Genomic DNA, 57,671 nt, shown 5'->3' on the forward strand with positions numbered 1-57,671 from the left:
AAGCGAATTATCCATGTTGACTGGTATTAAGGGCGTGTTTTACACGAGTGAATATATAACTGAAGAGCCGGATGCGGTAATTCCGCACGTCCGGATCTGTGTGGGGGCGGCTCAGTAATGGGTCGTTCTACCACGATGCGAATAAACTGGCTGTTGCGACAGTAATAATATTGGCGCTGGGACTACTCGTATTGCTAATTGGTTAAGCTATTTAACAAACTCATTTGCTATCAATGAATCATTTTAGAGGGTGTTTGCGCCGTGCAGGGGATAGCATCATTGATAGATCGGTTTGGCATTGAATTGCGTAATCAAATTGTCAGCAACCTGTGCTGTTATGTGCAGAATATTATTTAATATAAGGTTATCAAATGAGCGTGAGTCGTTATTTTTCAGCAGCAGTTTTAGGTGTTGCCATGCTATGCACTACTTCTGCGTTGGCGCAAAATGCTGCCCCTCAGGGATTTTTGTATGGCATTGGTATTGGCGTAAATCAGGAGATTTATCGTGGGTATAGTAACCGTACAATACCGTTACCTATATTAGGATATCGCGGTGAAAGATTGTCAGTTTACGGACCTTTTGCCAGTTACACCCTGGTAGATTTTGGCAATATTAGTTTTAGCGCAAAGCTTGCACCGAGATTTGCCGGGTTTGACCAGTCTGACAGCCGTGTGTTTGTGGGCATGGCAAAAAGAAAAAATTCACTTGATGGCGGGTTTGGTGTGCAACTGCGCCAACAAGCCTGGTTGCTCGAAGCCGATACAGTATTTGATTTGTTGGGCAACTCCAATGGACAGGAGTCAAAACTAGCATTGAGCTATAGCTATCGGGCAGGTCCTGTTGTGATTGAGCCTAAAGTGGGTGTTAGTTATTCTGATAACAAGTTGGTTAACTACTATTACGGTGTTCCGGTAGAAGAAGCTACCGCTGATCGTCTGGCTTATAACGCCGGAGGCGCTTTTAATTACAATGCAGGAGTGTCTTTTAGTACGCCATTATTTTTCGGTGGAATGACCCGACTCGGTATCGAGCATCATTGGTATGACAGCAGCATTAGCAACAGCCCGTTAACTGATCGTGATACCGGGCTGTCAGCGTTCTTGTCCTGGTCGACATTTTTCTAATGCTGTAACGCTTGTACCAACTGATATACAGCCTGCAACTGACTACCGTCGCGGGTGGTATACTCTGCGCCAGTGTAACCCCACCAATCCCAACACGCGTTTGGATTAAACGGGTTAATACTACTTGCCGTGGTTTGTGGATAAAGCACTACAATATTATTGGTGTCAGCATAGTTATTCAGACCGGTGCCAGCAACATAGGCCTCACCAACACTGGCCGCATTTTGTTTGCAACCATGAAAACTAACATGTAGCCGGCACGATGCACCTGCAGCACAAGTTTTTGGCACGTATAAGTAGCCTGTTTCAGCCAAGGTGCTTTTTGACGCTTCTGACATCTGAAACTGGTTAATTTTTAATAGGTTACCAGTTGATGTTTCACTTTTGGCTTTGATAGTGCCCAGTAAATGTTGTAGTAACGCGCCTGCCGCATCGTAATGACAACTGGCCAGATAAGGTGGTTCTGATATGTCACAGGCCCCAAGATCAGTTCTGTCTGTTGGAAAGGTATGACCAAAAGCCATGTCATTAATTAGCACAATATGCTCGGGTTTCACCCACTGCGTATACTGTTTATACAGCGCCTGAGCTAGCTTGGGATGTACGGTAGTGTCCTTCGTACCACTAAATATCCATACATTGTCATCAGCAAGAGCAGACAATGGTGCCAGCTTTTGCGTTTGGCGCTTTTCAGTTAAGTAGTTTTCAATAGCTTCAAGATCTGGCGCGCTGGTGGCTTTGTTAAAGCAAAGCTCTAAGGCGAGACCAAGACTATTTTGAGCACAATACACCGGCCCTCCAGCCAGCATAGCAACACCTTCTACTTGTTCAGCGAAAGCTTGGTGATATTGTCCAGCCATGTAGGCGCCGCTTGACAAACCCGATAGCGTAATTTGTTTCGTTAACTGTAATTCTGGTATTGGTGATGTTGCTAATGCGGCATAGCTTATCGCCGATAACAGCGTAAATATTGATAAATTACGTGCTTGCATGAGGGATCCTGAAATTGCAGTGTTATAAACTATATTTCGCACATACCGTATGAATAGACAATAAGGCTTTAGTACAGCAACAAAGTTATACTACAGTAAAATGGCATACACGCTTTTTAGCAACTTAACATTGCAAAAACAGCACTTTCTGGTTAGATTGAACAGCAGTGCTAGATGAAAAACAGGACGTCATAATGAAAAAATGGGCCAGTGCAATGATTGCTGCCGTAGCGTTTTCCTCGGCCGCTGTAGCAAATACTCAAGATTACAAACTGGTGACCGTTGCCGGTTATCTGAATTTTTACTTGCTGAATTTAAACGCGTGTGAAGATTTCCATCCTGCTGTGCGTTCTGCGGCTTATGATGCAGAGAAAAGTTTATATCCCTATTTGGATAAGCTTTACAGCAAAATGGGCGGCGTTGACGGGGCAAACCAAAAAATGGTTGCTGATATAGTGATGAAACGCCGTAACATGTTAAATACGCAAATTGCTGAAGGCGATTTTACCGTTGAGCATTGTCAGGCTGTTGTTAAGATACTGACCGAAGATGGCTTAGATAAAACCTTGCTTAGCGCGTTAGAGTAACATTACTTCGCACATCCAAAACCGCCAGCTTATTGCTGGCGGTTTCACTTTGTCCAGATAAAATGTTTTCTGGTACACTACGTCTTGCTTTGGTGTAGGCTATGCCTGCTTAAAAGGGAAACAGGTGAAATACCTGCACTGTCCCCGCAACTGTAATAAGTGCTGCAATCAAATGCCACTGGCCCTAAGGGCTGGGAAGGCGATTGTGGGTTATCACTTTAAGTCAGGAGACCTGCCTAAGCCCTAGTTACGCCTCTGTGCGGGAGTTCACAGCAGCACCAGTGCCTTTGTGTAAGGCTCTCTGCTGCTATTGTCAGGAGTGGGTTTTGCTAAAGCTGTCAGCTGTTTCGCTTACGCTTGGAAACCAAGCGGTGCTACAAAATGTTAATTTTGTTTTGGCTCCAGGCGAGTTTATTGGTGTTATAGGCCCCAATGGCGCAGGAAAAAGCAGCTTATTGCGCGTTGTACAGGGGGCATTAGCCGCAGACAACGGACAAATTCTGCTACAACAACGCCCCTTACTGCACTATAAAACGGCTGAGCTGGCTAAAACTGTCGCCGTTGTTAGTCAAAACCCCGCACCTTTGTTTGCGCTCACGGTTGAGCAAGTTGCGACTATGGGGCTGTTACCTCATAAAAACTGGTTTGAGTTAAATCATAGTCACGATAGACACATCGTTGCGCAAGCTTTGCAAAAGGTAGGTTTAAACGGTAAAGCTAATCAACTGATTGATAGCTTATCTGGTGGTGAACTCCAGCGGCTTTATATTGCCCGTGCACTAGTGCAACGACCTGCATTGTTGTTATTGGATGAACCGACAAATCATTTAGATGTATTGTATCAGCATCAGGTACTTCAGCTTGTTAGCGGCTTGGGTATTCCCGCGTTAGCTTGCCTGCATGATCTTAACCTTGCAGCGTTATATTGCGACAAAATACTGCTATTAAACCAAGGTCAGCAGTGTGCTTTTGGCACACCGGAGCAGGTGTTGCGAAGTGAGTTACTGCAACAAGTGTTTGGCTTAGCCTGCGAGGTAACAATGCACCCGTTGCTTAACAAGCTCCAGGTCACGTTTATGCCTAACCAAGGAGCCCACTGATGTTAAAACGGCATTATCGGTTGGCCATGGGGTTATCTATACTGTTATTACTTGCCAGTATGCTAATAAGTCTGACATTAGGTAGTGTGAATATCTCTTTGACCGATGTATTTAACGTGTTGGTTGGTCAAGCTACACAGTCAGACTTAACCGAAACAATAATTTTTCAAATCCGCTTACCCCGATTGCTCTGTGCGGTGTTAGTCGGCGCCGGTTTAGCCATTTCCGGCGCTATTTTGCAAAACGCCAGTCGTAATCCATTAGCGGATCCCTATCTGTTTGGTTTGATGGCCGGAGCAGGCTTAGGTGCTACCTTGGTGAGCGTTGTCTTGCCGCCACACCTTATTAGTATGGCGCTGGGTGCATTTGTTGGGGCATTGTTTGCGGTGTTACTGGTTTTTGTAGTGTGTGCCGGACAACACTGGCGCAAAGTAGAAATTACTTTACTGGCCGGCGTGGCAGTATCTTTTATGCTAAGTGCGATTAGCAGCTTTGTACTCTACTTTGCTGAACCCTTTGCCGCAAATCGCATTATGTTTTGGTTAATGGGGAGTTTAAGCCGAACCGACTGGTTAAGTGTGTTGCTGCTAGCTCCTATAGTATTACTAGTACTTTTACTGGCGCTGGCACTGCGCCGTCAGCTTGACGCCTTATTACTCAGTGATGAAAGCGCCCGTACACTTGGAGTGAATACCTTACGTTTGCGTTTGGTTTTGTTATTAGCAACAGCACTGTTAACCGCTTGTATAGTTTCACAATGTGGTGGTATCGCCTTTGTCGGGTTAATGGTGCCGCATATCGTTAGACATTTTTTTGGTGTTACATCAGTACGATTGTTATTTGGCTCAGCCATTATTGGCGCATTGTTTATGATCTGGGTGGATAATGTAGCACGTACAGTGCTGCCACAGCAGGAGATTCCACTGGGTGTTATTACGTCGTTAGTGGGCAGTATATTTTTTCTTTTAATCATGCGCCGGCAACGGCTATAGCGAAGTGATATGACAACAGAACAGCTAAAACAACAACGCCACCGTGAACGTCAGCAGCGACTAAAAACTCAGGTTGATAGCGCTATTGCTGCGGCCACAGATGACAAAGGATTGTTACTGGTGATTACCGGTAATGGTAAAGGAAAGTCTACTTCAGGTTTTGGTACGGTTGCGCGCGCGGTTGGGCATGGGTTTACTGCAGCGGTGGTGCAGTTTATTAAAGGCAGCTGGGAGTGCGGCGAACGTAACTTACTTGAGGAGCATGGTGTTCAATTTGCCGTAATGGCAACGGGTTTTACCTGGGACACTCAGGACAAAGCTGCTGACATCGATGCAGCAGAGCGCGTTTGGTTGCAGGCAGAGCGATTCTTAGCTGACCCGTCAATTGACATGGTGTTGTTAGATGAACTGACGTACATGCTGAGTTACCACTATTTATCTCTAGAGCGCATAGAAAAGGCCTTGCTAAACCGACCGGTAAAACAGCATGTTGTTATTACGGGACGGGCGTGTCATCGCCGTCTAATTGAACTTGCAGATACGGTTAGCGAGGTGCAAAACGTTAAACATGCGTTTGACCATGGCATTAAGGCGCAGCGTGGAGTGGATTGGTGAGGCAACTATTATTGCTCTGTGTTTTGTTTAATGTTGCTGCACAGGCAGAACCCAACCCGCAACGCATTGTCGCGCTGGCGCCTCATATCACCGAAATGCTATACGCCATCGGCGCAGGGGACAGACTCGTTGCAGTAAGTGATTACAGTGATTTTCCATCCGAAGCACAAACGTTACCTCGTGTAGCGAGTTATGCCAGCGTTAATATAGAAGCGGTACTGGCACTAAAGCCCGATTTAGTCATTGCATGGCGTACAGGGAATCCGCAGTCAGATATAAAGCGCTTACAACAATTTGGCGTTAACGTCGCGTTTTCAGATCCCATTACATTGGAAGATATTGCTAAAGAACTTCGCATGATAGGAAAGCGAGTAGGCATGCAAGACATCGCGAATGAAGAAGCAAACCGTTTTAATCGCCAATTATCAGCGCTGCGCAGTAAGTATCAGCATAAAGCTCCTGTACCCGTATTTTTTGCTATGGGAACCGCTCCAGTTAGCACCGTAGCGAACAATGCCTGGCCGCAGCAAATGCTAACGTTATGTGCAGCGGACAATACTTTTAGAAACGTTAAAGGCGACTATCCACAGGTGGGAATAGAGCAGGTTGTTGCAGCAAGGCCTGAGGTTATCATTCAACCGGTGCGGCCTAATTTTGCTGCGGATTTCAGCTTTTGGCAGCGGTTTGTAACACTACCTGCAGTACAAAAACATCAGTTTCTATCGGTAAATGCAGATTATTTGTATCGCACGACCCCCCGCACTTTGCTGGGCATACAGCAATTATGCGAGGGTGTTGATGCTTTTCGCTAACTTAACTATTTACACTACTCATCAGTTCATTTGCACGACGCATTAAACGTTCTGCTGTTCGTACCTGGTTAGACTGTAATAGTTGTCCGGACAAACTAAGGTACTTATCAGCCAGCTTGCGACGTAGGGCAACATGTAATGAAAAGTCGTTTGGAACTAGCGTACTAAATTGCTGAAGCTTTTCGTAGACTGCATCTATTTCAGCCGCTTTTTCACTGACAGCAAGTTCGTTAGTCATGGTAGAAAAACTATGCTGGTAAAATAGCTCTGCTGCCTGATAGGGGAAGCTTTCCGCATTACCTAATTCAACAGCACTTCGATAAGATGCCATAGCATCAACGGCACTGGCTAGCTGCTGGCCTTTTGTTACTAATTCAGCCGTGTCTTGATGCTGCGCAAAAATTAGCTCTCCAGCCATAATAAGCTGCTGCAGTGCGATGGCATCATTGCTCGAGACTGCTTTTTCAAAAGCGGCGATATAGCTTGCAGTTTCTTCAGTGTCGGGTTCTATAACGTAATTTAAATCGACGCGTTTTAGTGCGGCTTTAATGCTATACAGATCTGGAGCATCATTTTGTTTTTGATATTGTTGATTGAGTAACAATTGATTTAATTGGGATCGCAATACATCAATGGCTGTTTGTTTGCTGCGCAGCATACTTGCACTTAATCCGGCTAAATAATGTGAATCAGGATAAAGCGCACTGGCTTGCGCCAGTATTTTCTCAATTTCAGGATAATTCGGATATGCAAAGCTACGATCACTGATCAGTTGATCAATTTGCTGTTCAAAATGCATTAATACTTTATTTTGTTGCTGTCTTAATAGCGCATCGCGTTGCAGCGGTTTTGTCTCAGCTAACGCTATTACATTAAGCAATTGGCTAACGTCGCCCTCGGCTAGCTTTTGATATTGTTGCTGCTCTGCTGTTGTATCAGCCAATCGTTGCTCGTAGCTAGTTAATATGGTTTGGTTTTGTTGATAATAATACCAGCCACCCCAGCATGTTACTAAAACCGCAGCGGCGACAGCACATGTCTTCGCGTCTTATGCCACGGGTGAATTAGGGGCTTGTGGCGGTTTATATCGATTACTGCATGTTTATCGCGGTTATCAGCGTGGTTATTTACAGGGCTTAACCTTGCAATGCGAGTTATCACCGGCGTTGTATCGTGCTGTTGCCGTGTTTTCCCAGGCCGGTACTTTAGTAAATAACAAGGAAGTATAGCAACATGGCAGCGAATTTAATTGAATTAAAAAGTCGTTATGCTGAGGTGTTTGCATTTAGCACCACCAAAACCACATCAAAAGGCAGTTTGAAGTCGTTTAGCTCGGCAGCCGATGCGGCGCAGTTTCTAAAAGCTAATTTCCCTGATGCAGTTACCGCTGGCGGTGACATCGTTCAGGTTTACGGTTGGTTTGGTGGAGCAGCGCTTTCTATGCAGGTGGTGGAGCATAGAACCACTGTTTTTGCGGCGTTGGCCGATGCCATTGTTAATGGTAAGTTGTTTGTGTTTGCCTTACCCAAACCAGTACCGCAGATTGAATCGTCACCGGTGTTAAGTAGCTCTGCCGCCGGCTCGGAAAAACCGCTAAACCCGGGTGGCAGGGATGACAGTGCTAGCAGCAATGTGTCTGATGCTGATACAACAGCGGCTGTTTCTGACGCCTCTGGTAGCAATGCCGTGGATATCGCCACACCTCAAAATGCAGATGTTGCTAAAGAAGGCGATCCTGTTTCGATGTGTACCGGTGAGGAAATTCTGGAGCTGGTCGATTTTGAACTACCAGGTCCATTACCGCTGCAGTTTCAGCGTACTTACCGTTCCAGTCAGTGTCATGAAAACGTGGGTATGGGCTTTGGTTGGCGCAGTAATTTTCATTTGCAAATTGTCAGCACATTAACTGATGACGACGAACCGTTGTTGGTGTTACACAATGAAGAAGGGCGCCGTTTAAGCTTTAAACCTGTAGCAGTAGGACAAACCAGTTATCAGCTAAGCGAAGGGCTGGCACTACGCCATGAGGACAATGGCAGCCTGGTGTTGTTAAAGCAAGATAACACTCATTGGGTGTTTGTACCGGTGGCATCAGACAACCCTAAGCAAGCTAAGCGCTGGGCACTACATCAAATTTTTGACAGTTTGGGTAACTACTTACAACTGTATTATGACCGTGCCAACCGGTTAAGCCGCATAGACTACACCCGCAAGCGCGGTGTAGAGCTTTACTACAATAACGCCGGGTTGTTAAGTCATATAGCCGTGGTGCAAAAAACCGATACCGGGTTGGCAAAGTTAGATGTGACGCTGGCGCAGTATCAGTATGACGAGCAGCGCGATCTTGTTACTGCGACAAATCAGGCCGGACAAACTGAACAGTATAACTATCAAGCACACTTAATTACGGTGCGTCAGCGTGCCAGTGGTTTTAAACATTTTTTTAGTTGGTTAGGCGATGGACCGACCGCGCGTTGTAGCCGCAACTGGGGCGACGACGGTAATTACGATTACCAGTTTACGTACGATGAAGCCTCGCGCACCGCAACCAGCACAGATAGCCGCGGCCAATGCTGGCAGTATTTCCACAACGAACGTAATCAGTTGATTAAAAAAGTCGCGCCCGATGGCGCTACCTGGCTTTACAGCTGGAACAGCCTGGGCAAGAAAAGTGCGGAAACGGCGCCCGATGGTGGCGTTACGCGTTACTACTTTAATGAGGTAGGGCAACTCATAACGGTAGAGCAAGCCGACGGCGCTATTAGCCATTTTCAGTACAATTCGCTGGGGCAGCGCTGTGGCTTTACTGATGCCGAAGGCGCGCATTGGCAGCGTGATTACACCGCAGGTGGCTTACTTAAATCAGAGCAGCACCCTGACGGCACCATAAGCCAATATGAGTACAATCAGGATGGGAAGTTAACCACCCTAAAACAGGCCAATGGCAATATTGAGCATTATTTGTGGGACAGCGAAGGCCAGCTACTAGCCCGCAAGCAAGGCGAGGCGGTAACCCGGTTTAGTTATGACACCCTGGGCCGGTTAAATGGCACGGTAGATGCGTCCGGTTTAGTGACCGAGTATCAACGTAACAATGCTGGCCAAATTGTCGCGTTACGCCAATATGCCCAAAGTGAGCCAGATAAGGTGCACACTGAGCTTTTGTCGTACGGCAGTGCCGGGCGACTTACCCATAAACAGAACAGACTGGGCGATGCGACACAATGGGAATATGAGGGGCTAAGTCAGCCGGTAAAACAGTTACAACCCGATGGCAGCGCTTTGCATTATGAATACGATAAAGAGCGTAATCTTACCGCTATTATGCGCAGCGACGGTGCCCGTTATCAGTTAGATTATGACGGTCAGGAGCGGCCAATAGCGCTGCAAGGCTTTGATGGTCGTACTCAGCAGTACCAGTATGACATTAATGGCCATGTTAATACCGTATGTGACGGTGAGCAGCGACAAATCAAACTTCGGCGCGACAGTCGCGGCCGTATTATTGAGCAGCAAGCGCTGTTTCAGCAGCAACTAACCAGCAACCACTTTCACTACGATAAAATTGGCCGGCCTTTAAGAGCCAGTAATGCCCAGTGTAAATTGCGTTTTGCTTATCATGCTAATGGCCAGCTAAACGAGCAATGGCGCGATGACTGGCGCACGCTATACCAATATGACACCAATGGCCGTCGTGCCAGCACCATCTTGCCTGATGGTACCGTGCTGGATTATCGTTATAACGCACAAGGCCAGCTGTCGCAATTAGCATTAAACCAGCAGCCAATATTGTGGCGCAGCTTTGACAATGCAGGTCGTGAAACGGCAAGGGAATATGCCAGTGGCTTACAGTTAAGCCAGCAGTTCGACAGTTTTAACCGGCTAACTACCCAGCAGTGGCAACACGGTGCAAATAGCAGCAGCGCGCATCAGCGACACTATCGCTACAGCGCCTTACATCAGTTGCTAAACGTAACGGATAACCAACACGGTGACACAAGCTATCAATACAATGCCCTGGACCAGCTGGTAAGCAAAACGCACAGCACCGAGCCCAGCCAAAACGAGCAGCATCAGTGGGACAGCTTTGGTAACCCTGCAGGTGATGAGGTTGATGTTAAACAAGACCGCCTGCTGCGCTACCACGACAACCAGTACCAGTACGACGACAGTGGCAACCAGTTAAGTGCCACCGCGCCGGGTAAGCGTGAGCTGCGTGAATATAATGGTTTTAACCAACTAAGCAGTTTACGCAATCATAATGGCGTAACGCGTTACGAATATGACGCCTTTGGCCGACGTAGCGCCAAGATAACCGCCACGGGCCGCATTGATTATTTATGGCAAGGCAACACCCTAACCGGCGAATACAGCCAGGGCGAATTTAGCTGGTACATTTACGAGCCAAACAGCAACAAGCCTTTGGCGTTGGTTAAACAAGGCCAGCTGTACTATTACCAATTAGACCAACTGGGCACACCGCTAAGTTTAACCGACAGCGACAACAATATCGTCTGGCAGGCTAACTATTCAGTATTCGGTAAAGCCACAGTAACGGTTAATAAAATCGACAACCCAATCCGCTTTCAAGGCCAGTATTATGACAGCGAAAGCGGGTTACACTACAACCATTTTAGATACTACGACCCACAAACTGGCCGTTTTATCAGCCAAGACCCAATAGGGCTGCTCGGTGGCATAAACCATTACCAGTACGCACCGAATCATGTAAATTGGATAGATCCGCTGGGGTTATGTGCCAAAGAGGATGGTTCTGTTGGTTTATTAGATGGTATCGTTGGTACGGCAGATTTAGTGGTGACCGGGATACTAAATACCGGCGTAGACATTGTAGCCGGTGGCGCAGGCTTAGTTACTTTAGCCATATCCGGTGGTGATGTTGGTGCGGCTGCTCATACCATAGAAAGTGTACAAGAAAAGCAAATAGGGCCGCTGACAGACGCGGGCGAAAAAGTCGCAGGTGTTGTTGCGCCAGTAGTCGATAAATACTACGAGCAAAACATGGCCGCGCTGGGTGACGCAACACTGGAAGCGACCGCCTCTCCACTGCTTGCCATGGCAGCGCATAAGTCAGTAGAATTAGTCGGCACTGTGCTGGGGGCGGGTGCTGTCGGGAAATCGCTTAAAAATGGTGCTAAGGTTGTTCCAGACAAACCTGTCGTAACAGCAAAAGCTGAAGTTAATGGCTCTGTTTTTAGTGACGTGAACCAAACTGCTCGAGTTGGAGCAGATGCTAATAAGCCGACTTTAATATCAGAAAGGGTATTGGCCAAAGAGGCAAAAACAGGTAAAGAATTACCAAATGGAAATATGAGTACGGCGCATGCTGAGATTGGAGCAATACAGCAAGCTGCGGATGCTGGTAAAACAAAAGGTGCAAATATGTCTATGGCAGTAACAGGCAAAGATGTATGTGGTTATTGTAAGGGAGACATAGCGGCGGCGGCAGAAAAGGCTGAATTGAATTCCTTAACCATTCAAGCAACCGATGATATAACAGGATTACCAAAGACGTATCACTGGAAGTCTGGTATGAAGTCAATTAAGGTGAAACCATGAGTACAATATTAGGCGGCTATATCATGGGCGTTGATTTTGAACGCCAACAACTGCCAACAATATCTGATCCAAATTATCGCGCCATTGAAGACACACTTATATCTTTAAAGGGAGTAGACAGTGTAGTTGTGCTTAGGGCTGTTCCCGAGCCAGAAGTTGGGCCATACGAATTAACTTTGCACTGTGATAAAGGTAATTATCTAATCATGCTCAATGAGTATGATGACGACGGCGATAGTGGTGTAAGGACTATTAGTAATACTAGCTCCGATAGCACGCTAATACCGATTTTGGGAGATTTATATTCTGCAAAATCGATAACCCGTGATTTCCAAGTTGTTTGTTCAATTTTTAAAGAGTTTGCCGATTCAGGTAACGTTTCCGAGTTATTAATGAGTTAGCCACACAATTTCCAGCCTATTTTATTGCTGATATCTGCTTCGATTATAGGAGCTATAGGTTCACTCATTAGCCTCCAGGAACTAACTCCGTATCCAAAAACATGCGATCTGTTAACTGCGCATCAGCAATACCCATCAATAACACCGCTAAACGAGCAGCGCTCTGCCAGCCATGCTTAGCGCTGCTATCATTGCCACTGCCCAAACTAACGAGCGGGCTGTGGCATAGTTCAGCCAATAGCAAAACAGATACGCGACCCGGCTGGCAATAAATACCCAGCCCATTAACACGGTTGTCTCGTCTACAGCATTTAACCCCATCACGGTAAATACGGCACAGGCGTATATCAATAACGCTTCAAAACTATTGTAATGTGCTGCATTTGCCCGTTGGCCAAAGCCTTGCAGCGCCGCTTGCTGCACCCTGGGGTTGTTGTTGTCGTAACCGCCGCTTTTTTGCATCGCAAACGCCAATGGTGCTTTAGCCAAATAGGGTAACAACATCGCGATAAATAATGTCAGAAGTAGTGCCGATAGCATTAAACGTGTCTCCGTTGAAGTAGAAATAGCCGTTACGGAATAAAGTGTGTTTGATAAGGTTATAGCGTTAGCTTACTGGTTCGTAGCTGACGTTACCAGTGTAATTCTGATACTCTGGGCCTGCGGAACAAAAATAATAAAACCGTATGTTATAAACAAAAATGGAGCATAAAAAATTGAAGCAATATGTTGTTACGTTGGCGGCACTCGCCGTATTGTCGGGCTGCTCTGATGCAGCACCAGTGGCAGAGCCTGTTCAGCCTAAAAGCGCTGCAGGCTCCTTGGTGATGGTTGGTGGAGCGTTAAGTAGTTCAAATGCAGTGGTATACCAGCGTTTTATCAGTTTAGCAGGAGACAAGGCCGCTAAAATTGCCGTGATACCTGCAGCGAGTGGCCAGCCGGTTAAATATTTTAAACAATTTATAAGCGATATGGTTCGCTATGGTGTAGCACCAGAGCGCGTCACCTTAATGCCTGTTGCGTTATCGGACGATAAATCAACACCAGATCAAGATGAAAGTACATGGCGCGATAATGCGATGAAACAAGCGCTTGCAGATGATTTGTCGTCCTATACAGCGGTGTGGTTTTTAGGCGGGGATCAGCTGAATATTACCGCCGCGCTGAGAAAAGACGACATCGATACACCATTGCTAACTGCTATACACGCGTTATACCAACGCGGTGGGGTTATTGGCGGCACCAGTGCAGGTGCTGCAATAATGAGTGAAGTGATGATAGCCGCCGGCGACTCCTGGGGCGCTTTAACACAAGGCCTTACTGACAGTTATAACGGTATGCAAGATCAGGAAAATGGCCCGTTGATGCTAAGCCGAGGCTTAGGTTTTTTTAGTCATGGCATTATTGATCAGCACTTTGATAGAAAAGCCCGTTTTGGGCGGCTTATTGTGGCAACAGAACTAAACAAGGCTCGTTTTCCTCTGGGTTTTGGCATTGATGAAGACAGCGCTTTAGTGTTTGATGCTGCGTCGAAAAAGCTAGAGGCCATTGGCAATGGGGCTGTAACTTTAGTTGATGTCTCGCAAGCGCAAAAGATCGAAAACTCGCAGGGCTACCAGATAAATAATGTTCGGCTTAGCATTTTGCAGGGCGGTGATATATTTGATCTGACGACAAGGCAGTTTGAACCGCAACCAGACAAGTTGGCTACCGTCGGCAGCGAATATCTGAATATTGCAAAACCGGTGGTGTCTGGTGTATTTAGCCGCAATACGCGACTAAAAGACATGCTGACCTTCGACTTGGTCGACAACAAAGGGGCCTCAGAGGTTGTAAGCTATTTAATGCAAGGCGAGGGTATAGGGTTTACCTTGCGTTTTAGTCAAGATGAGCAAACGCAGGGTTACTGGCAATACCTGGACGGTTTAAAGGATAATGGCAGTGCCTACAATGTTAAACTTAGCATTACGCCAAGCCGCTTTAGTGTGACAGAACTTGCCCCTTAAGTTTTGCTCGATTGTGCAATGTGTTACGCCGCTTTTATACAGTTAGTTACGCGGCGTAACCTCGAGTTTTTTAACACGCCTTTTGTTCAAAGCGCTTCTAGTTGGTAGTCGCCTTGCTTTAAGGCGTCTGCCAGTTCATGTGAACGGTGAATCACTTGCTGCCAATAATTTATACGTATCTGGTCTGGCAGTTTAAAATCATTACGGTCTGGTATTTTACCAAACGGCAACGACTTAACCCAAGCTTCACTGGGGCACAGCATTACCACATTGTGTAAGTGAGCTGGGTTGGCTTTGCGCCATTTTAACGCTTTGTCGAACCAGCCCGGGGTTAAGCTGGTATAAAAATGTGGGTAAAGCACCAAGCCTTTATCACTAAAGGGTAAATCAAAATGATAGTCTGTTACTCCGCCATCGTAATATAAACCTGCCCCGGCACCGGTGATATTCTCTACTGGATTTAACACCATTGGAATTGAGCCACTTGCCAGTATGGCTTGCTTTAGGTTGGCCGTTGTTAAGCTAACATGTTGAGTTGGCAAGGTGCCGGCATAGTGAAACGGTGACGGTTCGCCAGCGACATGAAATAAAACCCGTTGAAAAAAGTACTGTAGGTTTTTGCGGCCGATAAGGTTTGCGCCGGCGGCTAACGTCAAACTGCCGGCTTGTAATAATTTCGACCTGGCTGATGACAAGCGTCGTGCTTTTGCTACAACAAAACTAAGCTTAATCACCGGATTGTCCAACACTTGTTGCAAGTGTTGTTCCGTTGGAAATACATCATCGATTACTGCAGCCGAACGTGCCGTTATTTCAGCGGTACTGGCATTTTTGGCGAAAGTAATATTCGCATACGCCTGACAAAACCGCCTAGATGCGGCAGCGGGGTCGTCTTGCGCAAAGCAGGCAAAGCGCCATGCACCGGCTGAGCTCCCAAGAATATGTAATGCAGTGCTACGTTGGCGGAAAAACTCACCAAACAGATATTGATCCAAACCAAACAAACAAAACCATTTTGGTCCGCCGCTGGCGCCAACCATCACATTAAAATCCGCTTGATTCAGGCCATGTTGCTGAATATGGCGCAAGGCTGTTTCACCGGCTAATACGCGTAATACTGAGTGTGTCAAAATACAACTACCTGTTTTAAATCACTTAACTGCTGGCATAGAGCCGACGATACATATGCTCGGCATAATCATCTGTCATACCGGAAATATAGTCACAAATGACTCGGCTTTTAAGCGGTGCTTCAGCCTGGCTCCAGCGTTGTTGTGTATTGGCTGGTAATAAACGTGACGGATCTGAATTAAAGGCGTCAAATAACGCCATCAGCATGTTTTGACAACGAAAACGCGACTGCTGAATATCTGGTTTAGAAATAACGCAGCGGTAAACCACTTGCTTAAGGCACTGCAAAATAGCCTGTGGTGCGTCGTCTAGTTTGGCATTGTAGCGAATTAGTGGCTCCTCAGCATGCGGTAAAACTTGATACATGCTTACTGAGCTGATCAACATGTTAACCAATGAGCCAATAGCATCTTTGCGAAGATGATGCTGGTTGCTAAAAAGATCCACGCTAATTTGCTGCATAAGTTTATGCAGTGTTTTGGGTAGCACAGCCCAGTCTGCGGCAGTATGTTGCTGCCACTGTTCCTGGCTAATATTACCCAGCACAATGGCGTCTTCTAAATCGTGAACACCATACGCAATGTCGTCAGCAAGCTCCATAATGGAAGCATCTAACGATTTATAGCGCGCTTTAATATAGGGTGATGCGTTCAGTGTTTCAGTGGTTTGAAATAAAGTTTTATCAGTGGAAGATAAGGGTGCCAGTATCCAGTTCAGGATGTCGGCATCATCATTGAATATGGCTTTCGCAGGCTTCCATGGTGTTAAATTTAACGGGTTGGTTGCGGCTAATACTTCCTGGCTAAAATCAGGCTGAAGTACGGGATATTTTAATAAACCAAGCAAAGTACGTCGGGATAAATCCATACCATGGTGCTGGGTGTATGGTTCCAATTTAGCAACGATCCGCAGTGTCTGGCCATTGCCTTCAAAGCCACCTGCATGCAACATTTTATAATTAAGTGCGGTTTCGCCACCATGGCCAAAAGGCGGATGGCCGATATCATGTGCCAGACAAAGTGCTTCCATCAGGCTGTCATCCGGTAAAAAAACGCGCTCTGTTGAGGTAACTTTTGCTCTGAGTTGGCTAACCAACCCAGTGCCAATCTGCGCCGCTTCTAAAGAGTGTGTTAATCGGGTGCGGTAAAAGTCATTTTGTCCAATACCTAAGATTTGTGTTTTAGATTGTAAACGACGAAAAGCGGCAGAGTGAAGAATTCTTGCCCGATCACGTTGCCAAGGGCTACGTTGATCGCCTGGTCTGCTAATACTGGTTGAAGAGCGGCGTTGAGACCATAGTGAGTCTGGCATAAAATTCCTTGTTAATTCAAAGCGCTATAAAGCGTCCAATCTGAAGTGCCGCAATAAGACTAGTTGTTTATCTTACGCCAACTAGCATAAAAGTTCGAGCGCTACCTTAGTCTTGTCTATTATTATGCTGACCAGCAAAAAGCAGTCGACAGTAGATAAATGATACTGTATAAAAGAACAGTAAATTAATCAGGGGAAAACACCATGGCTGTGATCATCAAGTATGTAGTAGAACGTAACGGAGCAGAAAAAATGACTTTTACTTCTAAAGCAGAAGCAGATGCATACGATAAAATGTTGGATACTGCTGATGAACTATCGCGTTTTTTAGCCGCTAGCACCTTAATTACTGACGAACAATTAAGCGAAACATTAGCGTTGTATATGGCGCAGCAAAAAGATGAGCTACTGGTTGCGTTGGGCGCAAAAAAGCCAGCCGCTAAAACCGATAAAACTGCTAAAGGTGATAAAACAAATAAAGCCAGTATTGCTGCGGTAGAACGCGCAGCTTAACGACTGATTAGCGGCTTAGGTGCCGCTGCTGCCAATAAGTGCGTAGATCTGCTTTTACCTCAGGTAAAAGCAGATACAGTGCAAGTATGTTAGGTACAGCCATTAAAAATATCATTGAATCAATAAAATCGAACACGGCCATAACATTAGGTACTGCGCCCATTGAGACAATGATACAAAAAAACACTTTATAGAGCTGGGTTAACCGTTCATTGTGGCCCACCAAGTAACGCCAACCGGTTAGTCCATAGTAAGACCAGCTGATAACGGTAGAAAAACCAAATAACAGCAGCGCTACCATGAGTATCCAAGGGAACCAGCTGAATACCGAAGCGAACGCGCCTGATGTAATTTGCACACCGTCTAACCCCGGCGTTTGGTAAGCACCAGTCAGAATGATGACCAAGGCGGTAATGGTACAAATTACTACTGTATCAATAAAGGGCTCTAACAGACCAACAAACCCTTGGCTTACCGGATCTTTTACCTGTGCTGCAGCATGGGCAATAGGGGAGGAACCAATACCGGCTTCGTTAGAATAGGCCGCCCGGCGAAACCCCTGAATGAGTACCCCAATAAAGCCGCCATAACTGGCTTCGGGGGTAAACGCGCCTTGTACGATTAACCACAACGCTGCGGGTATCGCGCTAGCGTGATGCAACATAACAATAACCGATGCCAACAGATAAACGCCGCACATTAACGGCACTAATTTACTGGTAACCCGCGCAATGCTTTTTAAGCCACCGATAATTACAGCAGCAACTAACAAGGCATAAATAACACCAAACAGCCAAGCGTTGTCAAAACCAGTTACGGTCTTAACCTGCACAAAGCCTTGATTAACATGAACAAATCCTGCCGAGCCAAAAATGACAAACACCGAAAACGCCATGGCGAGAACCGTACCAAGTAATGGCAGGTTAACTTTATCCAGTGCGGCTTTAATGTAATACATAGGGCCGCCCGACACGCTACCATCTGCATTTAACTGGCGATACTTTACCGCCAGTGTACATTCAACAAATTTAGTCGACATGCCTAGCAGACCGGCAACAATCATCCAAAATGTCGCTCCCGGGCCGCCCAGACTGATTGCAATAGCCACACCAGCAATGTTGCCTGTGCCAACAGTACCGGATAGGGCGGTACTTAGTGCTTGAAATGGTGTAATTTCGCCCGCTGCAGTACCAGTTTTATTGTTTTTTAATAAACGGATAGCGTGACCAAAGCCCCTAACATTAATGAAGCCTAAATAGCAGGTAAAGACCAAGGCACCACTCACCAGCCAAATTAATACCAGCGGTATACTTACTCCATTGACATCAAAAGCATAAAAAACTGCCGCAGCAAGATGAGATGTCAGGTTCTCAAAAGCCTGTTGAAAAGAAAAGTCGTTATTCATTAAATTACTTCAGCAGTATGGATGGCTAATGTTTTTCGCAAGATTACTGTGTAATTGATGTAGAAACAAGAAATTATCTGTTGTTCATCATTGTGCATTGTAACCGTGGTGTTTTCTTCATATGCTGGCAAGTATCCAGTATCACACTTAATGCGATAACCCCTGTGCATAAACATCATCATCATGATCATAGTCATCATCATGCGAACCATAGCGAAAGCAGTAATATTGCGTTGGCGTTTTGGCTTAATTTTGGTTTCGCATTACTGGAGATTGTTGGTGGAATACTCACCAATAGTGTGGCGATAATCGCTGATGCCATTCATGACCTAGGTGACAGTATGGCGATAGGTTTTGCCTGGGTTGCCAGTAAAATAGCAAACAAAAAGCCTACGCAACGTTATAGTTATGGCTACCGGCGTTGGTCTTTATTGTCGGCGTTAATCAGCAGCGCCATTTTGTTATTTGGTTCTGCTTGGGTTTTAACAGAGGCCATTCCAAGATTGTTGCAACCGCAGTTACCGCATACCGGTGGCATGTTTGTGTTGGCAATTTTGGGTATTGCGGTAAATGGTGCCGCAGTGCTGCGTTTGCGCCGTGGTAAAACGCAAAATGAAAAAGTACTTAGTTGGCATCTATTAGAGGATGTATTGGGATGGGTTGCCGTGCTCTTGGGTTCAATATTAATGTACTTTACCGGTTGGGCATGGTTAGACCCGGCGCTATGTATTGCTTTTACACTTTTTATACTGGTGAATGTGGTAAAGAGTTTAAAGCAAACACTTGCACTGTTTTTGCAGGTTAGCCCTGATCCTGCGTTACAGCAGGATATTTTTCAAAAATTATCACAGTTAGAGTTTGTTGCGTCGGTTCACCATTTACATTTGTGGTCTCTAGATGGTGAACAACATGTGCTTACGATGCACGTTGAAATTAACACCCCCTCGGATTTAGCCCAGCAGTTGGCTTACAAACAACAGATTGCACAGTTACTTGCGCCGTATAAACTTAGCCACACGACAGTTGAATTTGAGCTGGCAGGGGAGCGTTGCCGGGATCAACACTAATAAATGAGTATATATAGTAAACGAATTAAGCAGAATCGGATTGCCCTAAGCTAACCGTTGAAGCCCTGGATGGGCTGAAACGAGCCACCACGGTTGGGTTTACGGCGTGTTAGCGTGGGCAATCTGGATGGCAGCTGACAACTTAACAAACTCGCATTAAGCTCGCTGCCTTTTTCGTTACTAAGACTGGCTGTAACCGGGTAAAAACTGTGCGAGTTTGCCAATAGCCGCGGATAATTGATCTTTATGCGGTAAAAAGACAATACGAAAGTGGTCCGGCTCTGGCCAATTAAACGCGCGGCCATGCACCAACAACACCTTATGTTGCCGCAGAAAATCCAATACAAAGAGTTCATCATCTTTGATGCGGAATTTTTTTCGGTCAATTTTAGGAAACAAGTACATGGCACCTTGAGGGCGCATGCAGCTAATACCGTCAATTTCTGTTACCAGCTTGTGCGCGAGATCCATTTGGTCATATAGGCGTCCGCCTGGCACCACCAGCTCGTTAATGCTTTGGTAACCGCCTAACGCTGTTTGTACCGCATGCTGACAGGGCACGTTGGCGCAAAGTCGCATTGATGCCAATATGTTCAACCCTTCAATATATTGTCGCGCCAGTTGTTTAGCACCGGATATAAACAGCCAACCTACACGAAAGCCTGCAATGCGGTAATTTTTCGACAAGCCACCAAAGGTAAGCATTACCAAATCATTTGCCAGCGAAGCGGTACTTACATGCTCTGTACCGTCGTAAAGCACTTTGTCATAAATTTCGTCACTCAACACTACCAAACTATGTTCGCGGGCAATTTTTAACAGGTCCAATAAAAAGGCTTTACTGTACACAGCACCGGTTGGGTTATTAGGATTGATTAACACTATCGCTTTAGTTCTTTTGCTGATTTTTGCTTTAATGTCATCAAGGTCTGGATACCAGTCTTGTTGTTCATCACAACGATAATGCACTGCTTTACCGCCTGCCAGATTAACAGCGGCTGTCCACAACGGGTAATCAGGTGACGGTACCAGTACTTCATCAGCATTGTTTAGCAATGCTTGCAAAGACATAAGAATAAGCTCTGATACCCCGTTGCCAATATAAACATCATCTGCATCTGCGCTGGGGATCCCGCGTTGTTGATAGTACTGTGCTACTGCAACACGTGCCGGGTAAATACCTTGCGAGTCAGAATACCCTTGCGCTGTTGGCAAGTTGTGCATCACGTGTTTGAGAATTTCATCCGGTGCTTCAAAACCAAAGGGCGCAGGATTGCCAATATTAAGCTTGAGGATCCGATGTCCTTCTTCTTCCATGCGTTTTGCTTCTTTTGCGACAGGGCCGCGGATGTCATAACAGACACCATCTAATTTAGTTGAGCGCTCTATTGGTTTCATAACAACGACCTTACTGTCTCCATTTTAAACGTCCAGATAGCTATATTGCTACAGGCAATAGTTTTTACATAACTGCGGTCTGTTTGCAATGGATGGCCGCGGGTTTTCTGAAATAAAAGCACTAAAACACTTTTTAATCGTATTACGTAAGCGCTACAGGTAAAATAGCGTAGTCTCAACGTAATAAATTGGTTACTGCCTTGGTAAAAGTTCCAGAGTACACACGTAACCTGTAGGTGATAGATGTTATTAAAGAAATTTGCTGTATTCGTATTTTGGTTGCTGGTGGGTGTTGCAGCCCTCAGCCCTTTTACCGAGCTTGAGCCGGTAAAACAGTTGGACTCGCTTGAAGATTGGCAAAAACCAGGCCGAATTACTGCGTTAAGCCAGGCCGATCAGAAAAAAGTGTTACAGCGTCTGGCGTATACACAGCCGTTACCCCGCAAAATCCCTTTGCCGGACTTCAATCAAATTAGCAATACTACCGAAAAAAAACGGCAATTTTTTAGTTACTTAAGGCCTTATGTCAAACGAGAGAATGCGCGTATACGCGCTTTGCGTCAGCAATTGCTCGATATTCAAGAGAAAAAGCAAAAGCGGATGCGCTTATCATTAGAGGAATATGCATTTTTATACAGTTTATATGATGAGTTTCGCATGGACGTAGCCGAAACGGATGAAATCATGTTAGCGGAGCTGCTAAAGCGTGTTGATGTTATCCCTGAAGCGTTAGTGTTAATGCAAGCGGCAAATGAATCAGCTTGGGGAACAAGCCGTTTTGCGGTTGAAGGATATAATTTTTTTGGCCAGTGGTGTTTTCGCGAGGGCTGTGGTTTAGTGCCAATGGAAAGAGGTGAAGGGCAGTACCACGAGGTTGCAAAGTTTGAAAATCCGGCAGCGAGTATTAATAGCTATTTTTACAATCTGAATACTTTCCATACTTATGAACCACTGCGTCAGATCCGCGCGCAGTTACGCCATGAAGGTAAACCCGTTCGCGGCGAAGCATTAGCCTCAGGCTTAGTGGCCTATTCTGAACGTGGCGAAGAATATATTAGTGAGATAAGCGGCATGATCCGCTTCAACCGTAAGTTACTGGAAGAATAATATGCGTTTTATACTGTTAAGCCTACTGTTGTGGGGCCCGCCAGCTTTTGCCGATTTAGTGATGAGTTATCACGGATTTTACGGTCGGATGAAGAAGCTTCAACAGCCAGAATACAGTGATATTACGTTGGCATTTGCATTGACGGGTGAACGAAGTGGAAAGCCATGTAAATTTTATAGTTTAAAATTAGTAAGTGATCAGCATGATTTTGATGTGGATATTGCTGGCAATGGTGAAATTAGCTTACCTTATGATGAAGCGCTAAAAAACGCCAATGCAGTATTAACGGTGCTTCAGGCTGATAATTCCGAGCCATGTCAGGTGCAATTTCGTTTGCGAAGCCGTATGCGCTTGCCAAGCGATATTAGTATTGAAACACTGCTGCATTATCGTCATCAATTTAAGCAATTGCTTGATGATATGGCCGGGGTAAGCAAATACTGGTTACCTGATGTCATAGGAGTGATTGTTGAATTTCCACAGGCAGCTATAGCGGTTGATTTGAGCAACGAGCAAAGCGACGTTACTCTTTGTGAGGCTAACCGGTGCAATATTGAATTAGTTGACACTTTACCCGCAAATATTCAGTGGCGATTTGCCGCGCGCCCCAGTTATTTATTACCATTGCTGCAAGGCAGCGTTAAGTAAACGCTGCCTTGCAGCAGATTATTGCGTTAGCTTAACGCAATAATCTGCACTGGCGAATCTTGAGGGTGATTGTCGTCATCGGCAATCAGTCCTACAGGTATCGTTGGCACAGCGTCCTTATCAAAGGCGGTATCGCGCTCACTCAGCTGGGTGTCTTTGGTTAGTGCGGCAAAATTAAATAAATTCTTATCAATCATGTGAGACGGGACAATGTTTTGCATCGCCTGAAACATGGTTTCTATGCGGCCAGGGAATCGTTTATCCCAATCTTGTAGCATCTCTTTTACGACCTGGCGCTGTAAGCCGTCTTGAGAGCCGCAAAGGTTGCATGGGATTATTGGGAACGCTCGGGCAACAGAGTATTTCTCTATGTCTTTTTCCCGGCAATACGCTAACGGCCTAATCACAATATGTTCGCCATTGTCGCTAACAAGCTTAGGTGGCATAGATTTCATTTTGCCACCATAAAACATATTCAAAAACATCGTTTCGAGCATGTCATCGCGGTGGTGGCCTAATGCAATTTTAGTGGCGCCCAATTCTTTTGCGGTGCGATACAAAATACCACGGCGCAGCCTTGAGCAGAGGGAACAAGTAGTTTTACCCTCGGGAATTTTGTCTTTGACGATGGAGTAGGTATCTTCTGTAACGATTTTATAATCTACGCCAATGCTTGTTAAATACTGTGGCAACACCTCAGCCGGAAATCCGGGCTGTTTTTGGTCAAGATTCACGGCAATAATGGCAAAATTTATCGGGGCAGATTGTTGCAGATTCAGTAAGATATCCAGCAGGGTGTATGAGTCTTTACCCCCGGATAAACACACCATGATCTTATCGCCTTCTTCAATCATATTAAAGTCGGCAATAGCCTGACCAACGCCACGGCGTAGTCGTTTGTGCAGTTTATTCAAACTATATTGCGCTTTGGCTTGTGCTGCATGAGTCATAAAACAGGTGTACCACTAAACAAAATGGCGCACATTATAGCTAAGCGTGCGCCAATACCAAAGCAGTGCGATGTTAAATGTCAGTCTTTCTGCATTGGAGAGATAAAGTTTTCCGGTTTTATGGCTAAAACATCGCAATCTAGCCTATCTATAACATGTTCTGCGGTATTGCCAATAATAGCGGCAGATAAACCCGTACGGCCAATAGTACCAATTATCACCATTTCAGCATCCAGTATTTTGGCTACTTCAGGTAACACGTCCTCAGGCATACCTTCTTTGACATGACGGTATTCAGCCGCAATATCAAACTGTTCTGCCAAGGCGGTAACGGCATCAACGTGATGCAATTTCATCGTATCATTGTATTCCTGCGGGTTAAATTCCGGAATTTCAATGGCGATGTTAACTGGTGTACCCGGATAAGCATTAACCAAGTGTGTTTGAGCCTTTAAAAGAGCCGACATCTTTAACGCGGTCTTAGTGACACGTTGATTAAGCGATAGATGATGCTCCTGCTCGCTGCCGGCATTGACAGCGGCAATGATGTTACCGCCTTGCGGCCAGTCGTGATCTTTCACCAACAATACCGGGCAGGGACATTTACGTAAAATATGCCAATCAGTGGGCGTGAAAATCATGGATTTAAGCACGTCATGATCATGAGTGCCTTTAATAACCAAATCGTAGCTGTCTTCCAGTACGGCATGTATCACAGCTTCAAAAGGCCGGCTATGCCAAACAACTTTAATATCAATTTCAATGCCACCGGCCTTCGGTGCCGCCAGATAATCACTGATCCAAAGTTCTCGGTCTTTAATAACGGCCAGGCGCATAGACTCGCGTTCATCACCGGATAACATGGTGGTCATTTCGTAAGAAAAATCGTAGACAGACAAAAAGGCAGTAAGTTTACCGCCTTGTAATCGAACTAATTCAATTGCACGATTAAGGGCTTTTTGTTTTTCAACACTAGGATCTAAAACAACTAATATGTGGTTGTAAGCTGACATAGGTTACTCCCGCTAAGACACGTTATATAAGTGTAGCCAATTTAACCTATATTGCATGGGGCAAACTTGCGCTGGCGCAAACAACCGAATGCGAGAATTAGCAATGAGCGGTTAACGCTGCCAACTTAGACAGTGCAGCCTGATCAGTTATGCTTATTAACTTACCTTCCACTTTTATCAATTGTTCTTTATCAAGTTTACTTAGTAAACGACTGATTGTTTCTACCGTTAAGCCGAGGTAATTGCCAATATCACTGCGTGTCATGGTTAAACGAAACTGACTGGCAGAAAAACCACGGCTTGCATAGCGCTGCCCTAGTTGTGATAAAAACGTGGCTAATTTTTGCTCAGCTGTTTTACGGTTTAACAGTAACATCATTTGCTGATCAGCTTGAATATCTTCGCTCATCAGTCGCATCATTTGCTGACGCAATCGGGGCAACTGGTCCAATAAAACGTCAAGGTTTTGCAACGGAATTTCACACACCATAGCGGTTTCGAGTGCTTCAGCATAGCTTGGGTGCAGCTGTTTACTCAGACCATCAAAACCTACAATGTCGCCTGGCAGATGAAAACCGGTTATTTGCTGTTCCCCCTGGTCAGTAAGGGTAAATGTTTTAAACGACCCTGTTCGAATAGCATATAAACAACGTTGTGCCTGAGCCGCTTCGAAAAGCATATCAGCTTTGTGCAATGGTTTTTTGCGTTGAATAATATCATCCAGTCGGGTTAGCTCAGTATCATTCAGCGAAAACGGTAAACAAAGCTGACTAAAACCACAGTCCTGACAATTGATAGCAGAGCGTTGCATAACGGCGTCCTTGAGTTTTTCTAAATTGTATACACATTAACAGATTAATAAACCAAGCGATGGATAGCGTTCCAAATGGTATATAGGGCATAAATAGAAAGTATAGTTGCAGATATATAGCGAAATAGCTGCATATTTTTCAGTTTAGTCAACATGTTTGCTGCGCTACCAGTTAACAATATAGCGGGTAGGGTGCCAATACCAAAGCTCAACATAATGAGGCCGCCTTGCACTAATCCTCCGCTGGCTAAACTCCAGCTAAGCGTGCTGTAAACTAAGCCGCAAGGTAAGGCTCCCCAGCACAAGCCATAGCTATAAGCTTTAGCGGGGGAATCCAGCGGTAGCAGTTTTTTTGCCACAGGCTGCACATAACGCCATAACGACTGGCCCAGTTTTTCCAGCTGTATTAAACCAAACCATAGCCGGCTAATATACATGGCCATCATTAACAATAAAATACCTGCTATTAAACGCAACCATAAGAGTGACACACCGGCAAATTGCATTGCACTTGCACCAAAATAGCCAACAGCTGCGCCAAACAAGCTATAGGTAGTCAGGCGACCGATACTTAATAAGCTTTGTAGTTGCATCTTACGTAGCAAGTTTTGTGTCGGCATTGATAACTGTAATGCCGCTGCGATACCGCCGCACATTACCAGGCAGTGACTACTGCCAATTAAGCCTATTAGCAAAGCTGCAAGCAGATCAGTAATCATTCTTCTGATGTCGTGGTTTTTTATCAGTTGGTGTTGCAGTGTCATCTTCAAATAAAATACTGAAGCCTTCTTTATCTAAATCTTCAAATTGTTTACTGCGTACGGCCCAGAAAAAAACTGCTAAACCTATGATAACAAAAAGGATAGCAATTGGGATAAGCATGTATATTACACTCATTTTTTCAGCAACCTTAGTGAGTTAGATACGACTAATAACGAACTGAACGACATGCCTATTACAGCGATATAAGGTGATACCCAACCTGCAATAGCTAAAGGAATTATTAACAGGTTATAGCCCGCAGCCCAGTATAAATTTTGTTTAATAACGCGCTGTGCGGCTGCACTACCTTGCAGCAAATCCGCCAGTAATTTAATGCTAGGTTGTAACAATACCACATCGGCCTGATTCTTTGACAAATCACTACCGGTTTCCAGTGTTACCGAGACATGAGCTGCATGAAAACCGGGGTTGTCATTTATACCATCACCCAGCATTAATACTTTATGGCCCGCATTCACGAATTTATTTATTTCAGTTACTTTTTGCTCAGGGGTACAGCCTTTAACCATATGATTAAATTGAAGAACGGACTGAAGTTGCTCGGCTTGTACTGAACTGTCGCCAGTTAACATCGTTAAATGATAACCCTGTTGGCGTAAGTTATTGATCAATATAGGCACTTCTGCCCGTACAGCATCTATTAAACTGATTGCAGCAACATTAACCTCGTCGATATTCAAAAACACCTGGGCACTGCCAGCAAGCTGTTGTTGGCAAAAACTAGCGCTACCGACTTTAATCTGCTGGCCATTATAGTGCGCACTAATACCTGCACCCACTTCAATACTAATGTGCTCCAGTGGTTGTGGTTGCGTAAGATAATTACTAAAGGCTCGTGCTATTGGGTGCTCAGAATACGACTCCAGATTGGCAATAATATTTAGTAATTCAGGTTCGTTATACTTGCTGTCAAATATCTCTACCTTATCTACTGAAAATCGCCCTTCGGTTAATGTGCCCGTTTTATCAAATATAATATGGGTAAGCTCAGGTAATACATCTAATACGGCGGCATTCTTTATTAACACGCCGCTGCGATTAAGCCGGGCAAGTGCGCATGTTACAGCTGTTGGGGCGGCGAGACTAAGCGCGCATGGACAAGTCGCAACCAATACCGACAATGTCACCCAAAAAGCCCGTTCAGGATCAAGCCAGACATACCACAGTATAAATGTTGCGACCGCGACCAATAGCAGTCGCTCAACAAAATAACGCGCCAACGCGTCCGTTTTTTGCAGTACCGCCGGTTTTTGGCTTAGCGTACGTTGCTGCAGAGTAATAATTTGGCCTAAACGTGATGACGCCAGAGGCTGACGAACTGTTACGTGCAGCAATCCGTCATGATTCACGCTACCCGCCAGAACGCTATCGCCAACTGTCTTGGCGATAGCGATATATTCGCCGGTTAGCATGGATTCATCCGCAGAACTTTGGCCATAGACAATATCACCATCTGCGGCAAAGGTTTCACCCGGCTTCACCAAAATCACATCATCAACATTTAGTCGCCTCGCTGAGACAGTTTGTTGTTGTTCACCGATAAGCCGGGTTGCACTTACCGGCATAATTTTTAAAAGGTTACTGGTTGCATCCCGCGCTCTTGAGCGGGCTCTGTACTCAAAAAACTTACCCAATTGCAGTAGAAAGGTAAACATACATACCGACTCAAAATACACTTCACCAGTATTAAATAAGGTGGCATATGTCGAAGCAAAGAAGGTGTAATAGATAGCCAAACTTACCGGCACGTCCATATTAAGCTGTTTCGCTTTAACTCCGCGCCAGGCACTTTTTACAAATGGTACCGCGGCATACAACACAACAGGCAGGCTTAGAAAAAAGCTTATCCAACGCAAATATCCCTGATGAGATGATTCAATACCCGTGTAGTCACCAAAGTATAACGCCACTGCCAACATCATCACTTGCATGGACATGATACCGGACACAGCCAGTCGTTTTAGAAAGTGGTTTAACTCAGTTTTAAACTGTTGTTCTTCTTGATCAGCAATAAAGGGGCTCGCCTGATAGCCAATTTTTGCCAAACCAGAAAGTATTTCACTTAATGGCTGTTGTGCAGCATGCCAGGTTAAGTGACAACGTTGGGTCGCGGAATTTACATTAACCTGTTTAACGGCAGGAAGTTGGCGTAGTTGTTTTTCGATTAACCAAGCACAGGCAGCGCAGCTGATACCGGCTATTGAAAGTTCAATTTCCGTTAACTCCCCAACTGGCTGACTGATGTCTGCCAGTACATCTGGTGCATCAAATTCACTTAACGTGGCAGTGAGATCGGCTGGCATTGCATTAGCTTTGCTTGCCGGTTCGGTACGAAAGCGATAATAATCTGCTAAATTGCTGTCAATAATAGTATCCGCAACCGCAAGACATCCTGCGCAGCAAAATTGACGTGGTTTGCCGTCAAAATCTAACGTAAAGTTAAACTCTGGAGGGATAGGTTCATTACAATGAAAACAGCGGCTGGCGCTCACGTTGAAGCCCTGTTAGTAACCAAGTTTAATTTCAGTTGTCGCGGGTAATTCCAGCGTGGCTCTTAGTTTCCATTGTTTAGACGCATCAGATACTACCAGCTGCCATTTACCATCAGGTGTAACGGGTAGGGTAGCCACATAAAGTAATTCTCCACTTCGTTCAGCATCTAAAGCAAAATCTTTTGCGGCTAAAGTGGGGTGGTAGAAATCGAGATGGACAGCACCTTCTAATACAGCACTGTCTGCAAAGCGAACAATCGCTTTATTGCCTGCGATTAATATGGACGCTTGTAAGTTGCGCAGTGCAGCTTCGCGGTATTTTGCTAACTGCATGTTAATAGCTCGCCCGGCTTTATAATAGTCATCAACCACTAAGTCTGGAGAGTGTTGTTGCATAATAATGACGGTGTGCACTGCTTTAATCAGAGTAAATACCGGTATTGCGATTAACAACCAGGGCCACAACTGCTTGTACCAAGGTTTAGTATCTTGCTGCATAACAACCTCAATAAAAATATAGTAATAAGCCCCAAAAAGGGGCTTATTAATTTATATTAAATAACAACTTACTGTTGTTCAGCTTTATCCGGGTTCGCTAATCGGTAAACATATGCAGTTAATATATGCACTTTGTCCTCGCCTAGGGTTTGTTTAAACGCAGGCATTTGACCGTTGCGACCTTTTGTTAATGTTTCTGTCACCGCACCGGCAGAGCTGCCATATAACCAAATGTTATCGGTAAGGTTTGGTGCACCAAAGGGTAAATTATGCGCTAAGCTGCCCTTGCCGTCAGCACCATGGCAAGCCGCGCACAGCGCAAATTTTACCTTGCCGGCTGCAGCGTCACGGTCGTTTACAGTTCTGCCTGATAAGCTCAATACATAGGCGGTCATTTCTTTAATACCTTGCTCACCCATTGCGTCAAACCAGCCTGGCATTGCTGCTTTACGGCCATATAATAGCGTTTCTTTAATTTTGTCAGGTGAGCCGCCGTACAACCAGTCGTTGTCCGTCAGGTTAGGAAAGCCATGCTGACCGCGCGCATCTGAGCCATGGCACAGCGCACAGTTTTGCAAAAACAAACGCTGACCAATTTTTATTGCCGCATCGTCGTAAGCTAAGTCTAATACATCGCGTTTAGCGAACTGCTGAAACACTGGGCCATAAACTTCTTCTGCACGCAGCATCTCGCGATCTAACTCAACCATCTTCCCATCAGCACGGTTCTCTTCTACCGCCAAACGAGACTCTTCTAATGATTTTATGCCTTGATTTGAGCTGGTCCACCCTAAGAAACCCTGCCAATTTCCCAAGCCTGGGTAAGCTGCAAGATAAAACACCGACCACACCAGCGTCAGCACAAACATGTAAGTCCACCAGCGTGGTAGAGGGTTATTTATCTCTTCGATGCCATCTATCACGTGGCCGGTATTTTGATCTTCCGCCACACCGACATAATTCTTCAGGTTCCAGCGTAGCAGCAGCGCACAGCCGATTAATACCGGAAGGGTTAACACTATGATCCAAGCACTCCAAAAGCTACTCATGATCTGACTCCTGTTTGGTTTTTTGTTGTGCTGTTTGTTCGTCGTCAAACACTAGGTTTGCTGCTTTATCAAAGTCAGTTTTGCGCTTTTTACTGTAAGCCCAAATAACAAAAGAGATAAAACCAACGAACAAAACCACGGTAAAAATGCTATGAATAGTTGAGTATTCCATGAGTATTACTTCAGGTGCGTGCCAAGCGACTGCAAATATGCTATCAGCGCCTGCATTTCAGTTTTATTCTGAACGGCAACAGCTGCGCCAGCAATGTCTTCATCGGTATAAGGCACACCATATTGACGCAAAACTTCCATTTTCTTCGCAGTATATTTGCCGTCAAGCACGTTTTTGTCCAGCCAAGGGAAGCCCGGCATATTCGACTGCGGCACAACGGAGCGAGGATCAATTAAGTGTGCATGGTGCCAGTCGTCACTATAACGCTGACCAACACGCGCCAGATCAGGCCCTGTGCGCTTAGAACCCCACAGGAACGGATGGTCCCACACGCTTTCGCCCGCGACTGAATAGTGGCCATAACGTTCAACTTCAGCACGAAATGGACGGATCATTTGGCTGTGACAACCCACACAACCTTCGCGGATGTAGATGTCGCGGCCTTCTAACTGCAATGCAGTGTAGGGCATCATGCCATCAACAGGTTGTGTTGTTTCGTCCATAAAAAACAGGGGTGTGATAAGTACTAAAGTACCAAAACTTATCGCAACAATCGTTAAAACGGCTAATAGGCCAACGCTACGCTCAATTTTGTCATGATGATTCTTATTAGACATAATTACCTCTTACGCTGCTTCTGGCACAGGTTGTAACGTTTGTTCTTTAGCGCGTACTGTTTTATATACGTTGTATGCCATTAACAACATACCCGATACCACAAACACACCACCGATAAACCGCATTAGATAGAACGGCATTGAAGCTTCCAGACTCTGAACAAAACTGTAGGTCAGGGTGCCGTCGGTATTAACCGCGCGCCACATCATGCCTTGAGTAATGCCTGATATCCACATAGCTACGATATACAACACAACACCAATAGTATGTAACCAGAAGTGGGTATTAATCAGTGAAATACTGTACATACGGCCTTGGTTATAAAGTACTGGGATCAGGTGATAGATAGCACCAATTGAAATCATAGCCACCCACCCTAGGGCGCCAGAATGCACATGACCTATAGTCCAGTCAGTATAATGTGATAACGCATTAACTGACTTAATTGCCATCATCGGGCCTTCGAAAGTTGACATGCCGTAGAATGACAGCGAAACAATCAAGAAGCGCAAGATAGGGTCAGTTTTAAGCTTATGCCAAGCGCCAGATAAGGTCATAATGCCGTTGATCATGCCGCCCCAGCTAGGAACAAACAATACAACAGACATCACCATACCTAAAGATTGCGTCCAGTCAGGCAGGGCAGTGTAATGCAAGTGGTGCGGGCCCGCCCAAATATACAAGGCAATTAGCGCCCAGAAATGCACAACTGACAACCGATAAGAATACACCGGCCGTCCAGCTTGTTTGGGTACAAAGTAGTACATCATGCCTAAGAAACCGGCGGTTAACAGAAAGCCTACCGCGTTGTGGCCGTACCACCACTGGATCATTGCATCTACAGCACCGGCATAAATAGAATACGATTTAAACGCGCTCACCGGGATAGCCATGCTATTAACAATGTGCAGCGCTGCAACCGTAAGAATAAAGCCGCCCAAGAACCAGTTAGCAACATAAATATGGCTGGTTTTACGCTTCACTAAGGTGCCGAAGAATACGATGGCGTAAGATATCCAGACTAGGGTAATCAGAATATCAATTGGCCATTCCAGCTCAGCATATTCTTTGCTACTCGTTAAACCCAGCGGCAAGGTGACAACAGCAGAGATTATAACCGCTTGCCAGCCCCAGAATGTAAACATGGCCAGCTTTTCGGCGAACAACCGTACCTGGCAAGTACGCTGAACAATATAATAACTGGTCGCAAACAATGCGCTGGTACCAAAGGCGAATATTACCGCATTGGTGTGTAATGGACGAAGACGACTATAGGTCAACCAGGGAGTGTCGAAGTTTAATGCTGGCCAGTATAACTGGGCTGCAATTAACACGCCCACCGCCATGCCTACAATCCCCCAAAGAACGGTGGTTAAGGCAAAGAGGCGGACAACGCTATAGTTGTAGTCAACATTTAACGAATTGGTATGGCTCATGTTGAGTTCCGCTGCAGTTTGTGCTGGTTACTGATACCGGCTGTAAAGCCAGCCGTTCTTGTTATAGACAGAAAAATACACCCTAATTAATCAAGTGACTCCTCTGTCAAATTTGCGCTGCATATTAAGGGTTTTCCTACTGAAAAGATAGGTAAAACAGCCCATTTTATGATTTAGAACAAAGTCGTTGGTTACTTAGTAATCAAGTGTAGACGGTGTTTGAAGCTTTTCTGTAAAACCGCGTACAATATGACTACATTTCTGTTAAATAACGGCTTTATGCGACTAATTTATCTGATTTATTTACTGTTGTTCACTGTTATTGGCTGTAAACCACAGCAAAATATGCACAGCCCCGCTTTAGTCTTAGTTAATGATACGGAGTTAGTACTGCAGTTGGATCCCGGTAATGCGCCAGTGGAAACCCCTTTGTTGCTAAAGCTTAGTGTTGTTGATGTGGAAAAAGTTACGGGTGAATTGACTGGTGTCTCAATGTATATGGGGCGTGTGCCATTAACGTTTTCTAAAACAAACGAAGGCTGGCAGGCTGAATTTTTGCTCGGCGCTTGTTCTGATCCAAAGATGGTGTGGCAACTCTCGCTAGAGTTGTCTTATACAGATGAAAAAAAACGCTCAATAAAACAACAGTTTCAGTCGAGTTGGCGATAAAGAGAGAAAAATTAGCTTGAAGGGTGGTTGAAAAACAGCCATTATCGCTGGGCATTTTTTGTTGGAGTAAAGCGCATGACCAGTGAGTTTGTCCGTAATATCCACTTAGCAACAGCCCAGCGTCTTAAAGAACAAGGTGCTGACTTAAATTGCATTGTTGAGCATTTTGAAAATGTTTATATGCCGATGGACGAACTGCCAGGCTTGCTTGGGCAATTAGGTTATCCCCAACAGGATCTTAAACAATTTCTAAAAGGCGTCTATCAATAACAGGCTATCAGTGTTTGGTTAAGTTGCAGTGGAGCCTCAGTGTCGAGCTGTAAACGGGCAGTTTCGACGCAAACAAATTCCAGATAGTTGTTGTCTGCCAGATCATTAATATGCCTGCTTTTATCCTGCCAAGGGTTCCAAACAATAGTGGCGTCATGCCCGTGTTGCTTAATATGCACACGGGTATTGGCACTGATAATATGTATATCGTCGGCCGGTTGTTGATATATCCGGTCTACTTCACTTGTAAACTCAGCCGTCGTTGTTGTCCCCATCATGGTTTTACCGCTAACTTTATCCAGGTAATGCTGTGGCAGTGGTTGCACTAACGTTTGCTCTAGCTTAGGTATGTTAAAGTAACTGTGCAGTGCCACTTGCTGGAGTAGTTTGTCAGCACAGGCAATATCGATACTGAGAGTATCGCTTAGGGTAACAGTAAGCTGCAGGGTAACGCTGTCACTATGATAAGGTAAGCCGTTGACGGTAACAGCTAATACGACACGGGTGTATTTATTGTTGCATCGTTGCTCAGTTAACTGCCATAACATCGTTCTTACTACGCCGTGGTTAGGCAGCGACATCTGCATAGGATTTAGCCTGCTCTCTGCAGGACCAAACCAAGGCCAGCATACGGGCACGCCGCCTCGAATAGGGGTATTGTTATGCCATGTTGCTTTTGGTGAGAGCCAAAGTACTTCTTCTTCTGCTTTTGGCACATATGACAGCACTTGACCGCCATATAGCGAAATAACGGCGCTTGCATTGCCAAACTGCAATTTGATGCAGGGGAGGTCGCATAGATGATTAAAGCCTATTTGATGACTAATCCTTTCGTTCACCATGTTGCCTCCCTGTGTGTCATTCATGTTTTTATTATGCGTCAGATTAAAATAAAACAGCCAGCAAAATGCTGGCTGTTTTATTACAAATAGATTTACGCGTGCTTCATAAACTCAACCGTGTTATCGAGCATACGGTTACTAAAGCCCCATTCATTGTCATACCAGCTCATCACTTTTACCAAGCGACCATTTACACGGGTCTCAGTAGCATCAAAAATTGATGATTTAGGGTTATGATTAAAATCTACTGACACCAGCGGTAAATCATTAACGGCTAAAACATCTGCCATCTCAGTTGATAGACTGGCTGTGCGAATAATGTCATTTACTTCTTCAATTGATGTATTACGACCGGCGATGAAGGTTAAATCAACCAGCGAGACATTAAGCGTTGGTACCCGAACCGCTAAACCATCAAATTTACCTACCAGCTCTGGCACAACTAAACCAACAGCCGCTGCAGCCCCTGTTTTTGTAGGGATCATAGACATAGCCGCAGCACGAGCTCGGCGCACATCAGTATGATACACATCGCTTAAACGTTGATCATTTGTGTAAGCGTGAATGGTTGTCATTAAACCTGACTCAATACCCAGGGCATCGTTTAATGGCTTAGCGATAGGCGCTAGACAGTTTGTAGTGCAGGATGCATTAGAAATAATGTTCATTTGAGGCGTTAAAATTTGATGATTAACGCCATATACGATAGTAGCGTCTACATCTTTTGCCGGGGCGGAAATAATCACTTTTTTCGCGCCAGCTGTCAGATGTGCGCCTGCACTCTTACGATCGGTAAATAAGCCAGTACATTCTAATACCACATCAACATTAAGTTGCTGCCATGGCAAATTGGCCGGATTGCGTTCACTTAATGTGATAATTTCATCCTGGTTAACATAAATAGCTTTATCATTATGTTCAACGTTGGCGGCAAAAATACCATGAGCTGTGTCATACTTTAGTAAGTGAGCGTTAATAGCTGCGTCGCCTAAATCATTAATAGCAACCACTTTAATATCGTAATTTTTGCTACTTTCATACAATGCACGCAGCACATTACGGCCAATGCGGCCAAAGCCGTTAATCGCGACACGAATAGTCATATTAACCCCGTTTAATAGATAATCTGAAATTGAGTAAAAACATTATGTAGTAAAATTACATTAATTGTCGGTTATTTCAAGTTTTAAACGCGTAAAAACTGATATTTATGTAATTAAATGACATAAATGAACAATGACTTTACTGGCAATGCCGCCTAGAATATGCGATAGCCAACTGACAAGACTGGGAATTTTTCATGGACGCTACCTTACTGGCTGAACTCATAGCCTTTTGTGGTATTGAAACAGAATTTAATGATGCCTGGGGCCAACCCACCAGAGTGAGTGAACAGCACCAGTTGGCGCTGCTTAGTGCACAGGGCTTTGACATTGACGATGATGACACCGCGCGTTTGCAGCTATTGTCGCGTCAACTTGATTTCTGGCAGCAGCCACTGCAACCGGTGTCAGTTCAAAGAATGGATGAACAGCTGCAACTGTTACTTAACGTAACGCTGGAACAGGCTAATGAGACCTGGACTTTTTTATTAACCAGCGAAGATGGTGTTGAATACCCCTTTACATTGATACCTGTTGATGGCGAGTTAGTCCAGGTTACTGTATTAGATGAAGTTGAGTATCATCAGTACCAGCACCCGCTGCCGTTATCGCTTGCACCGGGATATCATAAGTTGCAGCGCAATAACGATACGATGCAGCAATCATTAATTATTACACCGGGCCATTGTTTTGAGCCGGAAATGTTTAAACATAAACAGCAATGGGGCATATCGTTGCAACTTTATGGCCTGCGATCAGAGCGAAATTGGGGTATTGGTGATTTTACCGACCTTGGTAATACAGTACGCTACTTAGCCGATATGGGCGCCGATTTTGTTGGGTTAAACCCCATTCACGCGTTGTATCCGGCAATGCCAGAAAGTGCCAGTCCGTATAGCCCGTCATCCAGACGCTGGCTAAATATCGCTTATATTGATGTCAGCGCAATGCCTGGTTTCGCTCAGTGTAGCCGAACGCAAAGTCTGGTAACGGCACCAACATTTGAGGCACAGCTTAGTGCGCAGCGTGATAAAGACTTTGTTGACTACAGCGGTGTAATGCAATTAAAACTGCCAGTGATGAAAAGCGCGTTTCAATGGTTTGTTGAGAATGAGAAAACCACAGCAAAAGCACTGAGTAAATCCTATAAGCAATTTAAAAAGGCAGGAGGGGCCAGCTTACAGCAGTTGGCACTGTATGACGCCTTACACGCCCATTTATACCAGCAAGACAGTATGAACTGGGGCTGGCCAAATTGGCCTGAACAATATCGTCAACCGCAATCTCCTGCTGTAGTTGCGTTTGCTAAAACACATAAAGCAGAGCTGGAGTTTTACTGTTATCTTCAATTTATCGCACAACAACAATTGGCATCTGCTCAACAGGTTGCAAAGGATGCCGGTATGTTGTTGGGGTTGTATCGTGATTTAGCTGTAGGCGTAAGTGAAGCATCAACTGAGATTTGGGGAAATCCGCAGTTGTATTGTCGGGACGCCAGTGTGGGCGCTCCGCCGGATCCGCTTGGCCCTGCGGGGCAAAATTGGGGCTTACCCCCGATGTATCCTTTCGAATTATATAAACAGGGCTACCAACCCATTATAGATTTGCTGCGCGCTAATATGCTGCATGCTGGTGCGTTACGTATCGACCATGTAATGGCGTTGCTGCGTCTATGGTGGGTACCTAAACAAGCGGACAATGCTGGTGGAGGTGCTTATGTTTACTATCCTATTATGGATTTACTGGGTATTTTGGCGTTAGAAAGCCAGCGCAATAGTGCGGTGATAATTGGTGAAGATTTGGGCACCGTGCCTGATGGTATCCGCGAGATGCTGGCGCAGTATGGCGTATATTCTTACCGCGTATTTTTCTTTGAAACCGCCGCTGACGGTGGCTATATCTCGCCGGCACATTACCCCCGACAGGCGATGGCGACATTAACAACACATGATTTACCTACTTTAATCGGTTTTTGGCATTGCGAAGATTTACGCCTGGGTAAAGAGCTGGGGCTTTACAAGGATGAGAACCAGCTAAAGGGCTTGTATGCGCAACGGCATAATAATAAACAACGTATCCTAGACTCTTTGCATGGTCATCATGTGCTTCCGGCTGATTATACCCGCAGTGTTGAACATCTGGTCATGGATACTACGCTGAATTTTGCCATGCAACGGCATCTTGCCGTGACCAGCAGCCAGTTATTGTGCCTGCAATTGGAAGATGCCCTGGAGATGACGCAGCCAGTCAATATTCCCGGCACTAGCACAGAATACCCAAACTGGCGGCGTAAATTGTCACAGCCAATCGAGCAGTGGCGGCAAAAAAGTGGTATGACTGAGCTGTTTAAAGACATTACTAAGCGACGCAATAGCTAAAAGGTGTTTCCAATAGCTAAAACACTGATTGCGGTAAAACTGGCAGGCAACGAAAAAAAGCAATAATAAGGATAGACTATGAGCTTAGCGCTATTACAACAGGTAAAGTGTGCAGAACCATTTTCCGTGCTTGGCTGGCAACAGCTCAAAGCGGACAGTCGGGTAGGCTTAATACTGCGGGTTTATTTACCGGATGCTTTAGCGGTGAGTGCCGTGTCGGCCAAAACGGGCAAGTCCTTGGGTGAGCTAACGGCCAATAGTCTTTATTCTGGTGTGTTTGAATTATCGTTACCGAAAAAACGTGTTACAGAGCCATACATCCTAACGGTGAAGAGCGGTAGTTTTGAGTATCAGTTGTTCGACCCTTATCAGTTTACGGACGAAGCATTTTACGCCGTGCACTATGTTGGTAGTCAGCCAGAAAATCTATATCGCCAACTTGGCGCGCAACTCATTAGCCTTAATGTAGGTGGGAAACAAGTTAATGCCTGTCGGTTTGCGGTATATGCGCCAAATGCTAGCAATGTAAGTTTGATTGGCGATATGAATAATTGGGATGGTCGGGTGCATCCGATGCAACGCACCCACTGCGGGCATTGGGTGCTAGTGTTGCCGGAGGTTGCAAGCGGCGTGCGCTATAAATTTGAAATCAAAGATAGTCATGGTCATTTATTGCCACACAAATCTGATCCTATGGCATTTTTCGCGGAGCAATACCCGTCGCATGCCTCTTTAGTCTATGACCACAATCAATACCAGTGGCAAGATGCAACCTGGCGCAACAGAGCCGTAACTGACCCATTAACCAGTCCCATGAGTATTTATGAGCTGCAAGTGGGTTCCTGGTGTCGCGATCTGGATAATCAGCCGTTAACATACCGGGCGTTGGCCGACAAATTAATTCCATATGTGTTGGACATGGGCTATACCCATATAGAGCTGCTACCGGTGATGGAACATCCGTTTGATGGCTCCTGGGGCTATCAGCCACTGGGCTTGTTTGCACCATCTTCACGGTTTGGTTCACCAGATGACTTTAAGTATTTTGTTGATGCCTGCCATCAGGCTGGTATCAGCGTTATTTTAGATTGGGTTCCGGCTCACTTCCCGGAAGATGGCCATGGTTTAGCCCGTTTCGATGGTAGCCATTTATATGAATACGAAGACCCGCGTCGTGGTTGGCATCCAGACTGGAACTCTTGCATTTATGATTACGGTAAAGACTATGTTCGCCAGTTTTTAATTGCCAGTGCCTTGTATTGGCTAGAGCATTTTCACATTGATGGCTTAAGGGTAGATGCTGTTGCGTCAATGTTGTACTGGGATTATTCACGCCAGGAAGGTGAGTGGATCCCAAATATTGACGGTGGTAACCACAATTATGAAGCTATTAGCTTTTTCCGCTGGTTTAATACCGAAGTGTATAGCAAGTTCCCACAGGCAATTACTATAGCCGAAGAATCTACTTCATTTCCTATGGTGTCACGACCGGTTGATATGGGGGGGTTAGGCTTTGGTTTTAAATGGAACATGGGTTGGATGAATGACAGCTTACGTTATATCAGTAAGGATCCGGCGTACCGACGTTATCATCATAACGACCTGACATTTTCTATGGTGTACGCCTATAACGAAAACTTTATTTTACCGCTGTCACATGACGAAGTAGTGCATGGTAAAGGCAGTTTACTGAACAAAATGCCCGGTGATGAATGGCAACAAACTGCGAATTTGCGTGCGTACTATGCTTTTATGTTTGCGCATCCTGGCAAGAAACTGAACTTTATGGGCAATGAGTTTGCACAGGGCCGTGAATGGAGCCACATGCAAAGTTTGGATTGGCACTTGCTGGATTACGATAAACACCGCGGTATGCAACAATTATGTCGTGATTTAAACCACTGTTACCGCCGTCTGGCGCCACTTTATCAGTTGGATTATTCGCAAGATGGATTTCGTTGGTTAGATCATCAGGATGCAGATAACAGTACTTTGAGCTTTCTGCGTAGTGATAAAGCGGGTAACGTCATTTATGTGGTGTGCAATTTTACCCCAATGCCACGTCAAAACTTTTTGTTGGGTGTAGAGCAAGCTGGAGAGTACGAAGTTATTCTTAATACCGATAGCACTTACTATTGGGGCAGTAATTTTGATGTTGGTGGCGGGCTTGTTACGCAAAACCATGCTTATCAGGGAATGACGCAGTGTATCTGTTTGCAGTTACCCCCCCTGGCAACACTGTATATACGAAAAAGAGTTTAATGATTTACACGAACGACAAACAATGAGTGAACTAAGGCAATGAGTAATCAGATACCGTTATTGAAGATGTCTTTAGGTAGCGCCGCTCCACTTGGTGCTACGTTGGTGTCTGAAGAAGCAGGCGTTACCAGCTGGAACTTCGCGGTTTTTGCACCTGATGCCTCTGCGTTAACGTTATGCCTGTATTTACCTGACACCGAGGAGTTGCTTGGTGAGCTTAACTTTAGTGGCCGCACTGGGCCTGTGTGGCATCTGCAGGTAGACGGAATTGATAGTGGCACCTTGTATGCGTTTAAAGCGGCAGGCGCAGATAACCGAGAGCTAGGTTTGGCTTTTGATGCTGAGCGTGTTGTGCTGGATCCCTATGTGAAACAGCTGAACCGTAGTTTAAGTTTTAATCAACGGCTGTATCAAACTAAAAGCCACTATATGCTTGCCAAAGGTGTACTTAAACCGCAGCAGTTTGATTGGCAAGGCAGTGTTAAACCGCAGGTTCCTCGCGAAAAAACTGTTATTTACGAAGCGCATGTCAAAGGCATAACCATGCTTCACCCTGAGGTGCCACCACCATTGCGTGGTACCTATCTTGGCTTGTGTCATCCTGCGGTTATAAGCCATTTACAGCAGTTAGGTATTACTACATTGCAGTTACTGCCTGTAGCGGCATTTTTAAGTGAACCAAAACTTAACGCACTGCAACTGAGTAATTACTGGGGATATAATCCGGTAAGCTTATTTGCACCAGAACCACGTTATCAGGTTAATGATGCCGTATCTGAGTTTAAAACGATGGTACGCAGCTATCATCAAGCCGGTATTGAAGTCATTTTAGATGTTGTATTTAACCATACGGCTGAAGCCGGAGAGGATGGCCCGGTTCTGAGTTTCCGTGGTTTGGCAAATAAACATTACTACTTATTTGAAAGTCATGCCGACATTACCGATTTTAGCCAGCCTTGTAATTATACCGGCTGTGGTAATACGCTAAACGTTGCGCATCCAATGGTACAAAAATTGGTAATGGATGCACTGCGTTATTGGGTTACAGAAATGCAGGTTGATGGCTTCCGGTTTGATTTGGCCACAACACTTGCCCGGGAGCACAAGCGATTTAACCCTTACGCTGCGTTTTTTCAAATCATCGCACAAGACCCTGTGCTGTCTGGCGTCAAGTTGATAGCTGAACCATGGGATGTTGGCCCAATGGGCTATCAATTAGGTCAATTCCCTGCGCAATGGTCAGAGCTAAATGACAAGTGTCGTGATACTTTTCGTGCATTTTGGCGTGGCGACCAAGGCGTGTTACCCGAATTTACCACCCGGTTATTGGGATCGCGGGATATTTTCCAAAAACACCATAAACCCGCATGCTGTAGTGTGAACTATTTAACTTACCACGATGGTTTTACGCTACATGATGTTGTCAGTTATAACGATAAACACAATTGGCTTAATGGTGAAGAAAATCGTGATGGACATAGCCATAACCTAATCAGTAATCATGGTGTGGAGGGGGCAACGAAAGACCCGCAGGTCATCGCTAATCGATACCAGCATAAACGCAATCTGGTGGCGACTTTACTGCTTAGTCAAGGCATGATCCACTGGTTAGGTGGTGATGAGCTTAGCCATACTCAGCGTGGTAATAACAATGCCTATTGTCAGGACAACGACATTAGCTGGTTGGACTGGCATTTAGACAGCGATGAAGATGACTTTTTGCAGTTTGTTCGCCAGATGCTGGCATTTCGACGTAAATATGCCTGTTTGCAGCAGTTATCACTACTTGATGACAGTTATCAATTGCATGGTGATAAACACCAAATCACCTGGTTTTTGCCCGATGGAAGTGAAAAGCAAGAGCATGACTGGCACGACCCTCAGCGGTCTGGTTGTATTTTCCAAATCAGCAATAAAGTGTCTAAAGTCAGTTTGTTGTTCGTTTTTAATGCTGCAGAGACGCCGCTTAATATCAATATGCCTAAGCGACAATGGCAGTTGCTGCTTGATACCAGTATCGACAAAGGGCTGCAACAAGAAGACGCTAATCGGGTAAGTCAGTATCAACAGTATGCACAGAGTATCTCAGTCTGGCAGTAGGTTTATTGCTGCCTTTTCAGTATAATGCGCGCCATTTGAATGCCGCCGCCTTCAACGAAGGCTTAGCGGGGCAACAATAATGAAGGAATGTCAGATGACAGACACAGCAGCACTTTGTGATATCGGGTTTGTCGGCGCCGGTGTGATGGGCAAAAATCTTATTTTGAACCTCGCCGATAACGGTTACCGTGTTGCCGCCTTTGACCTGGACCATCAGAAATTAGAATCGGTACTGGAGCAGGATAAAGCGGAGCGTGGCGAGAAACCGGCCCGCGTTATTGCTTGCAGCTCTTACACTGAATTGCTGTCGCGTTTGTCAGCACCTCATCTTATTGTATTGTCCGTCCCGGCAGGTAAGCCGGTTGACGATGTTTGCCACAAGCTGATTGATGCTGGTATTCAGGCCGACGATATTATTGTTGATACCGGTAATAGTTTGTGGACAGATACCGTTGCGCGCGAAAAAGATTTTGAAGGTAAGTTCATTTTCTTTTCAACCGCTGTATCCGGTGGCGAAGTGGGTGCACGTTTTGGCCCGTCACTTATGCCAAGTGGCGACCCATACGCGTGGACACGCATTAAACCATTGTGGCAGGCGATTGCGGCGAAAGTAGACCCTGCTACCGGTAAACCCATTGAACGATTTGAGCCTGGCAATCCTGTTACAGAAGGTGAGCCCTGTGCAACTTATATTGGCCCAAGTGGTTCTGGCCACTATGTAAAAATGGTTCACAACGGCATTGAATATGCTGACATGCAGCTTATCTGTGAAGCCTATCAGGTGATGCGCGATATTCTTGGTATGCCTGCTGCAGAAATTGCAGAGGTGTTTAAACAGTGGAACCAAGGCAAGTTACATAGCTATTTAATTGGTATAAGCGCCGATGTACTGGCAACCAAAGACTCTGAAACAGGCTTGCCGTTAGTTGATGTCATTATGGACAAGGCTGGCCAAAAAGGCACCGGCTTGTGGACAGCTGTTAGTAGTTTGCAACTGGGAAGTCCGTCACCAACAATTGCTGAAGCGGTGTATGCTCGCTCGTTATCAGCGCTTAAGCATGAACGGGTAAAGGCGGCTACAGTGTTGGCAGGCCCGGCGCAAAGCTTAATTTCTCCTGAGCAAAAAGACGAGATTATTCAGGCATTACATGATGCGCTGTATTGCGCCAAAATATGCGTTTATGCACAGGGTTTCCATCTAATGAAAACCGCTGCGGATGAGCATGGCTGGCAGCTAAACTTTGCCGAAATTGCTAAAATCTGGCGCGCGGGTTGTATTATTCGTGCCGTGTTTTTACAGTCAATTACCGAAGCATATGAACGTAACGATGAATTAGAGAATTTGTTATTAGATCCCTTCTTCGCCAAACAAATTTCTGTTTACCAACAAAATTGGCGCAAAGCGGTAGCTAACGCCACCTTAGCGGGTATTCCTGTGGCCGCATTAAGCTCGGCGCTTAGCTACTACGACTCATATCGCACGGCAGTGTTACCTGCTAATTTATTGCAGGGCCAGCGCGATTATTTTGGCGCGCATACCTTCGAACGTACCGACAAGGCCAAGGGCAAAATGTTTCACGTAGAGTGGAGCCAAAAAGACCGGCCGATGGTGAAAGTAAAATGACAACTCAGCATAACATACAACATATTGGTACTCCGGGTACCGCTAGCAGCACTAAGGTGCTGTTATTAGGCGCTGGGGAATTAGGTAAAGAACTGTGTATCGAACTAAAGCGTTATGGCTGTGAGGTAATAGCAGTAGATCGTTACCCTAATGCACCTGCGATGCAAGTTGCAGACAAAGCCGTAGTCATGTCTATGCTAGATAACGCTGCACTGCGTCAATTGGTGATCACTGAAAAGCCTGCGTTAATTGTGCCAGAGCTGGAAGCTATCGCTACCTCGGTATTGCTTGAACTGGAAGACTGCGGTTTCAATGTGGTACCCAGTGCAAAAGCTGTGAATTTGACGATGAATCGGGAAGGCATTCGCCGCTTAGCCGCGGAAGAATTAAAGTTGGCTACGTCACCTTTTGTTTTTGCCAGTGATAAAGACAGCTTTATCGCTGCGGTGAACACCATTGGCTACCCTTGCGTAGTTAAACCCATCATGTCATCCAGTGGTAAAGGGCAGAGCGTGCTTCGTTCGGACGCTGATTTGGACGCGGCCTGGGTTTACGCTCAGGAAGGCGGACGCGCCGGTAAGGGTAGGGTTATAGTAGAAGGCTTTGTCGACTTCGACTACGAAATTACGCTGTTAACGGTAAATTCGGTGTCCGGCATTCAATATTGTGCACCGATAGGCCATCGGCAGGAAAAAGGCGATTATCGTGAAAGCTGGCAGCCACAGGCCATGAGCAGTGTCGCCTTTGAAACGGCAAAAAGCTACGCTAAAGCGGTGGTAGAGGCTTTAGGTGGTTATGGTTTATTTGGCGTAGAGCTGTTTATTAAAGGTGATAGCGTGTACTTTTCTGAAGTATCACCCAGGCCACACGATACCGGTATGGTCACCTTGATATCCCAGCAATTAAGTGAGTTTGCTTTGCATGCCCGCGCTATTTTAGGCTTACCTATTCCACAGATTAAACAATACGGCCCGGCAGCCTCTGCCGTGTTGTTAGTGCCAGGCAACAGTGCCGATATTCAGTATCATGGTTTAGCCGATGCTTTAGCCGAGCCAGACACCGAATTACGTATTTTTGCTAAACCCGAAGTACAAGGCGAGCGCCGGATGGGTGTAGCACTGGCGTTAAGTGACACGGTAGAAGCGGCAACGCAAAAAGCGCTTAACGTAATTAGCAAACTTAGCGTGACACTAAAATAAGCTTGTTATAATGCTGCATAAAAACCACCTGAGGGTGGTTTTTTTATGCTTGCTTTTGTAAATAAGTTGTTCACTTTGCTAATAAAATCCACTAGCATCAACGCCTGTTGGTCATCATTTAAAACAGGTATAGCCGCATGCAGCAGCAACATCAGCAGCGAATTAAAGACATTGATAAACAGGTTATTAAAATTACCTTATTGGAAGCACCTGGCAGCTTGCTATTTGGCGTGGGGTTGTATGCTAAATTTACTGACGATGGCGCATCAATACTGCCCATATTGCAGGATCAAGCTGTGGTTAACAGCATTATCGTTGTGGGTGCAGCAATTATGCTGTGGGGAACATACAAAATACTCATGCTGACGCAGGAGAAATCCCGTCTGCAAAAAGTAGCAGGGCATTAACCATTGGCACTTATATTAAAGATCATCGCACTAGTTTTCATTTTTAGCACCCAAGCTGCTGATATTTCAGGAATATGGAAACATACAGATAAACCGGCCTGGCTAAATGTAAATATACAAACCGGCACCATTACTGTGCATCGACACGATAATGCTCCGGGCGCAACAGGCCTTACGGTAATTAAAGAGCTAAGCGCAAAACCACCTATTTGGAATGGCAAAATGTACGATGCAGAACAAGGTGACTATGTTTTGGTAACCCTTAAGCTAAAAGACAACCAGACATTGATTGTGGTTGACGAAGATACCACGGAATTACTCAGATTAACGCGGCCGTAGCCGTATGGTTGCGTACTTTTACTGTTTGGTTTGTTAAGTCAGATATAAGTTAGATAGGGAATGTTGAATTTTGAACATGGTACAGCTGGCGCGTTATGTTATTGGTTTAACCTGGATTTACCACGGTATCTTCCCAAAACTATTGCAAATTGCCCCGCTGGAGCAGGCAATGACAGGCAGTTTGGGCTTTTCTGACGACATTACATATTATCTGGTGAAAACTGCCGGCGTGGCAGAAGTGATTTTTGGCCTGGTATTTATTTGCTGCTACCGGCTGAGGATGGTTCAGCTATTAAACCTTATTGGTTTAGTTGGCTTGTTAATATTCGCTGCCATAATGACGCCTTTTATTCTACTTGAAGCTTTTAATCCTATAACAACCAATGTACCGTTAATCGTATTGGGGTATTACCTGTTAAAACAGCAAAATTACGGCGATGACAAGGAACGTGTATGACTGAAGTCGTTATAAGCGATGAAAAAACGGACTTGGATATTGTCAAAATTCATCATTTTCTGAGTACGCAAAGCTCCTGGGCCAAAGGCATTCCGCTGGACACCGTAAGCCGCAGCATTTCTCATTCGATATGTATTGGCCCTTATGCTGACAACCAGCAGGTGGGCTTTTGCCGCATTATTACTGACCAGGCAACCTTCGCTAATTTAGTCGATGTCATCGTCTGGCCTGAATACCGTGGCCATGGTATCGCCGCAAAGTTAATGGCTGCGGTACTGCAGCACCCCAGCGTAGCCGATGTACGCCGCTTTACCTTGGCTACGTCCGATGCGCACGGTTTATACGACAAATACGGTTTTACTGCGTTAAGTAAACCCGAGACGTTTATGGAGATTTACCGGCCTGATGTTTATGACACTTAAAAAATTATTATGCTTCAGGGACTAAACCATATCACCATTGCTGTTAGTGACTTAGATCGCTCGCTGGCGTTTTACACTGAGTTGCTTGGTATGAAAGCGCAAGTGCGCTGGGATGCCGGAGCGGCAGCAAAACAGCAGTGAAGGGCAGTCGGTTTATTTTCTCGATCCGGACGGCCATAAGCTGGAAGCTCATTGCGGTAATTTGCAAACACGGTTAGATGCTTTAAAGCATAAGCAGTACTCAGGCTTGGTATGGTTGTCAGAGTAAATATTAGGAGAGTAGATTGATTTTTAAATTAAGGTTCTACGCGTTTTGCTGCTTTATGCTTTCAGCTTTTGTATCCGCGCAGGACATCAGATTCGCTAGTGTCGATAACATCAAGCTCGAATATATTGATATCGGCGCGGGTGATTACACCTTGCTGGTGGAATCAGGCGTAGGGATGGGCGTTGCTTACTGGCAGCCTTTGTTAGCGGATTTCGCCGAGCTGAATGTCAGAACCATTATTTATTCCAGAGCCGGCAATGACCAGTCGGGCAGTGTTGATGATATATCACTTTCGGCGTCAAACCGTCGTCTGGCTTTGTTACTGCAAACAATCAAAGCTGACAACGATAAGCTCATACTGCTTGGACATTCTTTTGGCGCTTTGCATGTGCGCACTTTTGCTGCCAGCCACCGTGAGAAGGTTGCTGGGATTGTGTTGCTTGACCCAAGCCATGAAGGTTTTCAGAGCGCACTTAGTGCGTTAGATAAAGATTGGGCAGATAGAGATAATTCCCGTCTCAATAAGATGTTGCAACAGCAACCGGAATGGCAGCAACTGCAACAGCTTTATAAGCAAAATGCCGTGGCAGATCACAATATCACCGAAATGCTACCTGCGGTGTTGGTAACATCATCACGGTTAAATGAGAGCAATTGGTGGATTGGTCATAGCCCGCAAGGCAAAAAAGTTTGGCGCCAATTACATGCATCCTTGATTGATAACAACCCAAACGCAGTGCATTTTGTTACCGATAAAACCGGCCACAATGTGCCGTTAGACGATAAGGCATTAATGCTTAAAGCGATTGATACGATGTTACTTATGCTCAGTGCGGGGTAGATCGTTAGCGACTAAATGTCTAAGTAACTCAGAGTTTTTTAATGTGTTCAGGAGCTATTTTGAAAGTCGTAGTCTTAGTTTTTGCGGCACTGTCTTTTACCCTTGGTGCCAGCCAAAGTCAGTTTATTAATGTTAATGAGTTCGAGCTGGAGTACGAAATTACCGGTAATGGCAAACACACCGTTTTATTAGAAGCGGGTGCTAGTTCGGCAATGACCGACTGGGACCCTGTGTTTAGCCAGATTGCAGAGCAAGCTACTGTTATTCGTTATTCCCGCGTTGGCAACGGTAATTCAACCCAAGTTAAACGCCATTTTACCTCGCGCGATTATGCTGATTACGCCAGCGAACTGTTGGATAAACTGCAGGTAGCTAAACCGGTAATATTAGTTGCGCACTCTTATGGTGGCAGTATAGCGCGGGATTTTGCCGCCGCTTACCCGGACAAAGTTAAAGCCTTGCTAATGCTAGACCCGTCATCTGAACATGACGTTGATGTACTGCGTGCCATAGATCTGGAGCAAGGCAATAAAGAAATTGCAGCTATTAAGCTGGATGACATGAAAAATGGCATGTCGAATAACTATTTAGATTTTTGGAGCAAACGGCCATTACCGGATTATCCGAAAATTAAGGATATGCCGGTCACGGTTATTGCTTCAGTTAAAAAGACAGAAAACCCGGCCAATTTATTTTTCACCGACCAGGGCCGTAAGCTATGGGGTGAACACTGGCACAACTGGGCCGCAGATTTTCCGCAGGGGCGGGCGGTATTAACCGATAAAAGCGGGCACTTTGTACAGTTTGATGAGCCGAATTTGGTGCTGACAGAATTGCAACGCTTGATTACAAAACTAAATAAAACTAAACACAAGTGATTAAGTGCGGCAAAACTGAACCCCGCTGCGTTAATCAAACCAAAGGAATGAAACTGTGCAATATGTAATGTGTAAAGCTTCGCTGCTGGTGTCAACGTTGTTGTTATCAGCCTGTGCAGTTAAACCTGTCGCGGTGCAGCCGGTGGAACAGACCATAGCGCAAGATACTGCGCCTGCTAAAGTGGTAAACAAAACAACATACACCAGCCAACCTTATACCCCCAAACTATGGTCTGGCCATAAGGTGCTCACGTTGTCTGCTGAGCAATGCGCAGTTAAAGGCAAAGCGGTGCTTGAAACCATGCAGTTTGGCTCTGTGGTTCAAAACGGCAACTATGTATATGGTAACTACCTGCAAAACCGTGCTGCAATTAAGTGTGTTGCGCTTGATAAAGGTAGTTTTGTTTATGTGGCGGTTGCCGGCCAGCAGAAAAAAGCAGTTGAAGAGCTGCGCAATGAGATTGTCTGGCAGTTTTAATTGGCAGCTCTTTTTCAAGACGCATCTATTTATCAAGGAGCAATGTTGAATATTTCATTACGTGACGTAAACCACGAAAACTATGAAGCGGTATGTGAGCTGGATGTCACTAAGCAACAAGAGCCCTTTGTGGCTTGCAATATGTGGTCTTTGGTTGAGGCGGCCTACAACGATGGCCACACCTGCAGAGCTATTTACCAAGGGGATCAGCCGGTGGGGTTTTTTATGTGGGTAAAAGAAACGCCGGAACTTATTTCCATTTGGCGTTTTATGGTGGATAAGCAATTCCAGCATCAAGGTATTGGGCGCAAAGCGATGACATTGGCGTTAGCGCAAATCAAACAAGATACTGAAATTAAGCAAATTGAAATTTGTTACAACCCACAAAATCCGGTAGCAAAAAACTTTTATGGTAGCTTTGGTTTTATTGAACAAGGGCTGGATGATGAAGGCGAAGATATGTTGGCCAGTATCACACTTAAAGCTGTTTAACATTTAACTGGAGTGTCGCATGTACCGGGGATCTTGTTTGTGTGGTGAGCTCGAGGTTGAAATTACAGGGCCTATCAGTAGCATTATTCATTGCCATTGTTCATTATGCCGAAAATCCAGTGGTACCGCCTTTGCGACTAATGGCTTTGTGAATAGTACAGATTTTACAGTAGTAAAAGGCGAAGCGCAGTTAAGCCATTTTGCTTTTAAACCTGGCCGGCTTAGGCATTTTTGCCGCAACTGCGGCTCGCCGGTATACAGCAGCAATGCCGACGACCCGACGCGGTTTCGCATTCGGCTGGGTATTTTAAACAGCGATATTATCGAGCGGCCACTATCACATAACTTTTACAGTTCAAAAGCCAACTGGGAAGATTTAGATGCTGATTTACCGCGTTACAACCGCTTTGAGCCTGGACGTGAATAACGCAAAAAATATTAGGGGAAGCATTGCACTTGGCAAAAAGCAATTATCTTACTGGCGCTGCGTTATGTTGCGCACTGGCAGCATTAGCGCATTTGGGTTGTATTGTCTTTGGCGCAGACTGGTATCGCTTTTTTGGTGCCGGCGAGCAGATGGCACTGATGGCTGAGCGGGGCGATTGGCACCCCACCATTGTTACCACTATTTTGGTGCTGATATTAATGCTATGGGCGCTTTATGCTTTATCTGGCGCGGGTATAATACGGCGCTTACCATTACTACGCACGGCACTGTGTGTTATATCGGCTATTTTTCTGCTGCGCGGGCTGGCCTTTGTTGCCATTATGCCGCTGTTTCCGGAGAACAGTGTGTTATTTTGGCTGGTAAGTTCAACCATTTGTTTATTTATTGGTGCACTCTTCGCGTTGGGTACAGTTAAAGCCTGGCATTATTTAAGTATTACATCGGACAAGTTTTAAATTGGCTATTCGTATTGCGCCTCTAGTGGCCAGCGATAAAACGTTATTTATTGCACTGTGCACCAACCAAACTATTATGCAGTATGTGTATACACCTTTAACTGTCACGCAGGCGGCTAAATTGTTTGCTGAGCGACTTGTACCGTGGCATCACAAAAGTAGCGGTTGGTTAAGCTACACCCTTGTTGAAACCGTAACAGAAAAAAAAGTAGGCACTATTGGCTTAAAGATAATTGACCACCAGGCGGCTGTAGCGGAAGTGGGTTTTATGTTGTTATCTGACGCGCAAGGCAAGGGCTACGCATCGCAAGCCCTTGGATTGCTGTGTAAACAGGCGTTTTCAGTGTTGAATTTACATAAGCTGGTTGCCGTCTGTGCAGCTGAAAATAGTGCTTCGGTAGCGTTACTTCAAAAACAAGGGTTTCAACTTGAGGAACGGTTGAAAAATAATACTGAAATTAACGGTGTTTTTGTTGATGATTTGCGATATGGTTTAGTTAATAACACAGTAGGTAACGGTTATTTTCTTGAAAATAATTAATTGAATTAATAGTGTTTTAAGTCTATATATAATGTTCGCACTGCCTGTTTTAGCTGTGTTTGATAATGATGTCAGGGAGAAATTATGTCAGTCCGTATAGGAATATGTCTGATAACAGCGATGGTTTTTAGCAGCGCTTTATATGCTAAGCCAGCAGTAGATTTTTCAGCTGAGCAGAATAAACCTTGCTGGAAAATGATTGAGCAGAAAACGGTAGGGCATTGTAAGTTGCATTTTGAGCGACTTGAAAAAACGGAGCTGAAATTTGCTCCGCGCGATGAAATATCCCGTGCCTATAGCCGTTATTTTTCGGCTCGTACCGAGTTTCCAACGTCTTATCAGCAAATTGAATATGCCCTTCAATTTTTTAATTTTAGCATTGATAAGTATCCGGTAAGGGATAGTCTTAATTATATTCGTAGTGGTGACGGTTCTACGCAATTAAGTATGACAATACTTACCTCTAAAACCGGTGGTTACAGCTTTGTTTTAGCGGATAACGATGCACATTTTCGCCAAATAACGGATGCGTTACAATTTCCTAAGCGCAAAGTTGCTACACACTATTACCGCAATATAACCAAGCTATTTGCTGAATAGCTTGGTATTCACTTTTATTAACGCTGCCTTATTTAAGCTGCTTTTAATAAAGTTGTTTTTATTAAATTAAGGTTAGGCGGGTTGCTGAATCAGTCCAATCAATTTTTGCGTTTTGTTGACGTTCATTAAGCAACCGATGTTCAGCTTGCTTTATGGTATCTACATAGAGCCACTGACAATTAACGGTTTCCGGGCTGACTGTTAACACCATAAAGCCTCTATCGTAAAGGTTGGCATATTGTAATCCACTGATGAGTTGTACCAGAGCCTGCTCTGTTGCAACGGCTGATGCTCGGTCTGGCAGATTAATATATTGCTCTAGACCGGGTGATGTAACGGATGACGTTGCAAGCTCTACCCCTACCGGGGTGCCATCAGCCAGGTCAAGATGGTTAGCCCAACCATTATGCGTGTCACCGGCTAGCACCAGCAGTTTTTTCTGGTTCGCAGCAACATTGGCCAGTATGGCTTCACGCTCTGCAGGGTAACCATCCCACGCATCAAGGTTGTAAGGCATGGCGGGTAATTGCAAAAGTGCGATAACCTGAGGGGTTAAGCGTTGCTGATTTGCTTGCAAATAAGCCAGTTGCTCTGCAGTTAACGAAGGATCGCCTGCCTGTGCCCGCGCAGCCAATTGTGCAAGTGTAACCAGCTCGGCGAAATCCGTAATACTTAATTGCTGTAACGCAACAGCACCAGGTAACAACATACGCCCCATCAGTACTTGCTGGCCAAGTATTTGCCAACGAGCATCATTATGACTTAGTTTATCTTGTAGCCACTGCAGCTGTTCATTGCCTAGTATAGTGCGGTTGCTTTGGGTTAAATCAGCGCTAAAGCGAGTTGCATCAAGTTGACCGCTTACCGGGTCAATGTATTGGGCATATTCAAGCTGTTTGTCTCTGCCAATAACCCGTGTATCAAGCATAAGTAAATTAACCAGATTACCAAATTCAAATTGACGGTAGATGGTTTCTTCATCATTAACCGTAAGAGGACGAATGGGCATCCATTCAAAGTAGGCTTGAAGTGCAGCGCGTTTGCGCTCGGTGAAATCACCTTCATTGGGCTGATGATTTTCTGCACCTTCACGCCAGGTGTCATTAGTGACTTCATGATCATCCCACACGGCAATCATTGGCGCTGCAGCATGAAGTAGCTGTAATGCAGAATCTGTGCGGTATTGCCCATAGCGCTGGCGATAATCAGACAAGCTCACCATTTCGTTAACCGGTTGCACTTCACGTCCAAGGGCCGCGGCATCTTCGCTGGCATAGCCACCAACGCCGTATTCATAAAGGTAGTCACCTAAATGAACCGTTGCATCTAAGTTGCTTATTTCAGTTGCTTTAGCGTAAACATGGAAATAACCAGCCGGGTAGTTTGCGCAAGAAAATACAGCCAGTTTCACCTGGTTAACATCGCCAGTAGGTAACGTTTTACCCCGTCCTATTGCTGAATATTGTGTACCCGCCCTAAAGCGATAGAAATATTCACTCCCGGCCGATAAATCACGCACATCAATTTTAACGGTATAGTCGCTGGCGGCAGACGTTGTTGTTTCACCGGAACGAACAAGTTGACTAAATTCTTTATCCAGCGCCAATTGCCACTCTAGCGGCACTTCTGCTGCATCAGCAGTTACGCGGGTCCATAGTAATAGCGCATCAGCTGTTGGGTCGCCACAGGCTACTCCGTGTGAGAATTCAACATTATAGGGCAGTGGTTGCGGCGCTGGTTCATCACTGCTACAACCTGTTAGGCTGGTAGAGATTACCACGCTGCCAATGGTCGCAGCTGAGGCAATAAGAAAATCACGGCGGGTTAGTCTGGTCATTAATATTCTCCTGATTCGACCAGCGCAGTGAAACAAAAATTCATGACAACAATGTGAATTGCTAGAAAAAAACACTATGAGGCAGTTTTTTACGTATACAGCATTATGTAGTTTAAGCAGGTATAACAGCGCACTTTATTAAGGAAACAAATTAGATGAAACAGACAGAGCAACAATGGCGTGAGCAGTTAACTGATGAACAGTATCGGGTTACTCGCCTTAAAGGTACTGAGTATCCCTTTAGCGGAGAACTGCTCCATAATGAACAGCAGGGGACATATCACTGTATTTGTTGTAATAACAAATTATTTAGCTCAAACACTAAATTTGATGCAGGCTGTGGCTGGCCAAGCTTTTATCAAGCAGTTGCAGATAAGGTAAAGTATCAGCCTGATAATACCCATGGTATGACAAGAACTGAAATATTGTGTGCAAATTGTGATGCGCATTTGGGGCATGTGTTTAATGATGGACCGGCGCCTACAGGAACCCGCTATTGTGTAAACTCGGTTTCGTTAAGCTTTACAGCTGAAAATGAATAAAAAAGCTGTAACTGTTGTCGTAGCCTTTCAACTTCTATTACAATACGCGCCGTTAAAGCAATTAGCGGCGCAGACCTCACTTTAACACCCGATTAATTCATCTTAATGAAGTAAAAGGCCTACACACATGACCCTATCGCACGAAGAAATGTATCAGAAGAGCTGGCAAGAGCGCCAAGAATATGCCGAAAACATGCAACCAATTATTGGCAGACTGTATCGTAACAAAGGCATTGAAGTGGTGGTGTATGGCCGCCCACTCGTGAATGCGACAACAATCGATATTATAAAGGCACATAAAAGCGTTGAGCGTTTTGAAGGGCAAAAGTTGCGCCTGCGCGAATGTTTTCCTGTGCTAGATGCGATTAGCAAAATGAATATAGCACCGGGTCGTGTTGATATTGGCAAGCTGGCTTATGGTTTCATCTATAAAAATGCGGCGAATGGCATCGCATTGGAAGAGTATTTAGCAGCTGAACTGTCCGATATTCTTGATCGTGAAGATCAAGTAAAACCAGTTGATGTTGTGCTTTACGGTTTTGGCCGTATTGGCCGTTTGTTAGCGCGCCTGATGTTAGAGCGCTCAGGGCCTAGCAGCAAATTACGTTTACGCGCAATTGTTGTGCGTGGTGGTAAAAAGGGTGATTTGGAGAAGCGTGCCAGCTTATTGCGCCGTGACTCAATTCATGGCCCGTTCAATGGAAGTATTACCATTGATGAAGAAAATCAAGGTATTAAAGCCAATGGTACCTTTATTAAGGTAATTTACGCTAATTCTCCTGAGTTAGTGGATTATACGCAATACGGTATTCATGATGCACTGGTGGTTGATAACACCGGGATCTGGAAAGATGACAAAGAACTGAGTATTCATTTTAAAAGCAAAGGCAGCGCTAAGGTGCTGTTAACGGCGCCAGCTAAAGGCGAAGTTCCCAATATTGTTTACGGTGTAAATCAGCATATGATTCTGCCGGAACACAAGATTGTGTCAGCTGCCAGCTGTACTACCAATGCCATTACGCCGGTGTTAAAAGCCTTAGAAGATGAATTTGGTATTCGTAACGGCCACGTTGAAACCGTGCATTCTTATACAAATGACCAAAACCTGATTGATAACTTCCACAGCGCAGAGCGGCGCGGTCGTGCAGCGCCACTGAATATGGTGCTAACATCAACAGGTGCAGCCAGTGCTGTGGCTAAAGCCTTGCCTCAGTTAAAAGGCAAGTTGACGGGGAATGCTATTCGGGTGCCGACGCCAAACGTGTCTATGGCCATTTTGTCACTGAACTTAAACCGTGAAACCAGTCGCGAAGAGATGAATGACTTTTTACAGCGAACGTCGTTATTCTCTGAATTACAGGACCAAATTGACTTTACCGCCTCTACTGAGATCGTATCATCAGATTTAGTTGGTTCGCGTTATGCGGGTGTAGTTGACTCTCAAGCGACTATTGTTGATGGTGATCGTTGTGTGTTGTACGTATGGTATGACAACGAATTCGGTTACAGTACTCAGGTTATTCGTGTGATGAACGATATGGCCGGTATTAAGTACCCAACGTTGCCGGTAGCGCGTTAATTCGTTACTTCATCGAAAAGCCGCTTTTAAGCGGCTTTTTCTTTGGCGCTAACCTGTTAGAATCCTGTTCACCAACAACTGGCATACAGCGTACTTTTAAGCATGATTAATGCTGTGCTAGTTTTTTCTTTTTATCGGCATTGGGTTTACTTTATGAAAATCACCAGCAATTTTGACAGCGGTAACATTGACGTCATTCAGGCAGATACCCCTGATAACATTCAATTGGCCATCCGCAAAGACAATCAATCAGATTTCTATCAATGGTTTCACTTTCGTTTAAGTACCGAACATGCCCAGGAGCATACTCTTACTATTACCAATGCCGGTGACTCGGCCTATCCGGACGGTTGGAAAGAGTATCAAGCCGTGGCATCTTACGATCGTCAAACCTGGTTTCGTGTTGAAACGGAATATGATGGTAAAGCATTAACGATTAAGCATTTCCCTGAAGCAGAATCGGTATATTTTGCTTATTTCGCGCCGTATAGCTACGAGCGTCATATGGATTTACTACATCAGGCGCAGTCAGATTATAACTGTCAACTGGTTGAGCTGGGTGAAACCTTAGATGGCCGCGATATGAGTTTGTTAATTGTTGGTGAGCCCGAAGCAGGCAAAAAGAAAGTATGGATTACGGCACGCCAACATCCGGGTGAGTCTATGGCTGAGTGGCTGATTGAAGGGTTACTGGATAGGCTGTTAGATGAAGACGATGGTGTTGCTCGCGCACTGTTAGATAAATCGGTGTTTTACATAGTGCCCAACATGAACCCAGATGGCTCGGTCCGTGGCCATTTGCGCACCAACGCCGCTGGCATGAATTTAAACCGCGAGTGGTTAGCACCCTCGATGGAAAAAAGTCCTGAAGTGTACTTGGTTAGACAAAAAATGCTCGAAACCGGTGTTGACCTGTTTTTAGATATGCACGGTGATGAAAATCTACCTTATAACTTTGTCGCGGGAACAGAAGGTGTTCCATCATACAACGACCGGATTAAGATGCTGGAAGATGTGTTTAAGCAAACGTTGTTAGCGGTAACGCCAGAGTTTCAAACCGAGTTTGGTTATGATTTGGATGCACCGGGTCAGGCCAATATGACCGTGGCAACGGCATGGGTGGGTGAGCAGTTTAAATGTCTGGCATACACTGTTGAAATGCCATTTAAAGACAATGCCAACTTACCCGATGAAGCCTACGGTTGGTCCGATGTTCGCTCAATGAAACTGGGCCAAGACATGCTGCCAGCTGTGTTAGCCGTTGTTAACAAGCTGGGTTAAGTTTGAATGTGCTTAACACAATAACAAAAGCAGTGCTGATATCAGCGCTGCTTTTGCTCACAGGTTGTGTTTCGGTGCAGCAATGGCTTGCTGTATCGCCGCTACCTGTCACGAAGCAAAATGCTCAGCAACGGTTGGCATTGAGCCAAGGCATATCATCAGGTCAGCTTGATGTGAGTTGGCCAGAAAACAGCAGTAAACGGGCACTGGTGAATAACCGTGCCAGTTTCATGGGCTACAAGGGGCAGGGTAAGCTACTGGTTGAATTGGCTACAGCCCAAACTCTAACGTTAAATATTAATGGCAAAGCGTTTACGCTGACACCGGACGCTAACCTGGGGCAGCATTTAGTATTTGATATTAGCCAGTATACCCGCAACGGGCTTAATCAATTAGCGCTGTTAAATTTAAAGCCTTTAGGTGCCAAAGTACGGTTAGTTTTGCCTTATCCTGAATTACAAGCTGGCACACCCGAGCAAGCAGGCTTTTCTTCGGCGGTGCTTGATGAACTGGATCAGTTAATTAACCGTGAAGTTGCACAAGGTTTTCCAGGCGCAGTTTTATTAATTGCTAAAAATGGCAAAGTGATCAAAGAAACAGCTTACGGTTTTGCCAGCCGTTTTGATAGTAGCGGTAATATGCTGACGCAACCTGAAAAAATGCGTACAGACACGCTATTTGACTTGGCCTCTAACACTAAAATGTATGCGACCAATTACGCTATTATGCATTTGGTTAGTCAGG

General features: G+C 45.2%; 56 protein-coding genes, 2 pseudogenes and 1 riboswitch (1 of these 59 running past the window's edge). Of the genes and pseudogenes, 37 read left to right on the forward strand and 21 right to left on the reverse strand.

The features are described from left to right. Nucleotides 1-371 precede the first annotated feature (371 nt). Nucleotides 372-1,127: a MipA/OmpV family protein gene (locus tag H595_RS0107265; RefSeq protein ID WP_027670616.1), complete on the forward strand. Its 756-nt coding sequence runs from the start codon at nucleotides 372-374 to the stop codon at nucleotides 1,125-1,127. On the opposite strand, the gene H595_RS0107270 is transcribed toward H595_RS0107265, so the two are convergent. Beyond that, entirely contained in the window at nucleotides 1,124-2,119 is a 996-nt protein-coding gene (locus H595_RS0107270) for an extracellular catalytic domain type 2 short-chain-length polyhydroxyalkanoate depolymerase (RefSeq protein ID WP_027670617.1), read from the reverse strand. The two genes, H595_RS0107265 and H595_RS0107270, sit on opposite strands and share 4 nt — an antisense overlap. A 194-nt stretch (nucleotides 2,120-2,313) precedes the next feature. Between H595_RS0107270 and H595_RS0107275 the strand changes: the two genes are divergently transcribed. From H595_RS0107275 to H595_RS0107295, 5 genes are all read left to right on the forward strand, one after another. Beyond that, nucleotides 2,314-2,706, forward strand: coding sequence for a hypothetical protein (locus H595_RS0107275; protein ID WP_027670618.1), 393 nt, complete (start codon nucleotides 2,314-2,316; stop codon nucleotides 2,704-2,706). Nucleotides 2,707-2,779: 73 nt separating this feature from the next. Further along, nucleotides 2,780-2,960: riboswitch (cobalamin riboswitch) on the forward strand. A 72-nt stretch (nucleotides 2,961-3,032) separates the two neighbouring features. Continuing rightward, nucleotides 3,033-3,806, forward strand: coding sequence for an ABC transporter ATP-binding protein (locus tag H595_RS21815; RefSeq protein ID WP_037054023.1), 774 nt, complete (start codon nucleotides 3,033-3,035; stop codon nucleotides 3,804-3,806). Further along, entirely contained in the window at nucleotides 3,806-4,798 is a 993-nt protein-coding gene (locus H595_RS0107285) for a FecCD family ABC transporter permease (protein WP_037054026.1), read from the forward strand. Before H595_RS21815 ends, H595_RS0107285 begins: the two co-directional genes overlap by 1 nt. Nucleotides 4,799-4,807: 9 nt before the next feature. Further along, nucleotides 4,808-5,413, forward strand: coding sequence for a cob(I)yrinic acid a,c-diamide adenosyltransferase (cobO, locus tag H595_RS0107290; RefSeq protein ID WP_027670620.1), 606 nt, complete (start codon nucleotides 4,808-4,810; stop codon nucleotides 5,411-5,413). Then, nucleotides 5,410-6,225 (forward strand): cobalamin-binding protein, encoded by an 816-nt coding sequence (locus H595_RS0107295; protein ID WP_027670621.1) that lies wholly within the window; start codon nucleotides 5,410-5,412, stop codon nucleotides 6,223-6,225. The genes cobO and H595_RS0107295 overlap by 4 nt, the downstream gene beginning before the upstream one ends. A gap of 1 nt (nucleotide 6,226) precedes the next feature. Here the strand turns inward: H595_RS0107295 and H595_RS21820 are convergent, their stop codons facing one another. Then, nucleotides 6,227-7,168, reverse strand: coding sequence for a hypothetical protein (locus tag H595_RS21820; RefSeq protein ID WP_051219779.1), 942 nt, complete (start codon nucleotides 7,166-7,168; stop codon nucleotides 6,227-6,229). 290 nt (nucleotides 7,169-7,458) lie between these two features. On the opposite strand from H595_RS21820, the gene H595_RS21825 reads away from it, so the two are divergent. After that, the gene (locus H595_RS21825) at nucleotides 7,459-11,805 is read left to right on the forward strand and encodes a cytidine deaminase-like fold-containing protein (RefSeq protein WP_051219780.1); all 4,347 of its coding nucleotides are present in this window, start codon (nucleotides 7,459-7,461) and stop codon (nucleotides 11,803-11,805) included. Continuing rightward, nucleotides 11,802-12,206 carry a DUF6911 family protein gene (locus H595_RS0107310; RefSeq protein ID WP_027670622.1) on the forward strand — a complete coding sequence of 135 codons (405 nt, stop codon included), beginning with the start codon at nucleotides 11,802-11,804 and terminating at the stop codon, nucleotides 12,204-12,206. Before H595_RS21825 ends, H595_RS0107310 begins: the two co-directional genes overlap by 4 nt. 147 nt (nucleotides 12,207-12,353) lie before the next feature. Here H595_RS0107310 and H595_RS0107315 read toward each other — a convergent pair whose 3' ends face one another. Further along, nucleotides 12,354-12,746 carry an MAPEG family protein gene (locus H595_RS0107315; protein ID WP_027670623.1) on the reverse strand — a complete coding sequence of 131 codons (393 nt, stop codon included), beginning with the start codon at nucleotides 12,744-12,746 and terminating at the stop codon, nucleotides 12,354-12,356. Nucleotides 12,747-12,922: 176 nt separating this feature from the next. Here H595_RS0107315 and H595_RS0107320 point away from each other — a divergent pair, with 176 nt between their 5' ends. Continuing rightward, nucleotides 12,923-14,212, forward strand: a complete 1,290-nt coding sequence (locus tag H595_RS0107320; RefSeq protein WP_027670624.1) for a cyanophycinase — start codon at nucleotides 12,923-12,925, stop codon at nucleotides 14,210-14,212. A gap of 86 nt (nucleotides 14,213-14,298) precedes the next feature. Here H595_RS0107320 and H595_RS0107325 read toward each other — a convergent pair whose 3' ends face one another. Together H595_RS0107325 and H595_RS0107330 are read right to left on the reverse strand one after the other, a co-directional pair. Next, on the reverse strand, nucleotides 14,299-15,342 hold the full coding sequence (locus tag H595_RS0107325; RefSeq protein WP_027670625.1) for a patatin-like phospholipase family protein: 1,044 nt from the start codon (nucleotides 15,340-15,342) through the stop codon (nucleotides 14,299-14,301). 25 nt (nucleotides 15,343-15,367) lie between these two features. Continuing rightward, the gene (locus H595_RS0107330; RefSeq protein ID WP_027670626.1) at nucleotides 15,368-16,654 is read right to left on the reverse strand and encodes an anti-phage deoxyguanosine triphosphatase; all 1,287 of its coding nucleotides are present in this window, start codon (nucleotides 16,652-16,654) and stop codon (nucleotides 15,368-15,370) included. A gap of 204 nt (nucleotides 16,655-16,858) precedes the next feature. Here H595_RS0107330 and H595_RS0107335 point away from each other — a divergent pair, with 204 nt between their 5' ends. Further along, nucleotides 16,859-17,167 carry a YebG family protein gene (locus tag H595_RS0107335; protein ID WP_027670627.1) on the forward strand — a complete coding sequence of 103 codons (309 nt, stop codon included), beginning with the start codon at nucleotides 16,859-16,861 and terminating at the stop codon, nucleotides 17,165-17,167. A gap of 7 nt (nucleotides 17,168-17,174) precedes the next feature. Here the strand turns inward: H595_RS0107335 and H595_RS0107340 are convergent, their stop codons facing one another. Continuing rightward, a complete protein-coding gene (locus tag H595_RS0107340) occupies nucleotides 17,175-18,572 on the reverse strand; it encodes an alanine/glycine:cation symporter family protein (RefSeq protein WP_027670628.1) in 1,398 nt (465 codons plus the stop codon). A 164-nt stretch (nucleotides 18,573-18,736) separates the two neighbouring features. Between H595_RS0107340 and H595_RS0107345 the strand changes: the two genes are divergently transcribed. Next, nucleotides 18,737-19,639: a cation diffusion facilitator family transporter gene (locus tag H595_RS0107345; RefSeq protein WP_027670629.1), complete on the forward strand. Its 903-nt coding sequence runs from the start codon at nucleotides 18,737-18,739 to the stop codon at nucleotides 19,637-19,639. A gap of 180 nt (nucleotides 19,640-19,819) precedes the next feature. On the opposite strand, the gene H595_RS0107350 is transcribed toward H595_RS0107345, so the two are convergent. Further along, a complete protein-coding gene (locus H595_RS0107350; RefSeq protein WP_027670630.1) occupies nucleotides 19,820-21,037 on the reverse strand; it encodes a pyridoxal phosphate-dependent aminotransferase in 1,218 nt (405 codons plus the stop codon). 243 nt (nucleotides 21,038-21,280) lie between these two features. Between H595_RS0107350 and H595_RS0107355 the strand changes: the two genes are divergently transcribed. Continuing rightward, nucleotides 21,281-22,144: a glucosaminidase domain-containing protein gene (locus tag H595_RS0107355; RefSeq protein WP_027670631.1), complete on the forward strand. Its 864-nt coding sequence runs from the start codon at nucleotides 21,281-21,283 to the stop codon at nucleotides 22,142-22,144. Nucleotide 22,145: 1 nt separating this feature from the next. Continuing rightward, nucleotides 22,146-22,793, forward strand: a complete 648-nt coding sequence (locus H595_RS0107360) for a DUF2987 domain-containing protein (RefSeq protein ID WP_027670632.1) — start codon at nucleotides 22,146-22,148, stop codon at nucleotides 22,791-22,793. Between the two features lie 26 nt (nucleotides 22,794-22,819). Here H595_RS0107360 and ttcA read toward each other — a convergent pair whose 3' ends face one another. The 11 genes and pseudogenes from ttcA to ccoN all read right to left on the reverse strand — a co-directional run bounded on the left by ttcA (nucleotide 22,820) and on the right by ccoN (nucleotide 32,615). Then, nucleotides 22,820-23,743, reverse strand: a complete 924-nt coding sequence (gene ttcA / locus H595_RS0107365) for a tRNA 2-thiocytidine(32) synthetase TtcA (RefSeq protein ID WP_027670633.1) — start codon at nucleotides 23,741-23,743, stop codon at nucleotides 22,820-22,822. Between the two features lie 80 nt (nucleotides 23,744-23,823). Continuing rightward, nucleotides 23,824-24,756 carry a universal stress protein UspE gene (gene uspE / locus H595_RS0107370; protein WP_027670634.1) on the reverse strand — a complete coding sequence of 311 codons (933 nt, stop codon included), beginning with the start codon at nucleotides 24,754-24,756 and terminating at the stop codon, nucleotides 23,824-23,826. Nucleotides 24,757-24,853: 97 nt separating this feature from the next. Then, nucleotides 24,854-25,570 (reverse strand): annotated as a pseudogene (gene fnr, locus H595_RS0107375) (fumarate/nitrate reduction transcriptional regulator Fnr); the annotation flags it as partial. Between the two features lie 41 nt (nucleotides 25,571-25,611). Beyond that, nucleotides 25,612-26,331: a sulfite exporter TauE/SafE family protein gene (locus H595_RS0107380; protein ID WP_240474845.1), complete on the reverse strand. Its 720-nt coding sequence runs from the start codon at nucleotides 26,329-26,331 to the stop codon at nucleotides 25,612-25,614. Beyond that, nucleotides 26,276-26,464, reverse strand: a complete 189-nt coding sequence (ccoS, locus tag H595_RS0107385; RefSeq protein ID WP_027670637.1) for a cbb3-type cytochrome oxidase assembly protein CcoS — start codon at nucleotides 26,462-26,464, stop codon at nucleotides 26,276-26,278. Before ccoS ends, H595_RS0107380 begins: the two co-directional genes overlap by 56 nt. Next, the gene (locus tag H595_RS0107390) at nucleotides 26,461-28,842 is read right to left on the reverse strand and encodes a heavy metal translocating P-type ATPase (protein ID WP_027670638.1); all 2,382 of its coding nucleotides are present in this window, start codon (nucleotides 28,840-28,842) and stop codon (nucleotides 26,461-26,463) included. Before H595_RS0107390 ends, ccoS begins: the two co-directional genes overlap by 4 nt. 12 nt (nucleotides 28,843-28,854) lie before the next feature. Further along, complete coding sequence (locus tag H595_RS0107395) at nucleotides 28,855-29,340, reverse strand: FixH family protein (protein ID WP_027670639.1); 486 nt, start codon at nucleotides 29,338-29,340, stop codon at nucleotides 28,855-28,857. Nucleotides 29,341-29,408: 68 nt separating this feature from the next. Continuing rightward, nucleotides 29,409-30,389 carry a cytochrome-c oxidase, cbb3-type subunit III gene (gene ccoP, locus H595_RS0107400; protein WP_027670640.1) on the reverse strand — a complete coding sequence of 327 codons (981 nt, stop codon included), beginning with the start codon at nucleotides 30,387-30,389 and terminating at the stop codon, nucleotides 29,409-29,411. Beyond that, complete coding sequence (locus H595_RS0107405) at nucleotides 30,382-30,561, reverse strand: cbb3-type cytochrome oxidase subunit 3 (RefSeq protein ID WP_027670641.1); 180 nt, start codon at nucleotides 30,559-30,561, stop codon at nucleotides 30,382-30,384. Before H595_RS0107405 ends, ccoP begins: the two co-directional genes overlap by 8 nt. Before the next feature lie 5 nt (nucleotides 30,562-30,566). Continuing rightward, nucleotides 30,567-31,178: a cytochrome-c oxidase, cbb3-type subunit II gene (gene ccoO / locus H595_RS0107410; protein WP_027670642.1), complete on the reverse strand. Its 612-nt coding sequence runs from the start codon at nucleotides 31,176-31,178 to the stop codon at nucleotides 30,567-30,569. A 9-nt stretch (nucleotides 31,179-31,187) separates the two neighbouring features. Next, nucleotides 31,188-32,615 (reverse strand): cytochrome-c oxidase, cbb3-type subunit I, encoded by a 1,428-nt coding sequence (ccoN, locus tag H595_RS0107415; RefSeq protein WP_027670643.1) that lies wholly within the window; start codon nucleotides 32,613-32,615, stop codon nucleotides 31,188-31,190. A 249-nt stretch (nucleotides 32,616-32,864) separates the two neighbouring features. Here ccoN and H595_RS21830 point away from each other — a divergent pair, with 249 nt between their 5' ends. Both H595_RS21830 and H595_RS0107425 read left to right on the forward strand, forming a co-directional pair. Next, nucleotides 32,865-33,284 carry a hypothetical protein gene (locus tag H595_RS21830; RefSeq protein ID WP_051219781.1) on the forward strand — a complete coding sequence of 140 codons (420 nt, stop codon included), beginning with the start codon at nucleotides 32,865-32,867 and terminating at the stop codon, nucleotides 33,282-33,284. Between the two features lie 75 nt (nucleotides 33,285-33,359). Next, on the forward strand, nucleotides 33,360-33,554 hold the full coding sequence (locus tag H595_RS0107425; RefSeq protein ID WP_027670644.1) for a hypothetical protein: 195 nt from the start codon (nucleotides 33,360-33,362) through the stop codon (nucleotides 33,552-33,554). Here H595_RS0107425 and H595_RS0107430 read toward each other — a convergent pair. Further along, nucleotides 33,548-34,396 carry a D-hexose-6-phosphate mutarotase gene (locus H595_RS0107430; protein ID WP_037054034.1) on the reverse strand — a complete coding sequence of 283 codons (849 nt, stop codon included), beginning with the start codon at nucleotides 34,394-34,396 and terminating at the stop codon, nucleotides 33,548-33,550. The two genes, H595_RS0107425 and H595_RS0107430, sit on opposite strands and share 7 nt — an antisense overlap. Nucleotides 34,397-34,488: 92 nt before the next feature. After that, the gene (gene gap, locus H595_RS0107435; protein WP_027670646.1) at nucleotides 34,489-35,499 is read right to left on the reverse strand and encodes a type I glyceraldehyde-3-phosphate dehydrogenase; all 1,011 of its coding nucleotides are present in this window, start codon (nucleotides 35,497-35,499) and stop codon (nucleotides 34,489-34,491) included. Between the two features lie 197 nt (nucleotides 35,500-35,696). Here gap and malQ point away from each other — a divergent pair, with 197 nt between their 5' ends. The 18 genes and pseudogenes from malQ (at nucleotide 35,697) to H595_RS0107530 (ending at nucleotide 51,688) form a co-directional block, all read left to right on the forward strand. Further along, nucleotides 35,697-37,877: a 4-alpha-glucanotransferase gene (gene malQ / locus H595_RS0107440; RefSeq protein ID WP_027670647.1), complete on the forward strand. Its 2,181-nt coding sequence runs from the start codon at nucleotides 35,697-35,699 to the stop codon at nucleotides 37,875-37,877. A gap of 78 nt (nucleotides 37,878-37,955) precedes the next feature. After that, nucleotides 37,956-40,139: a 1,4-alpha-glucan branching protein GlgB gene (gene glgB / locus H595_RS0107445; protein ID WP_027670648.1), complete on the forward strand. Its 2,184-nt coding sequence runs from the start codon at nucleotides 37,956-37,958 to the stop codon at nucleotides 40,137-40,139. 39 nt (nucleotides 40,140-40,178) lie between these two features. Beyond that, a complete protein-coding gene (gene glgX / locus H595_RS0107450) occupies nucleotides 40,179-42,239 on the forward strand; it encodes a glycogen debranching protein GlgX (protein ID WP_027670649.1) in 2,061 nt (686 codons plus the stop codon). Nucleotides 42,240-42,333: 94 nt separating this feature from the next. After that, on the forward strand, nucleotides 42,334-43,863 hold the full coding sequence (gene gndA / locus H595_RS0107455) for an NADP-dependent phosphogluconate dehydrogenase (RefSeq protein ID WP_027670650.1): 1,530 nt from the start codon (nucleotides 42,334-42,336) through the stop codon (nucleotides 43,861-43,863). Then, the gene (purT, locus tag H595_RS0107460; protein WP_027670651.1) at nucleotides 43,860-45,062 is read left to right on the forward strand and encodes a formate-dependent phosphoribosylglycinamide formyltransferase; all 1,203 of its coding nucleotides are present in this window, start codon (nucleotides 43,860-43,862) and stop codon (nucleotides 45,060-45,062) included. The genes gndA and purT overlap by 4 nt, the downstream gene beginning before the upstream one ends. A gap of 137 nt (nucleotides 45,063-45,199) precedes the next feature. Continuing rightward, nucleotides 45,200-45,469, forward strand: a complete 270-nt coding sequence (locus H595_RS0107470; protein ID WP_027670652.1) for a hypothetical protein — start codon at nucleotides 45,200-45,202, stop codon at nucleotides 45,467-45,469. A 3-nt stretch (nucleotides 45,470-45,472) separates the two neighbouring features. Further along, nucleotides 45,473-45,808 carry a DUF2147 domain-containing protein gene (locus H595_RS0107475; RefSeq protein ID WP_027670653.1) on the forward strand — a complete coding sequence of 112 codons (336 nt, stop codon included), beginning with the start codon at nucleotides 45,473-45,475 and terminating at the stop codon, nucleotides 45,806-45,808. A 76-nt stretch (nucleotides 45,809-45,884) separates the two neighbouring features. Further along, nucleotides 45,885-46,265, forward strand: coding sequence for a DoxX-like family protein (locus tag H595_RS0107480; protein ID WP_037054037.1), 381 nt, complete (start codon nucleotides 45,885-45,887; stop codon nucleotides 46,263-46,265). Beyond that, nucleotides 46,262-46,687 (forward strand): GNAT family N-acetyltransferase, encoded by a 426-nt coding sequence (locus H595_RS0107485; RefSeq protein WP_027670655.1) that lies wholly within the window; start codon nucleotides 46,262-46,264, stop codon nucleotides 46,685-46,687. Before H595_RS0107480 ends, H595_RS0107485 begins: the two co-directional genes overlap by 4 nt. A 9-nt stretch (nucleotides 46,688-46,696) precedes the next feature. Continuing rightward, nucleotides 46,697-46,955: pseudogene (locus H595_RS23805) on the forward strand (VOC family protein). A gap of 16 nt (nucleotides 46,956-46,971) precedes the next feature. After that, entirely contained in the window at nucleotides 46,972-47,796 is an 825-nt protein-coding gene (locus tag H595_RS0107495; RefSeq protein WP_156885936.1) for an alpha/beta fold hydrolase, read from the forward strand. A gap of 59 nt (nucleotides 47,797-47,855) precedes the next feature. Beyond that, complete coding sequence (locus H595_RS0107500) at nucleotides 47,856-48,674, forward strand: alpha/beta fold hydrolase (protein WP_027670657.1); 819 nt, start codon at nucleotides 47,856-47,858, stop codon at nucleotides 48,672-48,674. 55 nt (nucleotides 48,675-48,729) lie between these two features. After that, entirely contained in the window at nucleotides 48,730-49,152 is a 423-nt protein-coding gene (locus H595_RS21840) for a hypothetical protein (protein WP_156885938.1), read from the forward strand. A gap of 42 nt (nucleotides 49,153-49,194) precedes the next feature. Then, nucleotides 49,195-49,644 (forward strand): GNAT family N-acetyltransferase, encoded by a 450-nt coding sequence (locus tag H595_RS0107510; RefSeq protein ID WP_240474846.1) that lies wholly within the window; start codon nucleotides 49,195-49,197, stop codon nucleotides 49,642-49,644. A gap of 19 nt (nucleotides 49,645-49,663) precedes the next feature. Beyond that, a complete protein-coding gene (locus tag H595_RS0107515) occupies nucleotides 49,664-50,071 on the forward strand; it encodes a GFA family protein (RefSeq protein WP_027670659.1) in 408 nt (135 codons plus the stop codon). A 29-nt stretch (nucleotides 50,072-50,100) separates the two neighbouring features. Continuing rightward, the gene (locus tag H595_RS0107520) at nucleotides 50,101-50,547 is read left to right on the forward strand and encodes a hypothetical protein (RefSeq protein WP_240474847.1); all 447 of its coding nucleotides are present in this window, start codon (nucleotides 50,101-50,103) and stop codon (nucleotides 50,545-50,547) included. Nucleotide 50,548: 1 nt separating this feature from the next. Next, nucleotides 50,549-51,088, forward strand: coding sequence for a GNAT family N-acetyltransferase (locus H595_RS0107525; protein ID WP_027670661.1), 540 nt, complete (start codon nucleotides 50,549-50,551; stop codon nucleotides 51,086-51,088). A gap of 84 nt (nucleotides 51,089-51,172) precedes the next feature. Further along, entirely contained in the window at nucleotides 51,173-51,688 is a 516-nt protein-coding gene (locus H595_RS0107530; protein ID WP_156885939.1) for a hypothetical protein, read from the forward strand. A gap of 61 nt (nucleotides 51,689-51,749) precedes the next feature. On the opposite strand, the gene H595_RS0107535 is transcribed toward H595_RS0107530, so the two are convergent. After that, a complete protein-coding gene (locus H595_RS0107535; RefSeq protein ID WP_027670663.1) occupies nucleotides 51,750-53,525 on the reverse strand; it encodes an alkaline phosphatase D family protein in 1,776 nt (591 codons plus the stop codon). Between the two features lie 155 nt (nucleotides 53,526-53,680). Here H595_RS0107535 and msrB point away from each other — a divergent pair, with 155 nt between their 5' ends. The 4 genes from msrB to pbp4b form a co-directional block, all read left to right on the forward strand. Beyond that, nucleotides 53,681-54,067 (forward strand): peptide-methionine (R)-S-oxide reductase MsrB, encoded by a 387-nt coding sequence (gene msrB / locus H595_RS0107540; RefSeq protein ID WP_027670664.1) that lies wholly within the window; start codon nucleotides 53,681-53,683, stop codon nucleotides 54,065-54,067. Between the two features lie 127 nt (nucleotides 54,068-54,194). Next, nucleotides 54,195-55,646 (forward strand): glyceraldehyde-3-phosphate dehydrogenase, encoded by a 1,452-nt coding sequence (locus tag H595_RS0107550; RefSeq protein ID WP_027670665.1) that lies wholly within the window; start codon nucleotides 54,195-54,197, stop codon nucleotides 55,644-55,646. A gap of 153 nt (nucleotides 55,647-55,799) precedes the next feature. Further along, nucleotides 55,800-56,927 carry a M14 family metallopeptidase gene (locus tag H595_RS0107555; RefSeq protein ID WP_027670666.1) on the forward strand — a complete coding sequence of 376 codons (1,128 nt, stop codon included), beginning with the start codon at nucleotides 55,800-55,802 and terminating at the stop codon, nucleotides 56,925-56,927. A gap of 74 nt (nucleotides 56,928-57,001) precedes the next feature. Beyond that, a protein-coding gene (pbp4b, locus tag H595_RS0107560; protein WP_240474848.1) for a penicillin binding protein PBP4B crosses the window boundary here: on the forward strand, nucleotides 57,002-57,671 show its beginning. The gene runs 929 nt beyond the window's last position; only the first 670 of its 1,599 coding nucleotides appear in the window; it begins with the start codon at nucleotides 57,002-57,004; its stop codon lies off the right edge, out of view.

The organism is Rheinheimera baltica DSM 14885 (assembly GCF_000425345.1).
Taxonomy (GTDB): domain Bacteria; phylum Pseudomonadota; class Gammaproteobacteria; order Enterobacterales; family Alteromonadaceae; genus Alishewanella; species Alishewanella baltica.

Bases quoted from the DNA above. Each gene is read 5' to 3' on its own strand.
- H595_RS0107265 (WP_027670616.1), top strand. From the start codon at position 372: ATGAGCGTGAGTCGTTATTTTTCAGCAGCAGTTTTAGGTGTTGCCATG.
- H595_RS0107270 (WP_027670617.1), bottom strand. From the start codon at position 2,119: ATGCAAGCACGTAATTTATCAATATTTACGCTGTTATCGGCGATAAGC.
- H595_RS0107275 (WP_027670618.1), top strand. From the start codon at position 2,314: ATGAAAAAATGGGCCAGTGCAATGATTGCTGCCGTAGCGTTTTCCTCG.
- H595_RS0107285 (WP_037054026.1), top strand. From the start codon at position 3,806: ATGTTAAAACGGCATTATCGGTTGGCCATGGGGTTATCTATACTGTTA.
- cobO (WP_027670620.1), top strand. From the start codon at position 4,808: ATGACAACAGAACAGCTAAAACAACAACGCCACCGTGAACGTCAGCAG.
- H595_RS21825 (WP_051219780.1), top strand. From the start codon at position 7,459: ATGGCAGCGAATTTAATTGAATTAAAAAGTCGTTATGCTGAGGTGTTT.
- H595_RS0107310 (WP_027670622.1), top strand. From the start codon at position 11,802: ATGAGTACAATATTAGGCGGCTATATCATGGGCGTTGATTTTGAACGC.
- H595_RS0107315 (WP_027670623.1), bottom strand. From the start codon at position 12,746: ATGCTATCGGCACTACTTCTGACATTATTTATCGCGATGTTGTTACCC.
- H595_RS0107330 (WP_027670626.1), bottom strand. From the start codon at position 16,654: ATGCCAGACTCACTATGGTCTCAACGCCGCTCTTCAACCAGTATTAGC.
- H595_RS0107335 (WP_027670627.1), top strand. From the start codon at position 16,859: ATGGCTGTGATCATCAAGTATGTAGTAGAACGTAACGGAGCAGAAAAA.
- H595_RS0107340 (WP_027670628.1), bottom strand. From the start codon at position 18,572: ATGAATAACGACTTTTCTTTTCAACAGGCTTTTGAGAACCTGACATCT.
- H595_RS0107350 (WP_027670630.1), bottom strand. From the start codon at position 21,037: ATGAAACCAATAGAGCGCTCAACTAAATTAGATGGTGTCTGTTATGAC.
- H595_RS0107355 (WP_027670631.1), top strand. From the start codon at position 21,281: ATGTTATTAAAGAAATTTGCTGTATTCGTATTTTGGTTGCTGGTGGGT.
- H595_RS0107360 (WP_027670632.1), top strand. From the start codon at position 22,146: ATGCGTTTTATACTGTTAAGCCTACTGTTGTGGGGCCCGCCAGCTTTT.
- ttcA (WP_027670633.1), bottom strand. From the start codon at position 23,743: ATGACTCATGCAGCACAAGCCAAAGCGCAATATAGTTTGAATAAACTG.
- uspE (WP_027670634.1), bottom strand. From the start codon at position 24,756: ATGTCAGCTTACAACCACATATTAGTTGTTTTAGATCCTAGTGTTGAA.
- H595_RS0107380 (WP_240474845.1), bottom strand. From the start codon at position 26,331: ATGACACTGCAACACCAACTGATAAAAAACCACGACATCAGAAGAATG.
- ccoS (WP_027670637.1), bottom strand. From the start codon at position 26,464: ATGAGTGTAATATACATGCTTATCCCAATTGCTATCCTTTTTGTTATC.
- H595_RS0107395 (WP_027670639.1), bottom strand. From the start codon at position 29,340: ATGCAGCAAGATACTAAACCTTGGTACAAGCAGTTGTGGCCCTGGTTG.
- ccoP (WP_027670640.1), bottom strand. From the start codon at position 30,389: ATGAGTAGCTTTTGGAGTGCTTGGATCATAGTGTTAACCCTTCCGGTA.
- H595_RS0107405 (WP_027670641.1), bottom strand. From the start codon at position 30,561: ATGGAATACTCAACTATTCATAGCATTTTTACCGTGGTTTTGTTCGTT.
- ccoO (WP_027670642.1), bottom strand. From the start codon at position 31,178: ATGTCTAATAAGAATCATCATGACAAAATTGAGCGTAGCGTTGGCCTA.
- ccoN (WP_027670643.1), bottom strand. From the start codon at position 32,615: ATGAGCCATACCAATTCGTTAAATGTTGACTACAACTATAGCGTTGTC.
- H595_RS21830 (WP_051219781.1), top strand. From the start codon at position 32,865: ATGACTACATTTCTGTTAAATAACGGCTTTATGCGACTAATTTATCTG.
- H595_RS0107425 (WP_027670644.1), top strand. From the start codon at position 33,360: ATGACCAGTGAGTTTGTCCGTAATATCCACTTAGCAACAGCCCAGCGT.
- H595_RS0107430 (WP_037054034.1), bottom strand. From the start codon at position 34,396: ATGGTGAACGAAAGGATTAGTCATCAAATAGGCTTTAATCATCTATGC.
- gap (WP_027670646.1), bottom strand. From the start codon at position 35,499: ATGACTATTCGTGTCGCGATTAACGGCTTTGGCCGCATTGGCCGTAAT.
- malQ (WP_027670647.1), top strand. From the start codon at position 35,697: ATGGACGCTACCTTACTGGCTGAACTCATAGCCTTTTGTGGTATTGAA.
- glgB (WP_027670648.1), top strand. From the start codon at position 37,956: ATGAGCTTAGCGCTATTACAACAGGTAAAGTGTGCAGAACCATTTTCC.
- glgX (WP_027670649.1), top strand. From the start codon at position 40,179: ATGAGTAATCAGATACCGTTATTGAAGATGTCTTTAGGTAGCGCCGCT.
- gndA (WP_027670650.1), top strand. From the start codon at position 42,334: ATGACAGACACAGCAGCACTTTGTGATATCGGGTTTGTCGGCGCCGGT.
- purT (WP_027670651.1), top strand. From the start codon at position 43,860: ATGACAACTCAGCATAACATACAACATATTGGTACTCCGGGTACCGCT.
- H595_RS0107470 (WP_027670652.1), top strand. From the start codon at position 45,200: ATGCAGCAGCAACATCAGCAGCGAATTAAAGACATTGATAAACAGGTT.
- H595_RS0107480 (WP_037054037.1), top strand. From the start codon at position 45,885: ATGGTACAGCTGGCGCGTTATGTTATTGGTTTAACCTGGATTTACCAC.
- H595_RS0107485 (WP_027670655.1), top strand. From the start codon at position 46,262: ATGACTGAAGTCGTTATAAGCGATGAAAAAACGGACTTGGATATTGTC.
- H595_RS0107510 (WP_240474846.1), top strand. From the start codon at position 49,195: ATGTTGAATATTTCATTACGTGACGTAAACCACGAAAACTATGAAGCG.
- H595_RS0107515 (WP_027670659.1), top strand. From the start codon at position 49,664: ATGTACCGGGGATCTTGTTTGTGTGGTGAGCTCGAGGTTGAAATTACA.
- H595_RS0107530 (WP_156885939.1), top strand. From the start codon at position 51,173: ATGTCAGTCCGTATAGGAATATGTCTGATAACAGCGATGGTTTTTAGC.
- H595_RS0107535 (WP_027670663.1), bottom strand. From the start codon at position 53,525: ATGACCAGACTAACCCGCCGTGATTTTCTTATTGCCTCAGCTGCGACC.
- msrB (WP_027670664.1), top strand. From the start codon at position 53,681: ATGAAACAGACAGAGCAACAATGGCGTGAGCAGTTAACTGATGAACAG.
- H595_RS0107550 (WP_027670665.1), top strand. From the start codon at position 54,195: ATGACCCTATCGCACGAAGAAATGTATCAGAAGAGCTGGCAAGAGCGC.
- H595_RS0107555 (WP_027670666.1), top strand. From the start codon at position 55,800: ATGAAAATCACCAGCAATTTTGACAGCGGTAACATTGACGTCATTCAG.